Annotated in this window: 53 protein-coding genes, 1 tRNA gene and 2 pseudogenes (2 of these 56 only partly in view); 15 read left to right on the top strand and 41 right to left on the bottom strand. The window is 62.2% G+C overall.

The annotated features are described in order from the left end of the window. Positions 1–136: the 5' portion of a helix-turn-helix domain-containing protein gene (locus tag BB934_RS50910; RefSeq protein WP_418294754.1), read on the bottom strand. 77 nt of this gene lie to the left of the window's left edge; only the first 136 of its 213 coding nucleotides appear in the window; it begins with the start codon at positions 134–136; its stop codon lies off the left edge, out of view. Positions 137–279: 143 nt separating this feature from the next. Between BB934_RS50910 and BB934_RS14085 the strand changes: the two genes are divergently transcribed. Next, positions 280–1,173 carry a tyrosine-type recombinase/integrase gene (locus BB934_RS14085; protein ID WP_099510187.1) on the top strand — a complete coding sequence of 298 codons (894 nt, stop codon included), beginning with the start codon at positions 280–282 and terminating at the stop codon, positions 1,171–1,173. A gap of 112 nt (positions 1,174–1,285) precedes the next feature. On the opposite strand, the gene BB934_RS50225 is transcribed toward BB934_RS14085, so the two are convergent. Further along, a complete protein-coding gene (locus BB934_RS50225) occupies positions 1,286–1,417 on the bottom strand; it encodes a hypothetical protein (protein ID WP_257792358.1) in 132 nt (43 codons plus the stop codon). 164 nt (positions 1,418–1,581) lie between these two features. Between BB934_RS50225 and BB934_RS14080 the strand changes: the two genes are divergently transcribed. Further along, positions 1,582–1,971, top strand: a complete 390-nt coding sequence (locus BB934_RS14080) for a hypothetical protein (RefSeq protein WP_157934168.1) — start codon at positions 1,582–1,584, stop codon at positions 1,969–1,971. Between the two features lie 677 nt (positions 1,972–2,648). Here BB934_RS14080 and BB934_RS50905 read toward each other — a convergent pair. The 3 genes from BB934_RS50905 to BB934_RS14065 all read right to left on the bottom strand — a co-directional run bounded on the left by BB934_RS50905 (position 2,649) and on the right by BB934_RS14065 (position 6,942). Beyond that, on the bottom strand, positions 2,649–2,801 hold the full coding sequence (locus BB934_RS50905) for a hypothetical protein (RefSeq protein WP_418294753.1): 153 nt from the start codon (positions 2,799–2,801) through the stop codon (positions 2,649–2,651). A gap of 225 nt (positions 2,802–3,026) precedes the next feature. Continuing rightward, positions 3,027–3,608, bottom strand: coding sequence for a PRC-barrel domain-containing protein (locus tag BB934_RS14075; protein ID WP_099510185.1), 582 nt, complete (start codon positions 3,606–3,608; stop codon positions 3,027–3,029). A gap of 2,665 nt (positions 3,609–6,273) precedes the next feature. After that, positions 6,274–6,942, bottom strand: coding sequence for a recombinase family protein (locus tag BB934_RS14065; RefSeq protein WP_099512853.1), 669 nt, complete (start codon positions 6,940–6,942; stop codon positions 6,274–6,276). 272 nt (positions 6,943–7,214) lie between these two features. On the opposite strand from BB934_RS14065, the gene BB934_RS47070 reads away from it, so the two are divergent. Beyond that, complete coding sequence (locus tag BB934_RS47070; protein ID WP_157934167.1) at positions 7,215–7,607, top strand: hypothetical protein; 393 nt, start codon at positions 7,215–7,217, stop codon at positions 7,605–7,607. 145 nt (positions 7,608–7,752) lie between these two features. Here the strand turns inward: BB934_RS47070 and BB934_RS47065 are convergent, their stop codons facing one another. The 5 genes and pseudogenes from BB934_RS47065 to istA form a co-directional block, all read right to left on the bottom strand. Next, on the bottom strand, positions 7,753–7,971 hold the full coding sequence (locus BB934_RS47065; protein ID WP_157934166.1) for a hypothetical protein: 219 nt from the start codon (positions 7,969–7,971) through the stop codon (positions 7,753–7,755). A gap of 627 nt (positions 7,972–8,598) precedes the next feature. After that, positions 8,599–8,742, bottom strand: a pseudogene (locus tag BB934_RS14055) (ATP-binding protein); the annotation flags it as partial. After that, positions 8,738–10,843, bottom strand: coding sequence for a recombinase family protein (locus tag BB934_RS14050; protein ID WP_099510182.1), 2,106 nt, complete (start codon positions 10,841–10,843; stop codon positions 8,738–8,740). The pseudogene BB934_RS14055 and the gene BB934_RS14050, both read right to left, overlap by 5 nt. Positions 10,844–11,226: 383 nt before the next feature. After that, positions 11,227–11,986 (bottom strand): annotated as a pseudogene (gene istB / locus BB934_RS14040) (IS21-like element helper ATPase IstB); the annotation flags it as partial. An 18-nt stretch (positions 11,987–12,004) separates the two neighbouring features. Beyond that, positions 12,005–13,543 (bottom strand): IS21 family transposase, encoded by a 1,539-nt coding sequence (istA, locus tag BB934_RS14035; protein WP_099509451.1) that lies wholly within the window; start codon positions 13,541–13,543, stop codon positions 12,005–12,007. A gap of 353 nt (positions 13,544–13,896) precedes the next feature. Between istA and BB934_RS14030 the strand changes: the two genes are divergently transcribed. Then, positions 13,897–14,568 carry a hypothetical protein gene (locus BB934_RS14030; protein ID WP_099510180.1) on the top strand — a complete coding sequence of 224 codons (672 nt, stop codon included), beginning with the start codon at positions 13,897–13,899 and terminating at the stop codon, positions 14,566–14,568. A gap of 49 nt (positions 14,569–14,617) precedes the next feature. Here BB934_RS14030 and BB934_RS14025 read toward each other — a convergent pair whose 3' ends face one another. Then, positions 14,618–15,289, bottom strand: a complete 672-nt coding sequence (locus BB934_RS14025; protein WP_157934164.1) for a hypothetical protein — start codon at positions 15,287–15,289, stop codon at positions 14,618–14,620. 1,062 nt (positions 15,290–16,351) lie between these two features. Here BB934_RS14025 and rnhA point away from each other — a divergent pair. The 3 genes from rnhA (at position 16,352) to BB934_RS14005 (ending at position 18,935) form a co-directional block, all read left to right on the top strand. Then, positions 16,352–16,831, top strand: coding sequence for a ribonuclease HI (rnhA, locus tag BB934_RS14015; RefSeq protein ID WP_099510177.1), 480 nt, complete (start codon positions 16,352–16,354; stop codon positions 16,829–16,831). A gap of 352 nt (positions 16,832–17,183) precedes the next feature. Next, positions 17,184–18,365: a calcium-binding protein gene (locus BB934_RS50455; protein ID WP_099510176.1), complete on the top strand. Its 1,182-nt coding sequence runs from the start codon at positions 17,184–17,186 to the stop codon at positions 18,363–18,365. Between the two features lie 494 nt (positions 18,366–18,859). Continuing rightward, positions 18,860–18,935: transfer RNA gene (locus tag BB934_RS14005), tRNA-Ala, on the top strand. A 644-nt stretch (positions 18,936–19,579) separates the two neighbouring features. Here BB934_RS14005 and BB934_RS14000 read toward each other — a convergent pair. The 9 genes from BB934_RS14000 to BB934_RS13960 form a co-directional block, all read right to left on the bottom strand. Next, entirely contained in the window at positions 19,580–19,819 is a 240-nt protein-coding gene (locus BB934_RS14000) for a DUF2188 domain-containing protein (protein WP_099510175.1), read from the bottom strand. A 613-nt stretch (positions 19,820–20,432) separates the two neighbouring features. Further along, on the bottom strand, positions 20,433–21,551 hold the full coding sequence (locus BB934_RS13995; protein ID WP_099510174.1) for an AI-2E family transporter: 1,119 nt from the start codon (positions 21,549–21,551) through the stop codon (positions 20,433–20,435). Positions 21,552–21,686: 135 nt separating this feature from the next. Then, positions 21,687–22,469: a hypothetical protein gene (locus tag BB934_RS13990; RefSeq protein ID WP_099510173.1), complete on the bottom strand. Its 783-nt coding sequence runs from the start codon at positions 22,467–22,469 to the stop codon at positions 21,687–21,689. A gap of 250 nt (positions 22,470–22,719) precedes the next feature. After that, positions 22,720–22,989, bottom strand: coding sequence for a hypothetical protein (locus BB934_RS13985; RefSeq protein ID WP_237049969.1), 270 nt, complete (start codon positions 22,987–22,989; stop codon positions 22,720–22,722). Positions 22,990–23,030: 41 nt separating this feature from the next. Beyond that, entirely contained in the window at positions 23,031–24,089 is a 1,059-nt protein-coding gene (locus BB934_RS13980; protein ID WP_237049968.1) for an HAD family hydrolase, read from the bottom strand. 77 nt (positions 24,090–24,166) lie between these two features. Then, a complete protein-coding gene (locus BB934_RS13975) occupies positions 24,167–24,457 on the bottom strand; it encodes a hypothetical protein (protein ID WP_099512847.1) in 291 nt (96 codons plus the stop codon). 45 nt (positions 24,458–24,502) lie between these two features. Continuing rightward, positions 24,503–26,092, bottom strand: a complete 1,590-nt coding sequence (locus BB934_RS13970) for an arylsulfatase (protein ID WP_099510172.1) — start codon at positions 26,090–26,092, stop codon at positions 24,503–24,505. 221 nt (positions 26,093–26,313) lie between these two features. After that, positions 26,314–27,969, bottom strand: coding sequence for an arylsulfatase (locus BB934_RS13965; RefSeq protein WP_237050327.1), 1,656 nt, complete (start codon positions 27,967–27,969; stop codon positions 26,314–26,316). A gap of 104 nt (positions 27,970–28,073) precedes the next feature. Continuing rightward, positions 28,074–29,063: a formylglycine-generating enzyme family protein gene (locus tag BB934_RS13960; RefSeq protein ID WP_099510171.1), complete on the bottom strand. Its 990-nt coding sequence runs from the start codon at positions 29,061–29,063 to the stop codon at positions 28,074–28,076. Positions 29,064–29,479: 416 nt separating this feature from the next. Between BB934_RS13960 and BB934_RS13955 the strand changes: the two genes are divergently transcribed. Together BB934_RS13955 and BB934_RS13950 are read left to right on the top strand one after the other, a co-directional pair. Beyond that, entirely contained in the window at positions 29,480–31,228 is a 1,749-nt protein-coding gene (locus tag BB934_RS13955; RefSeq protein ID WP_157934163.1) for a sensor histidine kinase, read from the top strand. A gap of 133 nt (positions 31,229–31,361) precedes the next feature. Then, complete coding sequence (locus BB934_RS13950) at positions 31,362–31,994, top strand: response regulator (protein ID WP_099510169.1); 633 nt, start codon at positions 31,362–31,364, stop codon at positions 31,992–31,994. Positions 31,995–32,140: 146 nt separating this feature from the next. Here BB934_RS13950 and BB934_RS13945 read toward each other — a convergent pair whose 3' ends face one another. Further along, positions 32,141–33,445 (bottom strand): mechanosensitive ion channel family protein, encoded by a 1,305-nt coding sequence (locus BB934_RS13945; RefSeq protein ID WP_099510168.1) that lies wholly within the window; start codon positions 33,443–33,445, stop codon positions 32,141–32,143. Next, positions 33,403–34,323 carry a hypothetical protein gene (locus BB934_RS13940; RefSeq protein ID WP_157934162.1) on the bottom strand — a complete coding sequence of 307 codons (921 nt, stop codon included), beginning with the start codon at positions 34,321–34,323 and terminating at the stop codon, positions 33,403–33,405. The genes BB934_RS13945 and BB934_RS13940 overlap by 43 nt, the downstream gene beginning before the upstream one ends. Before the next feature lie 143 nt (positions 34,324–34,466). On the opposite strand from BB934_RS13940, the gene BB934_RS13935 reads away from it, so the two are divergent. Further along, complete coding sequence (locus tag BB934_RS13935; protein ID WP_099510166.1) at positions 34,467–34,679, top strand: hypothetical protein; 213 nt, start codon at positions 34,467–34,469, stop codon at positions 34,677–34,679. 263 nt (positions 34,680–34,942) lie between these two features. Here the strand turns inward: BB934_RS13935 and BB934_RS13930 are convergent, their stop codons facing one another. Continuing rightward, positions 34,943–36,229: a right-handed parallel beta-helix repeat-containing protein gene (locus BB934_RS13930; RefSeq protein WP_099510165.1), complete on the bottom strand. Its 1,287-nt coding sequence runs from the start codon at positions 36,227–36,229 to the stop codon at positions 34,943–34,945. Positions 36,230–36,809: 580 nt separating this feature from the next. On the opposite strand from BB934_RS13930, the gene BB934_RS13925 reads away from it, so the two are divergent. Then, on the top strand, positions 36,810–37,193 hold the full coding sequence (locus tag BB934_RS13925) for a hypothetical protein (RefSeq protein WP_099510164.1): 384 nt from the start codon (positions 36,810–36,812) through the stop codon (positions 37,191–37,193). A gap of 112 nt (positions 37,194–37,305) precedes the next feature. Here BB934_RS13925 and BB934_RS13920 read toward each other — a convergent pair whose 3' ends face one another. Together BB934_RS13920 and BB934_RS13915 are read right to left on the bottom strand one after the other, a co-directional pair. Continuing rightward, entirely contained in the window at positions 37,306–37,695 is a 390-nt protein-coding gene (locus tag BB934_RS13920; RefSeq protein WP_099510163.1) for a cupin domain-containing protein, read from the bottom strand. Positions 37,696–38,018: 323 nt separating this feature from the next. Next, entirely contained in the window at positions 38,019–38,327 is a 309-nt protein-coding gene (locus BB934_RS13915; protein ID WP_099510162.1) for a hypothetical protein, read from the bottom strand. Between the two features lie 274 nt (positions 38,328–38,601). Here BB934_RS13915 and BB934_RS13910 point away from each other — a divergent pair, with 274 nt between their 5' ends. Then, a complete protein-coding gene (locus BB934_RS13910) occupies positions 38,602–39,333 on the top strand; it encodes a hypothetical protein (protein ID WP_099510161.1) in 732 nt (243 codons plus the stop codon). Positions 39,334–39,494: 161 nt separating this feature from the next. Here the strand turns inward: BB934_RS13910 and BB934_RS13905 are convergent, their stop codons facing one another. The 3 genes from BB934_RS13905 to BB934_RS48550 all read right to left on the bottom strand — a co-directional run bounded on the left by BB934_RS13905 (position 39,495) and on the right by BB934_RS48550 (position 40,800). Next, positions 39,495–39,782, bottom strand: a complete 288-nt coding sequence (locus tag BB934_RS13905; RefSeq protein WP_099510160.1) for a hypothetical protein — start codon at positions 39,780–39,782, stop codon at positions 39,495–39,497. Between the two features lie 176 nt (positions 39,783–39,958). Further along, positions 39,959–40,159: a hypothetical protein gene (locus tag BB934_RS13900; protein WP_099510159.1), complete on the bottom strand. Its 201-nt coding sequence runs from the start codon at positions 40,157–40,159 to the stop codon at positions 39,959–39,961. A gap of 68 nt (positions 40,160–40,227) precedes the next feature. Next, positions 40,228–40,800 carry a PRC-barrel domain-containing protein gene (locus BB934_RS48550; protein ID WP_173909456.1) on the bottom strand — a complete coding sequence of 191 codons (573 nt, stop codon included), beginning with the start codon at positions 40,798–40,800 and terminating at the stop codon, positions 40,228–40,230. Positions 40,801–41,012: 212 nt separating this feature from the next. On the opposite strand from BB934_RS48550, the gene BB934_RS13890 reads away from it, so the two are divergent. Continuing rightward, positions 41,013–41,318, top strand: coding sequence for a hypothetical protein (locus BB934_RS13890; RefSeq protein WP_099510158.1), 306 nt, complete (start codon positions 41,013–41,015; stop codon positions 41,316–41,318). Between the two features lie 275 nt (positions 41,319–41,593). Here BB934_RS13890 and BB934_RS13885 read toward each other — a convergent pair whose 3' ends face one another. Next, complete coding sequence (locus BB934_RS13885; protein WP_099510157.1) at positions 41,594–41,971, bottom strand: YbaN family protein; 378 nt, start codon at positions 41,969–41,971, stop codon at positions 41,594–41,596. A gap of 212 nt (positions 41,972–42,183) precedes the next feature. Next, positions 42,184–42,405 (bottom strand): hypothetical protein, encoded by a 222-nt coding sequence (locus BB934_RS13880; RefSeq protein ID WP_099510156.1) that lies wholly within the window; start codon positions 42,403–42,405, stop codon positions 42,184–42,186. A gap of 435 nt (positions 42,406–42,840) precedes the next feature. Between BB934_RS13880 and BB934_RS13875 the strand changes: the two genes are divergently transcribed. Beyond that, positions 42,841–43,428, top strand: coding sequence for a TetR/AcrR family transcriptional regulator (locus tag BB934_RS13875; protein WP_099510155.1), 588 nt, complete (start codon positions 42,841–42,843; stop codon positions 43,426–43,428). A 22-nt stretch (positions 43,429–43,450) separates the two neighbouring features. Here the strand turns inward: BB934_RS13875 and BB934_RS13870 are convergent, their stop codons facing one another. The 11 genes from BB934_RS13870 to BB934_RS13820 all read right to left on the bottom strand — a co-directional run bounded on the left by BB934_RS13870 (position 43,451) and on the right by BB934_RS13820 (position 55,442). Beyond that, positions 43,451–44,743: an amidase gene (locus BB934_RS13870; protein ID WP_099510154.1), complete on the bottom strand. Its 1,293-nt coding sequence runs from the start codon at positions 44,741–44,743 to the stop codon at positions 43,451–43,453. Then, positions 44,740–46,836, bottom strand: coding sequence for a sensor histidine kinase (locus BB934_RS13865; RefSeq protein ID WP_162299164.1), 2,097 nt, complete (start codon positions 46,834–46,836; stop codon positions 44,740–44,742). Before BB934_RS13865 ends, BB934_RS13870 begins: the two co-directional genes overlap by 4 nt. A gap of 49 nt (positions 46,837–46,885) precedes the next feature. Further along, a complete protein-coding gene (locus BB934_RS47060) occupies positions 46,886–47,935 on the bottom strand; it encodes a sensor histidine kinase (protein WP_157934161.1) in 1,050 nt (349 codons plus the stop codon). 8 nt (positions 47,936–47,943) lie between these two features. Then, positions 47,944–48,393, bottom strand: a complete 450-nt coding sequence (locus BB934_RS13855) for a response regulator (protein WP_099510152.1) — start codon at positions 48,391–48,393, stop codon at positions 47,944–47,946. Further along, positions 48,394–50,637: an ATP-binding protein gene (locus BB934_RS13850; protein ID WP_099510151.1), complete on the bottom strand. Its 2,244-nt coding sequence runs from the start codon at positions 50,635–50,637 to the stop codon at positions 48,394–48,396. Beyond that, positions 50,634–51,200, bottom strand: coding sequence for a biliverdin-producing heme oxygenase (locus BB934_RS13845; protein ID WP_099510150.1), 567 nt, complete (start codon positions 51,198–51,200; stop codon positions 50,634–50,636). The genes BB934_RS13850 and BB934_RS13845 overlap by 4 nt, the downstream gene beginning before the upstream one ends. Then, positions 51,197–51,952, bottom strand: a complete 756-nt coding sequence (locus BB934_RS13840; protein ID WP_099510149.1) for an ABC transporter permease — start codon at positions 51,950–51,952, stop codon at positions 51,197–51,199. The genes BB934_RS13845 and BB934_RS13840 overlap by 4 nt, the downstream gene beginning before the upstream one ends. Beyond that, complete coding sequence (locus BB934_RS13835) at positions 51,949–52,887, bottom strand: ABC transporter ATP-binding protein (RefSeq protein ID WP_099510148.1); 939 nt, start codon at positions 52,885–52,887, stop codon at positions 51,949–51,951. Before BB934_RS13835 ends, BB934_RS13840 begins: the two co-directional genes overlap by 4 nt. Then, the gene (locus BB934_RS13830) at positions 52,884–54,050 is read right to left on the bottom strand and encodes an ABC transporter permease (RefSeq protein ID WP_099512843.1); all 1,167 of its coding nucleotides are present in this window, start codon (positions 54,048–54,050) and stop codon (positions 52,884–52,886) included. Before BB934_RS13830 ends, BB934_RS13835 begins: the two co-directional genes overlap by 4 nt. Before the next feature lie 86 nt (positions 54,051–54,136). Then, a complete protein-coding gene (gene osmF / locus BB934_RS13825) occupies positions 54,137–55,051 on the bottom strand; it encodes a glycine betaine ABC transporter substrate-binding protein OsmF (protein WP_099510147.1) in 915 nt (304 codons plus the stop codon). 181 nt (positions 55,052–55,232) lie between these two features. Further along, on the bottom strand, positions 55,233–55,442 hold the full coding sequence (locus BB934_RS13820; protein ID WP_237050275.1) for a DUF4170 domain-containing protein: 210 nt from the start codon (positions 55,440–55,442) through the stop codon (positions 55,233–55,235). A 299-nt stretch (positions 55,443–55,741) separates the two neighbouring features. Here BB934_RS13820 and BB934_RS13815 point away from each other — a divergent pair, with 299 nt between their 5' ends. Beyond that, positions 55,742–56,222, top strand: partial view of a helix-turn-helix domain-containing protein gene (locus tag BB934_RS13815; protein WP_099510146.1) — the 5' portion only. 953 nt of this gene lie beyond the right edge of the window; 481 of the gene's 1,434 nt are visible here — the first part of the coding sequence; its start codon is at positions 55,742–55,744; the stop codon falls past the right edge of the window.

Genomic DNA, 56,222 nt, shown 5'->3' with positions numbered 1-56,222 from the left:
GGGGACGGCCGCCGGTGCGGCCATAGGCCAGGGCCGCGGGGCCCTGTGTGTGGTAGGCATGCAGCCAACCCATTACGGTCTGCGGGTGGCGCCCGGTGCGTGCCGCCACCTGGGTGGCGCAGCTTCCTTGAGCCATGTCGTAGAGGGCGAGCGCGCGCTCGCGGGTGCGCGCATGAGGTGCGTTTAGCGCCAGCCGCCGCAGGTCATCCGGTGTTTGACCCCAGCGTGCACAATCAACCCGTAGCATGACGCCACCCATATCTGAGGAAAGTGCCTCAGATGGGAACGCCCGCCGCTAATCCAAGCCCAAAACCATGGTTCTCAAACTGGATGCAGTTTAGAGAGCTAAAAGGCATCATGGTCGGCGATCTGCTGCGCCGCTACAGTGAGACAGTTACTCCGACTAAGCGTGGAGCTGGATCTGAGCAGTACCGGATAAGAACCCTCCTTACCCATAGCCTCGCTCAGATAGCCCTCAACAAGCTCTCCTCGGCAGCGATTGCCCGATACCGTGACGATAGGCTCAAGCTCGTTCAATCAGGCACGGTCAGGCGGGAGCTTGCTATCGTTCAACACTGTTTTGAGGTTGTCAAAAAGGAATGGGGTTTACCCATCGCTACCAATCCGGTTCAGCAGATAGCCATACCGGAAGCTCAAAAGCCGCGCGAACGCCGCTTAGAGGATGGCGAGAGCAACATCCTTGCATCAGCCGCCTTGGCATCGGCGTGGTATCTCCACCCCTTAATCACCCTCGCCATTGAAACAGGGATGCGTCGAGGTGAACTCCTGTCGATCCGGTGGAAGGATGTGGATATGACTGCTCCAACCATCCGCATCCTCAAGACCAAGAACGGTCATCCTCGGACGATCCCGCTCACTCCAAAGGCGGTTGAAATATTGTCCACGTTAGAGAGGAGAGATGAGAGGGTGTTTCCTGTTACGCCCAATGCCGTGCGCCTTGCATGGGGAAGGCTGAGGAAGAGAGCTGGCTTGGAGGACCTGCGCCTCCACGACCTGAGGCATGAGGCTGTGTCTCGGTTCTTTGAATACGGCCTCACTGTCCCTGAGGTAGCCCTCATCAGCGGCCATCGTGATCCCCGAATGTTGAGCCGTTACACTCACCTGAGGCCGGAGAAAGTTGCTGAGAAATTGGCTAAGGCAACTCTTGGCTAACCCCAAAACAAGAGAGCCTGATGGGAGGACCGCCAGGCTCTTGAGTTTATCAGAGGGAACCAACGTAGTCATGAGGCCAACGGCCAAGCCTCCTGCAAGTTCCTTCTTGGATTCACAGATCGGCAAGATACTTTGCTATCAGCAGCGCCAGCACAATGAGAAATAAGGCTCCAATCGCCGGAAGTCCCTCGGCATGAGCGTCCAGCAGCTTCCAGATACGTACAGAGAGGCGAGGCAACCTCATTCTTGTTCTCCATAATCATGCCGTTAAGAGTACCACGGAATGAGAACAAAAAGAGAACATTCTGTTGAGACTGTGGATGGCTGTGGATTAGTGCGGGTTCCCGATGAGCACGAAAAAGCCGCCTGCTCAGGTTAGGGTAATGGCCACCGATTGGGGGCCGTGCCATGCCTGACGTTAGAATGGCGTTTCAAGTCGCCCAGGACAGGCAGGCAGTAGGCATCGAGATTGTACCTCTTGGGCAATCGCCACTGCAGCTTGTACTTAGGCTTGATGAGCTTGACAAGCTGATCGGTGAACTTGGCAATGCAAGAAGCCAAATGGTTTCAGGTCAGCCACAACCTGACCTTGAGAGAGAAGGCGTGACAATCAGCACGGCAGCGAACGCGAAGTGGTATCTTAAGGCGTTTCCGCCGACAGGGGCTTTATTTGCGTTTGATCATCCGAAGTTTGGTCCGGTTGGCTTGACCCTGCCTAGGGAACAGATCGCCAAAATCGTTAGCTTCCTGACAGACCGGTTTATCCTTCAGCCAACACAGTCGACAGAGAAGCATTAGGCTCCGTTTTAGCGGTAGTCGTGATCCAAGGAAGCTGAGTCAATACTCGCACCAAGGCCATAGAAGGCAGCTGAGAAGTTAGCAAAAGCTACGGTCGCATAGAGTCAAACGAGAGGCTGATGGGAGGACTCAACCGTCAGACTCTTAAGTTCATCGGAGGGATCATCGAAGGTCGGAGACTAAAGGCCAAGCCTTCCGCCAATTCCTTTGGCCTAAGCTGTGCTTTCAGGGCTACCGCACAACAGGCTCTATTTCGTCCTGCTCAGCCACACGCTCAGTCGTTTCTGTTTCGCTCTTTACACAGTAGCGCGGAATCCCGGATGGTGTCGGCATGAGATGGCGAAGAACCCTGAGATGACCGCGCGGAAGCTTAGGCGAGGTTCCACTAGCCTGTACCACCTGACCGATCTTGAACACGTATTTTGTCATGACGTTCCTCCATTTTATGACGGCATTAATTGCTCCGTCGTCGAGTCATACATTGACGCTGACCCAAACGTGCAAAGATCGCCGACACGGAGCTTATGCCCCGTCATGCAAGGTCAATTAACGCAGGTTAGTCCGGGTTCCGCCGTCACGTATGGCTGCGTTTGAACTTGAACACAGGTTGCAGAAGGGTGAGGCAGGGTGTGGGAAGCCGCTGTTGAACCTGCTTAGGGTCGTCGATTGAGTTTGTCTTACCTAATCCGTTTAGGAACAAGAGCTATCCAACGCCCTGGGACTGCAAGGACAGTTCGTCCATCCTCGTTAACAACCTCAACGTGGAAGTCACATTCGGCCTTAGACAGATAACCTCTGGACGATTTGAGACCGAGGAACACCCGCGCCATCCTTAATGCAATGCTGTGTGCTGCCTGAAGGCTTGGAATATTCAAGCCGCGCGGGTACTTCAGACGGCGAAATTTAGTCCAGACGTAAACGTCATAGCTTGGCATAGCTCTAATAGAGTAGCTAAAAAAGCCTTCCTTGTAATGCGCTCCTCGGGATTAGGGAGGCGACACCAACGAAGGATCGTCAGTTCCATTCTCATAAGCCAAGGCGGCTTCCGCAGGACGTTAGAATGGGCCTCTTGGATCGTCGTGCCAGTAGTCCCTCAGTTCTTTCTCGCGCTTGCGATTAGGCCAGACCAGATCGTCACCCTCGCCCTCATAGAACGACGGTGCATCCCGGACCTGCTCCTCGGTAATCTCAGTACGATAGCCCTCAAGCGCCTTGTCATAAGAGAGTTTGTCCCAAGGAACTGTGCGATGGTGAATGCCGATGCCGAGAAAGCCGCCAAACGTCACGTCAACATAGAGGACACGCCCACTGACTTTCTCGATCAGCAGCCGCTTGATGGTCCCGATCTGCTTACCCTGCTGATTGAACACTGCGGTTCCTTCAACGCGATCACTCTCGATGACCGGATGAAATGGAACTGCTTGGTTGCTTTCCTCCCAGAGAAGGAAGCCGTTCTCTAGTATCCCGGCTGAGACGATGGCGCGACCAGCGTTAAAGGTCCACTGCTCGTCTGAGTTGACCCGCTGTACGAATGTCCAAGGTCCACTGTCGGCTGGAAGCTTTTCGCCTGTAGAACTGTCAGTGAAGCCGCGCAGGTTTGGGTTTGCGTAAGATTGGAAGACGTAGCAGGTTCTCATCGGTGCCTCTTAAGTTGATAAGGCGCACAGCCATTGTCTCAGTCATTCATGACCAAAATAGAAACGGAGAAATAGGAAGGTTTGGCGTAATGATGGGATATAGCCCTAGGCCTAAGCCTAAAATTACCTAAGGTCTGCGAGAAATACATTTCCCTTACTAGCATACTAGTACACAGGCCAATACAACCGGACTTAGCTTAGTATTAGCCTGACCTTCAGGATTTATCTAATAAGGCTTCAGCTAAACCTAGGCGCTACCCAAACGCTGACTAAGTGAGGCTATGGCTCAGCCCAGGGCTGATCTGATGGGCTTTCAACTCAGCGTCGATAATCGAATAACTAACCCTGACACTGCTTCTCTGTATGGCCTACAGGGGATGTTCCCCGGTCAGGCGCAGAGGTCCACCCGATCTGGAACCGGGAAGGCTCCTTCATCTACGTCGGTATGTCGGGTCGGAGTTTCACAGGCGGAAATGATTGCAATGGGAAGGCTGGACCTTGGGGAAGGCTCAAGGCAGTTGCGCACACATGACTAACGCGACGCTCGCGGCTGTGATGGCTGTAGCTGCAAGTCCAAGGTCAATAGACAAATGACGCACAACAACGAAATGCAAAAGCTGCTTCATCAAGGTTCTGCCCGGCAATCGCGTTTATAATAGTATTATTGACCATGTGCTAACCTAGCGGCTCCCGAAGTCAACGGATGTAACGAGGGTTTCGAGTAGGGCTGCCTTGTGCAGCCTCTTATCATCTCTGGGTGTGTCTTTCTTGCCGCTCCCCTTCGTCACCCACGGCCATTACAGGCTGGAACGTGCTTGCACCCCATCCGATCCCTCAACGCTGTCTGTGAGCACCACCCTGTACAAACCAAAGAGCCCCAGGAGGTCGCGACCTGAGGCTCCCACTCGGTCAGGAGTTGCTGCCTAGCTATGCCAAAGGGAGTTAAGACCGCTAGGCACAAGAGATAACGCCGTCTCGTGCAGCCGGTTCGCTAATCCCCTAAGGAACTTGAAGATTTTCTATGGATCGCTCTCGAAGAGTCGCCCTTCATCGTTTCCGACTAGGCTTTTGCGCTGTCGCCGGCGCTTCACTGGCGGCAATCTTTGAGCTGAAGGCACTCACCCCCAAACGACACGAAATGCCTGTCAATGACCAACCCCTCCCCAGCCCACTTCCATGGCGAAGGGAAAGCCCGGGTAGAGCGGCTTAAATCATAGAAAAGTGACAGCGGTCAGCACGCCGAGGATTGATAGAGCAGCGGCGGTCGACACAGACAACACCAAGGTTCTGAGTTCGTCCTCATCTTGATCGCTCATGGGGTCTCTCCCGAAAGACACCGATCTTTCAGGGATAACGCTCGGGTGGATCAGATGATTCCGTCTTGGCCGTTGCTAAGAGTAGTTAGAGCCAAGCCAATAAGGCCCCGGGGGCGAACCACTTCCCTGCCTTTCCTGCTCCATGAGCCTTCGCGTAAAGCTCCTTAACGTTGATCACGACGTTGATCCGATGCCCCCCGCACTTCGAGCAGCGGAGATGGACAACCATGTTAGGGATCGGCTCAAAAGCGACTCGGGAGCCTACGGAAACCGGTATTAATAAGAGGGGTCTTTCGATTCTCTGGAGACCTCAACATTGGATACCTGGCTTCCTCCTATCCTCATCGCCCTTATCACCACCTCCCCTCGCATCATCGCTGAACTGAGGAAGTTGCGGGATGATCGCAGGAGGGGTGACTAGCGGACCTCATAGGGCGGCTCTCAGGGTCACCCTTCATCGTTTCTGGATAGGCATTTGCGCTGTCGCCGTCTCGTCACTGGCGGCGATTTCGGCTCGATGGCTACTCACACCCCAGCCGACCAAGAACGCCTGTCTGTGATGGTCACCTCCCCAAAGATTCCCCTCGCTTGGGTGGCATGGGTAAATCTCTATAGGTCACCCCTTTGGCGGCGTTCTTGATTGTTCCCGAATCCACCCCGAACTTCCTAGCCAGCTTGGACCATTGCCAATCTCCGACCATGTAGCAAAGCCGCGCCTCAAGAACCTGCTCAACCGTGAGCTTGCGACTGCTACTTCCCATACCGACTCACCCAGAACAAAATGAGAACATCTCATTCCGTCAACGGAGGAGTCGAGAGAATGATCCTAAGGCATAAGGGAGGCTGTGGAGAGCGGGGATGGAGAATATAGCCTATGCAGCGATGAGGGCTGTGGTCCTGTTGACGCCCCTGAGGAGACCGTGAATTGAGGTCAACTAGGGGGGATAGGTAAGTCATTGTGGATATTAGGTTTTTAATTTACCTTGTACTAGGATATGTAAAACCCCGACCACTAGGAAGAGAAGACCCCCTCTGGTTTGATATATAGATTATAACTATAAGAGTAACTATAGGATAACCTAAGGATTGACCTTAGGGTCTCCCCATGGATGGACTAGAGGGTCTCTCTAAGGGTTCACCATGAAGACCATCATCACATTAGTCATCCTTATAGTTGGTCTATATCTGATATCCCCTATTATTGATCCCTTCGTGTCTCGCTAAGGGTGACCTGAGGGGGTCAAAATAATCAGAACGAAACTGTGAGACCTGATCGACAGGTTCGAGGCGAGGATTTCCCCCCGTAGGCCCCCCGCTTTCCATAGGATTCAGGCTGATTAGATGGCCTCTCAGCCCTCGGTCCTTGCGAGAGCCCTCTTCACTGCTGTTGCTGTCCACGCTCCACCTCTCGGAGTGGCGTGACCCATCTCATTCAACCTGATCGCTGTTGCGTTGAGGCTTCCCACCTCTTGCTGGACCCTCCTGATGACAGGGAGGATGGCGTGGGCTGCGTGGTCAGCCTTCAGAGTCCTGACCTCAGTGGCCTTGGTGTGATCCGGTGGGGAGGATGGTCGATACCCTCGATCTCCTCCGAGCTTCTGACCTCTGGCCTTAGCTGCCTTCAGGGCTGCTTTGGTCCTCTCAGAGATCAGCCTACGCTCCTCCTGAGCAAACAGTGCCATCATACCGACCATCAATTCGTTCGCTGAAGGCATGTCAGCAGCAACGAAGCGAACACCAGCCTTCTGAAGACCCAGGAGGAAGTGAGCATCGCGGGAGAGCCTATCGAGTTTAGCGATCAGGAGGGTTGCTCCTGTCTTCCTGCATCTCTCGATAGCCTCTAGGAGCTTTGGTCGATCACTCCGCTTGCCAGACTCCACCTCCACATAGGGAGGCTGGATGAGTTCATCTCCTGGCCTCAGGAACCCTTGGATCGCTGCTTGTTGAGCCTCAAGGCCCAAGCCCGACTTTCCTTGCTTCTCGGTCGAAACACGGCAGTAGGCCACATACGCGGTCATCAGGCTCTCCTCAGGGATTGAGCCCAAGGTGATCGTTCCCATGACATTTGTCAACACTGATCAACGAACGTAGATCGGTAATGACACATTTCATCTCGTCTGTGCGAGTAGGTAGCTCACCAACAGACGGATACCGGACCACCACCCACGCCATTGGCTCATATCCCTCGCAACCAACCATCAACGTAAGTGGATGTTTTCGCTTTCGACGATGGGGAAGTGGGTGGTGGTCTCCTCCAACCTAATCATCCAAGCCAACAGAAAGAACCTCGATGTTCCTTACTCTGCGTCCCCTCGGTCGCGGTCGCTTCAGCGCGTCTATTGATGGTCGTGTGATCTGCGAAAGCCGGACCCCGTTATTCGATGCTGCCCGTATTCTTTACCGTGAGGGGATTCCTCCTGAGACGGTCATTGCCATGAGCCATGAGGGCTCTCAGGTGGTCTCAATGGTGTCCACCGTAGGCAAGGCAGCCAAGCTCACTGTGATCGAACGTGATGACCGTGGTCTGACATTCGAAACATACCGTCCGCTTTCCCCTCAGGATGCCTCTGCAACTGTCGCGGTGGCTTCACAAACGCCGTTTGTGGGCTCGCCTGATGCATTCCCTATCCAGACAGAAATGAGCCTCCCTGATGCGTTCGCAGATGATCATGCACGGGTCTGAGGTGGGACGTTTCATTCCCTTTTTCTTACATAAATAGAGCTTTCCAATGAACTACCGCAGTTACCACGAGACTATCCGACGCCTCGATCCTGATGGACGCACTGTAGTGGGTGTGATCTTGAACAACGCCTCCCGCATCTGCTGGCTATTCGAAGAAGACTATAAAGCCATTGTTGCCAAGCACGGGCTTTGCAGTTGGTTCTTGAACTCCAACGGGAAGGGCAAGTCGTATGTCCGCCTTAAGGGAAAGCACGAGAACCTTGTGCAGGTCTCTCGTTTGATCCTCGGGGACAGCCTCAAGGGCAACGTCACGTACCTTGATAAGGACCACCTCAATTTGAGAACCACGAACCTCCACGTTCAAGGTAAGTCCTCTAAGCAGAAGCCTAAGAGCAAGCCTCTGGCGAAGCCCCTAGGGTCCGGCCTCCGTATCCCTATGGGGTCGGTCAATGGCTGACCTTCTGCCCCCCTCTGTGCCTCGCAGCAGGGCTGACGACAGCGAACCCAAGCGACGGAGGGTTACCCGACTGCTCCATCACTACCTCGATCAGTACGGGCATGATGCTGATAACTTCGAAGCTGATTGTCAGGACCTCCTAGAGTGGCCCATAGGGCTCTCAGAGCGTGACCCTCGCTTCCTCCGGTGGTGTCTCAAGAACGCCATCCTTGAAGACCCAGAGGCAAAAGGAGGACGCTCCGTGTGGCTCTCCAACAAGCAATGGGGTCACTTCATCGGCTGCCGTAAGCGACACCTAGCAGCCCGTACTGAGCATGACCGGCAATCCCTTTCCGAGCGGATAAACTTCCGCCTTTCCAAGAGTATCGAACCATGAGCTACGCTAGTTATCAAACCGCCACTGATGGCGATCAACCAGACACGTCTAACCGCATCTCTGCGCATCTCGCGGATCGTGAGCGCTCATTTCGTGGGATCGTGAGCAGGCATTTCACGCGATCATGAGCGGTCGCGTCGACCGATGGGGTGATGGAGTCAGGAGATTTGGTCGCCGTCAAGAGGGCGGGCTCTGGCGTTCTGCTTTCTCATGCTTTCTCCGGCGAGTTGAAGGCGGTGGGCATTGTGAACAAGACGATCCAAGATTGCGTCTCCAAGAGTGGGAAACGCGAAGATCTCATGATGCCACCTTTTTTGATCGTCTGATGCGTTGTAAACGATTCTGCAGATACCGGATCTGATCGTCCGTCGGATCGATTTGCCAAGGCTGTCCTTTGACCAGTTGCCGCCCCACGAGGAAGCCACGGGCCAGATAATCGAAGATGACCTGCGGCGTCACGCCCAACAGCGAAGCCACTCCCTGAACCGAATAGCTTCCGTCCGACCAGCGCATCGGATTGGCTGCAACACCGTTGATCTTCACGGTCGCAATGCCCCAACGGTCCCGCAGCAGCCAGACATTCTCACCTCGGAAGCGACAACCACGGGCGGTGGTGAAGCCCTCTTGATTCAGGATCTGCGCGATCTCCTTGTCCATCTTGCCGGCCGCATTCAGCTCCGTGATCTGCTGCCGCAAACGATCGAGATCGGCATAGTCCTTATAGGTGTGAACCCGCCGTTGCACGGCATGCTCGCTCGTTGCCCCGGTCTGCCACAGGATCTTGAGCCAGACATGCCCTGTGATCCTCTTCTGATCCAGGATCACCTCGCGAATAACGAAGCGCAGGATGCGTTTGCGGTCCGCCGCCGTGGTTGTCACCGCATGCCACACCTGCGGCAGATTCTGGCCCAGAGCCTGCAGCGTTGCACGATCATCAGCGCTCAAGACCAGAGGCTGTTCACGCCGCCAGCGATCGTGCTCCTGGTCGACCGCCTCGACCGCACGCAGCTTCTCCTCCCAAGCCCGTTCCAGAGAACGGGCCACCAGCCGGTTCTCGGGCTCGACCGCATCGTACTGGCGCTGGGCTCGCTCCGCCTCATACCGGGCGCGCTCGCGCCGCAGCCCCCACTGCCGCTCGAGCTGCCGCGCCTCCCGGTCCAACTGCCCAAGGGCGGCCAGCGCAATGGCGATCTGGTCGGGCTTCAGCGCTTCCAGCAGGATCGCCTCGACGCGGGCATCCACTGCCAGAGCCCGCACCTCCTGACAGAGAGGCGCCCCGGTCTGATCCCGGTCGGCCCGGCAGCAATAAACCGGATAATCGCCCTGCGGGCCCGTGTAACGCAGACTCATGCGGCGGCCGCAGCGGCCGCACATGGCAATGCCCTGCAGCAGCGCTGCACCTTTGCGCGGGACGCCGACATGATCAGCGTCGTAGCGGTTGACGTTATCGGCCAGACGCCGCTGGTTGGCCATGAACTCCTCCCAGCTGATGTAGCCCGGATGAGATTCCTGCAGGCAGACCTCCCATTCGGCAACGGGAACCTTGATCGTGCTGGGGCGGCACGATCCTGCCCGCGCCTGACCGGGAGCCTGTCGCCGCCGACCATACACATACGCGCCGGCGAGGGCGGGATTTTGAAGAATGCTGCGGACGCGGGCGCTGGTCGCCTCGCGCCAGACCACGTCGTGCGGTGAGGGCCCCCTCAGCGGACGCACCGGCAGCGGCAGCCCATTCGCCCGAAGATAGCGCCTGACCGCATGGGCGCTGTGCAGTTCGCGGAATTTGGCGAAGACCAGAGCCACACGGGCTTGGACCTCCTCATCCGGGTTGAGCGTCACGGCCCCGGAGCGGTCATGGACCAGACCGGCCGGGACCGGCAGGCGCAGTTCGCCGCGAGCCGCCTTCTGCCGTTCGCCCTGATGCAGGCGCAGTCTGATCTGGTGCAGTTCCGCTTCACTCATGATGCCGGACAGGCCGAGCAGCAGGCGATCATGATACGCACACGGATCGAACAGACGCTCGCCATCGGCAAGAAGAACCCCGAACAGCGAGCACAATTCCAGCAGCTGATGCCAGTCGCGGTTGTTGCGCGCCAGCCGTGAGGCGTCGAGGCTCATGACCAGGCCGGCATGGCCGAGACTGATCTCGGAAATCAGCTTCTGGAAGCCCTGGCGGTCGGTCGTGCCGGCGCCGGATTTGCCCAGATCCTCGTCGATGACCTGGATCCGCTCGCGCGGCCAGCCGAGATCCTCGGCGCGATCGACCAGGCGGTACTGCAGCTCGGTGCTCTCCTGGTGATGCTTGATCTGGGTCACCGTGGACTGGCGCACGTAGATATAGGCCAGCTTGGCGCGGCGGGCCGAGGTCAGCCGCTCGTCAGAAGGGTTCGTGACGCTCAGCATCGGTCTTCTCCCTGATCGGCGGCATCGGGTGCATCCGTCGCACAAGCTCGGCCAGAAGCTGAGCCATCTGCGTTTGCGTCTCGGCCGGGAGGTTCGGCCACGGCCGGATCGGTTGGTGCCGAGAGCGGTGCAGGTGCAGCCTGGTCGGAGAAGCGGGCTCCCGGTTCAAGGGACAGCGTTGGGCCATCGTGGATCACCTTCGGTTCGGACGCGGTGATCATGGTGGCCAAATGCTGCGCCAGTGGGAGCAGGGTGCGAATGCTGACCCGCAGGGTCTCGTCCGCCGTCCCTGGATGCTCGCCGTGGCTGGCCGCGGCCAGATCGGTGATGGAGCGGCGAATGGAGCGCCGACGGCCATCGGGCAGGGCAATGACGACAAACGAGGCTCCGCGCGGGGAGTGCATGGACACGAGGTCGAACTGCTGTCCGCTCAGCGCGTGTCGGGGATCGATGACCGTCACATGAGACACGAGCCGGTCAAGGATCGAGGCATTCTGGAATGTTCGGGTCCCCAATCAGGTCATGCCATGCGTCCACGGGAACCTGGCTCGTGACGATGGTCGATGAGCGGCCGTGACGATCGTCGAGGATTTCCAGGAGATCGCGCCGCTCGGACCCGGTGAGCACTGACAAGCCCCAATCATCGAGGATCAGCACCTGTACGCGACCGAGGGCCTTGAGCAGGCGGCCATAGCGCCCGTCGCCGCGCGCGAGCGCCAATGCCTCGAACAGGCGCGGCACGCGGTGGTAGAGCACCGAGCGGTTATCCCGGCAGGCCTTGTGGCCGAGCGCGCAGGCGATCCAGCTCTTGCCGAGGCCGGCCGCCCCTGTAATCAGCACATTCTCATGCCGGTCGATCCAGTCGCCAACAACCAGCCGGGCAAAGACCGCGCGATCGATGCCGCGCGGGGTTCGCCAATCGACGTCCTCGACGCAGGCGTTCTGGCGCAGCGCCGCGAACTTGAGCCGCGCGGTGAGACGCTTGGTGTCGCGCTCGGCCGCTTCGCGGTCGACCAACAGCCCGATGCGCTCCTCAAAGGACAGAGCGTCGAGATCGGGCAATCGTCGCTGCTCCTCGAAGGCTTTGGCCATGCCGGTCAGGCCAAGCGCGATCAGGCGCTCATGGGTGGGATGGGTCAGCATCGGTTGGGTCTCCTGGGTTCAGTGGAAGTAACCCTGGCCGCGGATGTTGCCGTGGCGCAGGGGTTCGTGGTCGGGCGTCTCGTCAACGACGGCGCGGTCGAGGCCATTCTTGAGAATCGACCGGATCGAGGCGACGGAGCGTGCCTTGATGAGGAGGCCGCGCCGGCAGGCGGCCTCGACGCGGGTGTCGCCATAGCTCCTGGCCAGCGACAGGATGCCGAGGCAGGTGCGGAAGCCCTGCTCGGGATGTGGACGGTCGGCGATCACCGCCTCGAAGAAAGCCGCGACGGAGGGCCCAATCCGTTCACCGGCGGCGATCAGGCCTCGTGGGGTCCACTGGCCGTGGCGGCGATGGGCGCTCGGCATATGCTCGGCAACGGTGGTGTGGCCGCGCCGGTTCGGCGCCCGGGCATGGCTGGCGACCCGCTGGCCCTTGTGGAAGATCTCGACCGTCGCACCGGCAAGGCGCACATCGACGAGTTCCCGGATCAGGCGGTAGGGCACGGAGTACCAGTGGCCGTCGACCTCGACATGGTAGTCCGGCGCGACGCGGCAGCGCTTCCAGCGGGCGAAGACGTAGGGCTCGTCTGGCAGCGCTCCCAGCCGGGGCCGGTCGATCTCGGCAAAGAGTTCGGCCCGGCTGGAGCCGAAGCCGCGCATCTGGCGGGCGTTGAGTTCGACGACCAGGCTGCGAATGGCGCGATTGAGCTCGGCGAGCGCGAAGAAGCGATGGTTGCGCAGCCGGGCCAGGATCCAGCGCTGGGCGATTTGGACCGCGACCTCAACTTTGGCCTTATCCTTCGGGCGTCTCGGCCGCGCCGCGAGAATGGCGGTGCCGTAATGGCCGGCCATCTCGGCATAGGTGCGGTTGAGGCCGGGATCGTAGCGGTCGGGATTGGTCACCGCCGCCTTGAGGTTGTCGCAGATCACGAACTTCGGAACCCCGCCCAGGAAGGCAAACAGGTTGGCGTGCACGGCAATCCAGTCCGGCAGGCTCTCGCTCGCGCAGGCCTCGGCATAGGTGTAGTTGGAGGCGCCCATGGCGGCGACGAACAGCTTCATGGGATGGGCTTGGCCGGTCAGCGGATCGAAGACGTCGATGGTGTCGCCGGCAAAATCGACAAACACCTTCTCGCCGCCCCTGTGGGTCTGGCGCATTGTTGGGCGAACGCGCCCCTTCCAGGCCTCGTAGGTGGTGCAGAACCAGGTGTAGCCGAAGCCATCGGGATGGGCGGCGCGATATTCCTCCCAGAGCAGCACGCGCGTCACGCCACGCCGGCGCAGCTCCTTCTCGACATAAACCCAGTCGGGGACCGGGCGCCGATCGGTCTGAGCCGAGGATGGTGCCGGAAACAGCAGGAGTTCGAGCGCGTCGTCATCGAGCCCGTCCGGCAGCGGCCAGCTCAGCCCTGCCAGACGGGCGCGGCGCAGGTAGCCATGAACGACGCCATTGCTGATCCCCAGCGTGCGCGCGATGACGCGCTCGGTCAGGCCTTGGACATGTCTTAAACGAAGTACTTCTCGGATCCGGCGCATCGACAATCTCTGGGTTGGCATCGGGCCTCCTCGTGGGTTGAACGAGGCACCCGTAGCCGGTTGAGTTGTCGGCCGAAGCTCCCGGCACCTCCGAAAAGGTGCTCACGATCCTCTGAAATCGTTGCTCACGGTGCCGCGAAATCGCTGCTCACGATCACGCGAAACACGCACGCATCTCCCCTGAAGATCGTTCCATCACGGTACGAACGGGGGGTGCCGTCTCCTATAGCAGAGGTGAAGCCGCCACGATCAATACCGTCTCGTCGCTAAATACCGGCGACATGGACCATTCGAGAGGACTTCAGGCCCGCACACCTACAGGGTCACCGCGTCAGGGTACTCTCCAACCCAATGACATCCTCCAGATTGCCGGGATGGAAGTCACTGTGGCTATCGCTGAGAGTCAGGGGCTCATCGAGAAAGACGTAAGCGGTCGCTATGTCCTAGTCCCTGATCGTCCGTCGCAGATCCTCGCTGAGAACACACCTCAGGAAAGCCCGGAGGACCAAGGGGAAGCCCTCAGCGACGCCGCAGTGGAAGCCGATCTTGCCGCCCTCGTGCAAGCCTCTACGTCCTCCACACAGTTCGCAATCCTCGGCCAGTTGGTTAGCGACGGAGAAGTGAACCCCAACACAATGAGCCGTGTCTCCTCTGAACTCGGTATCCATCCCCAGGAGGCTGAAGCCCGCTTGGGCAAGGTTGTCGAGGGCTTCAAGGCACAGGCCATCAGCACCTTCCACCAAGCTGGGATTGAGGATGCTGACGAGTTTATCTCTTGGGCACAGCAGCATCGTCCTGAGGACTTCAAGGCAGCGATGCGCAATCATGGCGTTGAACGGTCAACCCGTGGGTATCAGCCGCTTGTGCAGGAGTACCTGTCAACGATTGCCGATAGGGACCCTGAAGCGATTCTAGAGGCTCAACTGGGTAGCGGCATTACGGCGACCAAGCAGGGAAGTACCGTCATTCTGACAATCCCCGGTGTTGGTCAAGTTGATTACAAAACGGCAGTCCGTGAGCGACTGATTACCGTGAGGGGATCTTAAATTGTGTGATCCTTTATAAGCAGGTTACGGACTAACCAGTCCGCACCGTTCAGAGGGGGGGCTTCTTCGAGCCGATAAAGAGCAGTGCTCTCGTATTATCTCGGGAGACTCCAAACGCCATTGGTGGTGGAGGTAAGGGCTCTGTGGAGAACCCTATCCCTGCGACCGAAAGGGCCGAATGAAGGGGACCAACGTTAGGACTCCCCAGACGGTAGGGGGCATAAACACCAAAGAAAATCCGGTCAGGGTAAGTACGTGCCTCCATTGAGATTTGCCAGCCAGCCTGAGTGAATGCCTCTGCAAACTGCAATGATAAGGACAGGGCCTCTGGATCGTTAGCGGTATAGGCCAATGTCACTGCACCAGCCTCTGGTAAGGAAGCTCTGAACTTCTCGACTGTGCTTGCCGATAGTGATCGCCACGCAAGAGTACGCCGAAGTTCTTCTTGCTTTAAACGTGCCTCAGCTGCCTCCTTCTCCAGGCTTGCTGCACGTTCCTTTGCTACCGCTGCATCAGCGAGAGCCTGAGCGGTGCGCTCCTCCGCCTCCGCCTTATACTGATTAAAGGCCCTGTCTTTCTCAGCGGAGACTTCAGCAGAAAACTTGAGCTGATAGTAGCTTGCAATCCAGCTAACAATCCCGGCAAAGGCCGCGAAAGCCATTGCCCAAATACGAATATCGTTTGCCCACGAAAGGGCAGTTCCAGCGGAGACCCCAAACATGCTTGTTCTCTTTTTTGGTGGATTTTGCGCCACTGTTATTCTCGTTTGCGCTGTCGGAATGAGTATAGAGCATAGGCGGAATCGTCAGGAGAATCCTTACCTATCCGCGCCAGATGCTTCTCCTAGCATTTAACTTCTGATTACTTAAACAGGATGCCGAACCTTCTCCACCCACTCCCTCAACTGTGCAGCCTCTCTCCCCTGAGAGTAGATCCTATACGTGATCCCTAACGGGGCATGGCCGACCAACCTTGCGGCGATAGCCTCAGGGCAGTCAGCCCTCTCAAGCGCGGTGGTGAACGCCTTACGGAGTGAATGGAAGGTCTTGCCCTCTGGCATCTTGATTGGTCATGCCTTGGCATAGGGAACTACCGAACAGCCATTGGGGAAAGCGTCTTGGGTCACCTTGGTGATCTGAAGACATAACTCACCATTATCACTCCTCGAAAATCGTCACTCCTGAAGCCCACTGAGGTCCGTCCTTGGTGGGCCTTTCTTCATTTGAAGGGTAGCTCATGCTCTACACGACAGAAGTTCATGCTTCAGGGGACGCTGCCGGTCGTCTCCACATCCTCACCAGATCGGGCGATAGCTGGCCCATCATCGTGGGAAGCAGGTGGCGTGGGAGCATTCGGACCTGGAAGGCGTGGGAATAGAGCAGGGTCTGCTGCCGGCGTTCTGACATCAGCAAGGCACGGAGCGAAAAGTGCCTCGACGCTTCGGGGGGATGGCTCAGGACACCGTGGAGCCCCATCCGTAGAGAGACTGTATAGCGCAGCTAGGGTATAGATCGCACCGCAAGCGTAAATAGCTAGATTTGCAACACCCCTCATTGGGCTGCCTCCGCTTAGGAAGGCAATGCGCTGTCCGTTGATTGGTTCAGCAGGATATAGAATGTCCGCGATTCAGAATCTCCCCCAGTGACCCAACGATGTCTGGGGCAGCGGCCTCCTGTGGACGGCCCTCGTCACTTAGAGGATCTTAACCTCTTTCTATGCCCTTAGCCCCTCCCCTGTTCCCTCAGGACCAAGCGATTTCACCGAACGAATTGTTGAGAAGCCCATGACGAACGTCACAACGAACCAAGCTATTATCTTCACGGATGGCGCTTGCCTTGGAAACCCAGGACCGGGAGGCTATGCCGCCGTGGTCACCATTGCAGGACAGGAGCAGGTCATCGTGGGACGCGACCCGACCACCACGAACAACAAGATGGAAATGACGGCAGCCATCAAGGCGCTTGAGGCTGTTCCTCAGGGGACCCCCATCGTAATCCATAGCGACAGCCAGTACGTGATTAGGGGAGCGACTGAGTGGCTCCGTGGGTGGAAAGCCAAGGGCTGGCGCAAGGCTGACGGTAAGCCGGTCATGAACCAAGACCTCTGGCTAGAGATAGACAGGCTAATCCAAGGCCGGAAGATCACTTGGCAATGGGTCAAGGGTCATGCAGGGCATGAGCAAAACGAGCGTGTTGATGGACTTGCTAATACTGAGGCTCAGATGGCAGCTATGGCAATTGGGTTTGCCGGACGAGCAAGGTAGCGACTTGCCTGTAGTTTAACGAAACCCCTCTCAGAAACCAATCACGGCGGCTGAGAGGGGTTTGGTGATCTATGGGTTTGTCCGGGTATTTTGTCAGTACGTCTTGCTTTTACTCTTAGGCGACATTGTATCTGGTCATTCAAGTAAGAGCATGTGAACGGCTGAGACCTTACCTCAGAGGCTATCAAGTAGCTTGTCTCTAGCCGCGACCCAGGGTCAATTCAAAATGCGCTGGCCTAGCGTGAACATAGATACATGGAATATTTCGTGGCACCACCACGTCTATGAGCATTAGGCTGGCAGTAACAAGCTGGACTGTTCCCCGGGGGCTTCGATCAACGGGAGGAAACTGATGGCTACAGCATACCGCGTGATCATGACAGGCAGTCAGGAGGTTCCACCAAGGAGTACATCGGCGCGAGGTCTCGGAACCGTGATCTTCGACGATGCGGCTCTCACGGCATCCTATACAATCCGAGTCACTGGACTTGATTTTGGACCTGTGCTTGGCAGCTCAGCCCAAACGCCAGACATGGGCGACGATGTCACAAGCTTCCATGTCCACAATGGAGCAAGAGGTGTCAACGGAGATGTGGTGTTCGGCCAGATCAACCCAAGCCACGATGCTGACGATCTAAGGATTACTCCCAATACGGACGGATCTTGGACCGTTAGGGGACGGTGGGAAACGACCGACCCAGCCAATGTCTCTATTTCAACCTTCGCCAGTCAACTCGACACGGCTCGAATTGGGTCGGATGTGCCGCTCTACTTCAACGCTCACACCGAGGAGTTTACCGGTGGCGAGATCCGCGGTCAGTGGGTTGCCATCGCGAACGATCGCAGCAATACGGTGCGGGGAACCACCGGTAATGACTTCCTGCCGGGACTTGACGGCAACGATCGCATCCTTGGTAGGCAGGGCGATGATCGGTTGGACGGTGGGCGTGGCAACGACCGGCTGTTTGGAGGAAGCGGAAACGACACCTTGTTGGGTGGTTCAGGAAACGACCGGTTGGCTGGGGAAGGTGGCAACGACCGACTGCTAGGAGGAAGCGGCAACGATTTCCTTGAAGGGGGCAGTGGCAATGACAGTCTTGTCGGAGGCAGCGGTAGTGACGCGCTGAGGGGAGGCAGTGGCGATGATCGACTGGACGGTGGGCGTGGCAGGGACATCCTCAACGGGGGCTTGGGGACCGACTTCCTCATTGGGGGCAGCAGCGCGGATGCTTTCAGGTTCAGCACTGCACTGGGAAGCAGCAACATTGATACGATCCAAGGCTATAATGCTGCTGCCGATACGATCTTCCTTGAGAACTCTGTCTTCACGGGCCTCTCAGCAGGCATCTTGTCGCGCAACGCCTTCCGCATTGGGATTAGCGCAGGCGATGCGACCGACCGCATTATCTATGATGATCAGACTGGGGCCTTGTACTTCGATGCGGATGGCAGCGGCACCGGTTCAGCCCAGGTGCAGTTCGCAAATCTCCTCGGAACTCCAACCCTAACGAGGTTTGACTTCCTTGTATTCTAATCCAACGGGTACGATCCGCCGCTGCTGGATACAACCCACATAGTTAGCGGCAGCGGCGGATCCTCTCTTGTAATTGCTAGGGTACATGGCAGCTTATCCGAGTTGCACCACCGTCCGTCTGGTCGGCTTAGCCCAGGCTTACAAGGGTCAACCAGGGATTGGCCACAGCATGATCGGGATAGGGATGGATGGGCGTGTTAGCCGTATCCGCGCCGCTGGTAAGGATAGTCTCGCCAACGACCTTTGATCCCCGCTGCAAAAAGTCTCTGAGCCTATCGCTCAACCCTCGTTCAGCCCATTTCTCCTGTTGGGGTGGTCTCGGCTTGTCACAACGGTTGTCACAGTGAGTGTGACAAACAGAGAGAAAAGCCGCTGAGGGAGGGGACAGCCAAGACCTCTTGCTTAGCTCAGGAAAGCTGGTAGCCTACCCAACGTAACGGACTGATTTGTCTGCTATTTCTGAACTTCCGCCGCTTGGTTCGATGGAATCGACCGGGGCTGTAGCTCAGATGGGAGAGCGCTGCAATCGCACTGCAGAGGTCAGGGGTTCGATTCCCCTCAGCTCCACCAAGTTTTTCAATGACTTGCATGGATTGCTGCCGAGCTGGGTAAGCCAAGCGGCGCAATTTCAAACTCAACTCGGGCTCCAGGCAGGACGCTGGCACTCCGGCGCTGGGAAGGGCACTACCTAGCGCCTTCTTACAGTTCCAGACTGAATCGCGCGCCGAATTCGGATGCGCGGCAGCCTGTCATACACGGCATAGATCAGGCCGCTGTCAGGGAGTTAATCCCCGTGCGCCGTTAGGATTATACCCTTGATTTCCGATTTATTCAGGGAAGAGGTTTAGACTTAGGCTCTGATATCCCTTTGGTTGGGTGGGGATCATGTCAGCCGAACGCAAAACTCAGTGGACTCATCGACTTGAACATCTACACGCCCTGAGAGAGCGCTTTACGGCTGCCCGCCAGTACGACCGTGCCTATGAAACCTACCTCGCCATTCAACACGTCTATGATCTCTGGGCGGATGAGATGTTCCGTTCGCGCGGGTAGCTCTTTGGAGCTCATCGCGTCACCCGACTTGCTCCTGAGCATCGAGCTTGTCTATCGGGGGGCGCTCGGTAAACCCCTCCTCAGGCATGTCTGTGGAAAGCCTGCGAAGAAAATGGCTGACGATCCAGGCCGTATGTCAGGAAATCCTTAAAATGGCGGGGTCAGCCCTTCACATCGGTCCCTGGTCGATCATCGCCTTGCGCGACCTCCTCGTGCCAAGCTCCTGCCGGATCCTGATACTCGATCGGCTCTGTCGCGCCAGGAACCTTCTGCTCGGCGGCCGCTCGTTCTGCTGCATCCCGCGCCTGATCATGGGTTGGGAATGCTTCTGAAAAGACGTCCCCCACTTTGTAAGCCCATCCACCGTCGTGCTCTACAATCTGATAATGGACATCGGCCACGGCTGTTCTCCTGAGGTCTCTCCTAGCTGAACAGCATTCCGGCAGGGAGGTTCCGGACGCCCATGCAACTCGTCACTTGGCGAGCTTACTGACTGCCTTCCAGGCTCTCGACGTCAGACTTACGCGTCTCCGGCAGATCGAAGAGTTCCTTGGCGCCTTCACCGGAATAGGTTCTGATCACGGCGTGCATGGCTCGGTCCTCCATTGAGCGTTTCTGCGAATGACACAGACGATTGCCCCGGATCGCGCAGGCGACTGTGCGCTTTCGGACAAGGCGCCTCCAAAACGTCGCTCATGAGCAGGGAGGGCGATGATGGCAGCGCGTCATCGCGAGCTGGTCCCAAAAGGGTGTTTATCGACACGGGACGGAAGTAGGCCAAGGGTCCGCTTAGGACAGGAACACCAGACCTCCTGGAAGGGCAGGTAATTTCGCAGCCTGACCCAAGGTGGACCACCCTGTGCGCCGGCATCAGGCAGCATGGTATCCGTCCCTGGCCGCAAGGCACGACAGCCTAGGTGATGGCGGTATCCTTCGATGCATCGTGCTGTGCGCCCGGCAGGACAGCCACCGCTTCGCGTTGCACCGAGGAGGCGACCTTCCCGGCCGGCGGCCCTATCCCTCCTCGTCCAAGAGCCAACGGACCTTGAGAGAGGACGCTGGTGCGGATGGCGCCGCCGCGGCGTCCAGGTCAGGGCCGGCCAGCGCCTTCCTCATGGAAAACCGCAGGATGACACCGAGCGATGCGGCCAGCGGAATGGCAATGAGCAAGCCCACGAAGCCGAACAGATAGCCGAAGGCGAACAGCGCAAACATCAGCCAGACCGGGTTGAGCTTGACCCGGCTGCCGATGATCCGCGGCGACAGGACATAATCGGCGATCGTTTCGCCGAGCAGGAATATGCCGGCCACGACAGCCAGGGGTGTCCAATCGGGCCAGAACTGGGCGATGGCAACGCATGCCGCGACGACGAAGCCGACGCAGAGCCCCAGATAGGGGACGAAGCTGATCAGGCCGGCGGTGAGGCCGATCAGGATGGCATGGTTGAGCCCGGTCAGCCTCAGAGCCCCTGCGTAGAACACCGCCAGGATCAGGCAGATGACGATCTGCCCGCGCACGAAGCCGGCCACCGTGTCATGGATCTCCAGCACGACGATACGGACGTCCTCGCGGTGTTTGGCCGGGACCCAGCCGTCGATCGTCGCGATCATCCGGTCCCAGTCCGCCAGCAGGTAGATGCTGACGATCGGGACCACGACCAGCAGCGAGAGAAGGGAGAACAAGGCTTTCCCGCTCGACCATGCCGAGCGGACAAGGTCATCGAGCCAGGCACTGCTCATTGCCGCCACCGTGTGAGTGGCCGTTTCCTCGATCCGGAGTTCCTGACCCATGATCGTATGCAGCCAGGGCCGGCCCGTGTCGGCGGCGAGAGACTGGACCCGCGCGACGTAGCGCGGGAACTCATCGATGAAGAACCGCAACTCGCCAATGAGGGCGGGGAGCATCACCAGCACCAAGCCGACGAAGCCGACCGCCAGCACCAGGATGAGGATCAGGGCGGCCAATCCGCGATTGATCCCGATCCGCTCCAGCCCGTCGACGGCCGGGACGAGCAGGTAGGCGAGCGTCATGCCGACCGCGAACGGCAGCAGGATTTCACGCAACAGCACCAGCGTCACCAGCGCAATGACGGCGATCGTGATCCAAAAGACGGTGGGGCGGGCAATCGTCATTGCGTCCCTCCCGAGCAGGGTCCGTTGCGGACTCCATCAGGGCGCGACTGGAACGATGACCTCCCGTCGCGCCTCACGACATCATTGCGCGATTGACACCGCGGCGCTGAAGAGGCCATCGAGGGTGCGGACCATTCAGTAGCACGGCCCATAGGGATAATAGCCGCACAGGCCGCCGCCACCATATCCAAGGTCAGGGTACGCCGCCTCGGCCGCTCCCATCGCGGTCCCGGCGGCAAGGCCAGCCGCCACCCCGGCACCCGCCCCATACCAGGCACCATGATAGACGGGGGCGTGCCAATAGCGGCCGCCGGCCCAGGCGCCGCCACGGTAGCCGCCAAAGCGCGCGGCGTCGAAGCCGCCGGCATGAAAACCTCCAAAGCCGCCCGCGTGGAAGCCGCCGCCGCCGAAGGCGGCGAAGCGGTCGATGAACAGTGCAGCCGGTCCGCTCGATCCGGCCAGACTTCCCTCCAGCACCACGACGTCGAAGGTCAGGTTCCCGCCTTCGAGCTTCGGCGTCTTCAGCGTCACCACGGCATCGCTGACCTTCGAGCCGTCGCCGCCCAGGACGGACACGGTGGCGTTGGGCGGATCCTTGGCGAAGCTGTCCTTGCCTTCATCCCACTGCATGATGAACTGCTCGGTCATCACGTGACCGGCCGCCCGCACCGGCCGATCGGCGAAGACTATCGAGTTCGGCGCCACGCCGGTCAAGATCAGCTTGCCGCCCTCCAGCTTCGCGCCCGCCGCGTTGAGCACGGCGAGCGAGGGGACCGGACCCGTCGGCGTGGTCTGGCCGATGCTTTTCTCGAGCGGCACATGGGGCTTCGTCGCCGCGTCCTGGGACAGCGCGATGCCTGGCGTGAGAAACAGTCCACCAACGAACAGAAGGTTGGACGCGCGGTGCTTCACGGACATGGTTCATCTCCTCGATTGGGACCTACGTTGAGAGCAAAGCCGGTGGGACAGAGCCTGCCCGTCGGCAAGACCACTGTCGGTGCGGTCTGCTCTTCCGCTCGGATGCGGTGCGTCCGGACGGAGTTCTTGGGCATCCGGGCTTTAGGCAGGGACGCCATGTACGCTTGGACACGTTACGCGCACGAGCAGGCATTGCTTGACCGGATGCGCCATCGGCTTGACCGATCGGGACAATCCCGTTGGCCTCCGATCAATCGAGCTTCTCGACCCGGGCTGCCATGTCGGGCGTGAGGCGCATCCGGTAGGAGGCGTTGCCGCACCGCAGGTTCCACACGATCTCATCCGGCTGCGAAAGCTGGGCATCCCGTTGCGCCGTCACAGGTTCATCGCAGCGATAACCCTGCAATCGCAGTTGCGCCGCCAGGGTTTCCGGCGGCGTCGCCTGGGCCGCCGCATCGCGACTGCCGGAGACGAGGAGCGCAACGGTCAATGCTCCGATGAGAATTCCATGCCACGCCATCAGTCGACCTCATTGATTGCCCGCACCCTGCTGGCGGGTTCCTATTCGAACGGGAAGATGCGCTTCCAATCGTTCCTCATGCTGATCACCGACCATCCGTCCTTCCTGGCCTCGCCATAGAGTGCGGCGGTGAGGGCGCCGACCTTGGTGTCGGGCAGGCCCGCGGCCGGGCCGTAGGCGTATTCGCGGGTGGCGTCATCGTGCAGAACCAGCATCTTGAGCCGGGCGCCGGCACCCGCATCGGTCCATTCCAGCATCTCGCGGTCGCCGTTCGAGTTGCCGAAGGCCGCCTGGGGACGGCGGCCGATCATCAGGTGAATGCCTTCGGGCTTGCCAGCGTTGTTGTCGTTGAGCAGCAGCTTCGGCTCCTTGGTCAGGAACGGCTTGCCGTCCTGGCCATAGCCGTACTTCGTCGCGCCGGCGGTGCCGACCACCTGCTCGGGCGGGATGCCGTAGACCCGTTCCGAATAGATGCGCACGAAGTCCTGGCCGCCGCCGGTCACGATGTAGGTCTTGTAGCCGTTGTCGCGCAGATGGCGCAGAACTTCGAGCATCGGCTGATAGACCAGCTCGGTGTAGGGACGCTGCCAGCGCGGATGCCGGGCCGTTTCGAGCCAGCGCAGCGCCTCGGCGTTGAACTCGTCGACCGACATGCCGGTCAGCGTCGCGGCGAGAATGATCTCGAGGTCATGCATCGACAGCTTCGCCATCGCCTCCCGATTGCCGGAGAGAACGGTCTTGAAGGGCTCCGCATTCCTGAGTTCCGGCCGCTTCGCCACCACCGCCGGGACGCGATCCAGGCAGTAGACCACCTGCGAGTACATCGGATGCTCGACCCACAGCGTCCCGTCCTGGTCGAAGGTTGCGATGCGTTCCTCCGGACGGACGTAGCTCGGGCTGGCCTGGTCGGTGGTGACCCGCACGAAGTCGAGGATGGCCTGTTTCGCCGCCCCATCGTTCCACGACGGCAATGGGCTGCCCGCGGCCGGCGCCTGCGCCGCCGCGGGGACGGGACGAAGCAGCCCGGGCAGGACAGGAAGCACGGCCAATGTCGAGAGCATGACGCGGCGGTTGATGCCGGACGGTGTGATCGGATCCATGTTCAATCCCTTTCAGATGCATGCATGACCTGGTTGAGGAGCCCGAGAGGCGAGTGTCGGCCCCCGCCAACCCGGCGTCAGAAGTCGTCGGAGCTGTCCTTGCAGCGGTAGCCGATGAAGCATTGCGGGTTGTTGGAGCTCGGCACCCAGGCCGGCTCGGGGAACTGGCCGACCAGGCATTCCGCGCCGCTCCTGACGAAGCGGGCATAGGTCTGCGGGCTGGTGTCGAGGACGACCGCGCCGTCCCGCAGGACGAGCTGGCGGTTGGCCCCGCAGGTGCGTTGCGACGTCGGCGGTCCGACCTGCGCCGTCGCTGTCGTCGCGGTCGCCAGGGTGAGAGCGAGGGCCGGTAGCAGGATCCTGATCATGATGTCCTCCATAGGCTCGAAATGCGATTCATCGGTTCGCATGAGCTAGTTGCTCGATGGCGGGTTCCTGAGCTTCTCCATCGCCTGCTCGACTGAGAACGAGCCGGGTTTCTGACGCGGCGGGAACTGCTGGAAGCTCGCCAAGTGCTGCGCGACGAGCGCCTGCGCCGGGACGAGCACGAAGGCATGCTCGATGAACCATCTCACGTAATCGCCGGCCTCGTGCTGGGCCCGCTCGAACGGATCGGAGCGCAGGTTGAACAGCATCGGCAGGCGCAGTTCCACCATCGGCTGCTGCCACACGTCGAACCCCTCCGCCTTCTGTTCCAGGAACGCCGCCTTCCACTGCTCGTAGCGCAGGCCCGCAAGGTTGCCGTCGTCGGTCCAGTAGAAAAACTCGCGGCGCTTGTTCGGGCCTTTTCGGCCGAGCAGGTCGCGCTGGTCATAGCCGTCCAGGTGAACCCGGAAGGTCTTGCCCGCGGCCTCATAACCTTGCAGGAGCTTGTTGTTGATGTCCGGTTCGCCGGCCGCTGCCACAAGCGTCGTCGCCCAGTCCTCGGCGGAGACGATGTCGTTGATCTCGGTTCGCGCCGGCACCTGTCCGGGCCACCGGATCATCGCCGGGACGCGGTAGCCGCCTTCCCAATTGGTGTTCTTCTCGCCCCGGAACGGCGTGGTGCCGCCGTCGGGCCACGAGAAGGTCTCGGCGCCGTTATCGGTGGTGTAGATCACGATCGTGTTGTTGGCGATGCCGAGATCGTCGAGCTTCTTCAGGAGCTGACCGACCTGTCCGTCGTGTTCCACCATGCCGTCCGGATAGATCCCGAGCCCGGTCACGCCCTGCGACTCCGGCTTGAGGCGCGTCCAGATGTGCATGCGGCTCGGATTGAACCACAGGAAGAACGGCTTTTGATCGCGATTGGCGCGATCGACGAAGTCGAGCGAGGCCGCGAGGAATTCCTCGTCGATGGTTTCCATGCGCTTCTTGGTGAGCGGCCCGGTGTCGTCGCATTTCTGTTTGCCCCAGGGGCCGAAGCGCGGATCGTCGCCGGGGGTGTTGGTGGCCGTGGCAGTGCACTTCAGAACGCCGCGCGGTCCGAACTGCGCCCGGAAGGCGGGGTTTTTCGGATAGTCCGGATGCTCGGGCTCATCCTCGGCATTCAGGTGATAGAGGTTGCCGAAGAACTCGTCGAAGCCGTGCACCGTCGGCAGGAATTCGTTGCGATCGCCGAGATGGTTCTTGCCGAACTGGCCCGTCGCATAGCCTTGCGGCTTGAGCAGGTCGGCGATCGTCGGATCCTTCTCCGACAAGCCTTCCTTCGCGGCCGGCAATCCCACTTTCAGAAGTCCCGTTCGCAATGGACTCTGCCCGGTGATGAACGCGGCACGGCCGGCGGTGCAGGATTGCTGGCCGTAATAATCGGTGAAGACGGCGCCTTCGTTGGCGATGCGGTCGATGTTCGGCGTGCGATAGCCCATCATGCCGCGGTTGTAGGCGCTGATGTTCCAGAAGCCGATGTCGTCGGCCATGATCACGACGATGTTGGGTTTCTGAGGCTGCGCGGCCGCCGGCGTCGCCATCACGGCCGCGGCCGACACCAGAAGTCCGAGCCCTAGGTTCCTCATCGTGCGCATTGTCGTTCCCTTCGATCGCGGGTCGCTTTCCTGCGGATGCCGAGGTCGCAAGACCCCGGCGTCTCTCGTCGGAGCCGGATGAGCGGCCCTTCGGACCTTTACGATTACCTTGAAGCTGAGCACCGAGGTGCCGGGCTTCTGGTCGATGCTTTGCCTCATGCGATCGGCAGGCACCTGGTTGAGTGGTGCCGGCCGATCGCGGGCTTTTGCTTCGGCTCCGGTTACTGGCCCGGGGTCGCTTGCGGCTTCTTGAGCTGCTCCATCACCTGCTCGAGGTTGTAGCTCGCCGGATCCTGCATCGGCGGGAACTTCCTGTAGGTTTCGAGTTCCCTCAGCCAGAGCGCCTGGCCGATCGGCAGGAGGTTCCAGTCATAGAGGTAAGCCGTGACCGGTCCTGCGAGTGCGCCGCCCATGCCCAAGAGCGTCTTCGACTGCTCCCCGATCGACGTCTCGAACGGATCGCGCTTGATGTTGACGACCTGACTCCAGTGGTAGGGGATGACGCCGGCGAGGAACCCGGCCGGCGCATCGGACACCATCGCGAAGTAGATCTTCCAGTTCTTGTAGCGCACCGCGGACGGGTCTTTGCCCGAGTAATAGAAGAAGGTGTCGCGGGCCGACTTGTCTGATCGGCCTTCCAGGTAGGCGCGCTGATTGACGCCGTCGAGCGTCGTCTTGACGATCCCGGGATACTCGCCCCGCTCGATCTGGGCCTTCAGGTCGTTGCCCTTGGCGCCGCCGGCGATATCGACAAGCGTCGGCAACCAGTCGAGGGACGCGAATATGTCGTTCTTGATCGTTCCCGGCTCGATGTGCCCCGGCCAGCGCACGACCAGCGGCGCACGCATGCCGCCCTCCCAGGTGGACAGCTTGCCGCCCTTGAAGGGGGTGGTGCCGCCATCGGGGTAAGAGATCGTCTCGGCGCCGTTGTCGGTGGTGAACACGACGATCGTGTTGTCGAGCTCGCCCATCTCCTCGAGCTTCTTCAACACGTAGCCGATGTTGTCGTCCATCTGCTTCATGCCGGCTTCGTTGACGCCCCAGTCCTTGCCGCCGGGCTCACCCACCATCCCCATGTACTTGTCGTTCAGCACGGTCGTGACGTGCATGCGCGCGGGGTTGTACCAGGCGAAGAACGGCTTTTTGGTCTTTTCGGGGTCGTTGCGGTCGAGGAAGTCGATGAGCTTGGCCGAGATCTCCTCGTCCACGCCCTTCGAGCGCTCGAGCGTCAGCGGCCCCTGATCCTGGCAGGTCTGGTTCGCGCTCGTGCCATCGGACGACTTGCACGAGAGCACCGGCCGCGGCGGCGTCAGGCACGGGGTGGTCAAAGGATCGACCGCCGCGGGATCCAGGGGCAGCCCGGGGATCGGCGTGTTCCGGCAGACCGGCGCGACCGTCTGCTCGGTCGGCGTCTTGTTGATGTCGGGGAAGCTCACCCCCTGCATGGCATCGAGGTGGTAGAGGTAGCCCCAGAACTCCTGGAACCCGTGCGCGGTCGGCAGCGCATCGGTGTGGTCGCCCAGGTGGTTCTTGCCGAACTCGCCGGTGTTGTAGCCGAGGTCGTGCAGGAACTTGGCGATGGCCGGCGTGCCGGGCCGCAGATAGGACGGGCTGCCCGGCAGTTGCGGCGGGATCATCCCGGTCCTGAGCGGATGCATGCCGGTGAAGAAAGCGTTGCGACCCGCCGTGCAGCTCTGCTCGGCGTAATAGGTCATGAACTTCGCACCCTCCCGGCCGATGCGGTCGATGTTCGGCGTCTCGCCGACCGCGATGCCTTGGTGGTAGATGCTCGGCTGCATCCAGCCGATGTCGTCGCCCATGATGAACAGGATGTTGGGCTTCTGCTGCGGCGCCTGCGCGACGGCCGGAGCGGCCATCGCGGCGGACATCAGGGCCGTGGCCCCGATCAGGGCAGCCTTGGCCCGCATGTGCCGGACGCGGAAGCGTCCGCCGGGCGTTTGTGAGGACGCACGATCACTGGTCATGGGCTCTTCCTCTCTCTGATGATGCAGCGGAAGCCGACATGGCTCGTCGAGGTGTCGACCGGCTGCGGGTGACGCGCCGCCGGACGGTAGCGGCGGCAGTAATTGGGCGCACACAGGTGTGAGCCGCCCTTCAGCACCCGGCGCGGAATCCGGGTATCGGGCTCGCAGGGCGCGTAGCTCTGGTCCTCGCGCCCGCCGCGCGGGTTCTCGGGAATGCAGCACGCCTTCGGTGCATCGGCCGGATGCCTCGGCGTGTAGAAGTCGCTGGTCCATTCCCAGACATTGCCGATCATGTCGTAGAGGCCGTAGCCGTTCGGTGGGAAGGCGGTGACCGGGGAGGTGCGCTCGTAACCGTCGAGACGCATGTTCTGGAATGGAAAGGCGCCCTGCCAGGTGTTGGCCATCTGGTGGCCGTCCGGCGCGAAGTCATCGCCCCAGGCGAACTCCGCCTGGTCCAGTCCGCCACGGGCGGCGAATTCCCATTCGGCCTCGGTCGGCAGATCCTTGCCGGCCCATCGGGCATAGGCCGCCGCATCGGCATAGGCGACATGCACGACCGGATGGTCGTCGAGGCCCTTGATCGACGAGCCCGGGCCGTAGGGACGCCGCCAGGTCACCCTGGGCTTGAATGCCCACCACTGGCTGAAGTGATGCAGATCGACCGGATAATCCGGCGGGCTGAACACGAGCGAGCCCGCATGGAGCAGGTGCGGCAGGGCGCCGGGATAGTCCTTCGGGTCGGGCGCGATTTCCGCGACCGTGACGTGCCCGGTGGCCTCGACGAAGCGCCGGAACTGGCGGTTGGTGACCGGCGTCCGGTCGATCCAGAACGCATCGACGCTGACGCGATGGACCGGCGCCTCCTCCGGATAATGCCGGTCCGAGCCCATGCGGAACGTGCCGCCGGAAATCCGGATCATGCCGCCGTGTTCCAGCGGCCTGTCAATGATACCGTCTAGCGAATCGACGACGTCCGCGTCAGTCATGACATCCGTCCTCGAAAGGGTGTGCGCTGTCAGCGTGACGTGCTGGCGGACATGGCTAAGGCCTTACCTGAGTGCTCGCATCGTAGACGAGTCGGCGGAGCTTGCTTGACCGTGCAGGACATCCACTTGACCGATGAGGACAATCGTAAGAGCCCTTGCTCCTGTCCCGACATGCCCGAAGTATCGTCCAACGCCGTGCCGTCGGGCTATTCGGGTATCTCCTGAAAACGATGGAGGCAGACCCTGATTATGGCTCTGCTGACACCGTCGCCGGAACTTGGCGGTCTTCTGGCCTGGGCGTCCATGTCGATCCCGGTCGACAGCGAACGGACTCGGGGTTTACCATAGGTTATCGAATGAGGGTCCCGTCGCGACCCCTTTCCCGTTGCGTCGCCCTTGCGGCCGGAGATCGCCTCATGAGCAATGGCACCGTCCCGGTGATTGTTGCGCGATCCCTCTCGGGCCAGCCGCTCCGTCTGCGACGGCGGATCGCCCTGACATTCATGGCCATCACCGTTGCAGCATGCGTCGTCGCCGCGGCCCTTTTGCTCTCACGCGCCGCTGAGGAGCGGCGCGCGATCGGAAGCCGTGCCCTGGAAGCCGCCAAGGCGCTCTCCTTCGGCTTCGACCAGGAGGTGGCCGCCGTCAATTACCTGCTGAAGGGACTGTCCAAATCCCCGGCGCTCCTCTCGGGCGACATCAAGGCCTTCTACGACCAACTCAAGGCGACCCCGGTTCCGGAAGGATCCTGGCTGGTCCTGAACGACCTCGAACGGCAGGTCGCCAACACCTTGCGTCCGTTCGGGTCGCCGCTGCCACGGCACGTGGACTTTCCGAATTACCAGGAGCAAATGGCTCGGATCCGGGATCGGAGGTGGGCCGTCTCCGGCCGGATGCTGGCTCCCCTGAAGGGCAGCATCATCGTGGCCCTCAGCCTCCGGCTCGACGGTCCGGACGGCCGGATGAACGGCCATCTGTCGATCATCTTGGCGGAGGCGCGGCTCGGCGCGATCCTCGATGACCAGGTTCTGCCGGTCGGCTGGATGAAGGGGCTCTTCGATCGCAAGCTCCAGCCGATCGTCGCCGACCGGGACGGTCACAAGGGGTCCGATCTGCCCGCCCCGGCGGCACTGGTGGCCCGCCTCGCCGATGCCGGACCGGACAGCACGATCACGGGGACGATCGAGGCCGTGGATGATCGTGGGGTCCCGGTTCTTGTCGCCTTCCGTCGCTCGGGCGCGACGAACTGGACGAGCGCGGTGGCGGTGCCGCTGGCCGATCTCAATGCACCGGTGGCTGCTGCCCTGTGGCGGACGGCCGGACCGGCGGTTCTCCTCCTGCTCGCCGCGGGGCTTGCCGCCTGGTTCACGGCCCGCCAGGTCGAGCAGCCGCTCCGGGTCTTGTCCGATCAGGTCACCGGCGCGAAGAAACAGGTCAGCGAATTGTCCGGGCAATTGCTCGTCCTCCAGGAAGAGGAACGGCAACGCATTGCCCGCGAATTGCACGACTCGACGGCGCAGCACCTCGTGGCGGCAAACCTGGGGCTCGCCAACTTGGAGGGAGCGGTCTCGCAGATCCCGGCAGGCCGCAGGGCCTTGGCTGAGGTCGAGGGCCTGCTCACCGAGGCCCTGCGGGAATTGCGCATCTTCACCTACCTGCTGCATCCCCCGAACCTGGCGCACGACGGTCTCCAGGCCACGTTGCGGGATTTTGCCGAGGGCTTCGCGGGGCGGACGGGGCTCGTCGCCCGGATCCGGATTCCGGAGGAGGTTGACGACCTGCGACCGGAACTCCAAAGGGCGATCCTGCGCGTGGTGCAGGAGGCGCTCACCAACGTGCATCGCCATGCCGATGCCTCGCATGTCTCGGTCAATGCAAGGTTCATGTCAGGACGCCTGATCGTCCGCATTCGTGACAACGGGCATGGGATGATTGGCTCGACCCGGCCGGACGGACCGATCCGGCTCGGCGTAGGCGTGACGGGCATGCGGGCCCGCCTCGAGCAGTTCGGCGGCAGCCTGAAGATCCGGACGGGTCGGGGCGGCACCTGCGTCGTCGCAATGATCCCAATCTCTGGAGCCGGTCGGGCGTCGCCAGGTGCCGGACGCCTGCGGATGCCGTGGCTGTCGGGCCGGGCCAAGGCGGACGGCGAGGCCTCCTCCTGAGGATTCAGGGTCTGCCTCCGGCAGATTCAGGGTTTTGCACAGGTGGGTCCGACTGCCCGGAGGTGTATCCTGCCTCGGGACTCGGGCTCACCGGAAACGCCGCAGGCACCGGGTCGCCGGAGGAAGTCTCGCCATGACGCGCATCCTGATCGCCGACGATCACGACGTGGTCCGCTCCGGCGTCCGGGCCATCCTGGAGGGACATGAGGGCTGGGAGGTGGTCGGCGAGGCCCGGGACGGCAAGGAAGCCATCGACCGGGCCCTGGCCACCCGGCCCGACGTCGTGGTCCTCGACTATGCCTTGCCGCTGGTGAACGGCGTCGAGGCCACCCGCCAGATCCGCGGACGTGTTCCCGGCATCGAAGTGCTGATCTTCACCATGCACGACACCGACGGCCTGATCCGCGACGTTCTCGAGGCCGGCGCCCGCGGCTTCCTGCTCAAGTCCGATGCCAAGCAGTTTCTGATCTCGGCGGTGGAGAGCCTGGCGGCCCACAAGCCCTTCTTCACGGGCAAGGTCTCCGAGACCCTGCTCGAGACCTATCTGGCGAAAGGATCCGCGGACAAGTCGGCGCTGAGTTCACGCGAGAAGACGGTCGTGCAACTGATCGCCGAAGGCAAGACCAACAAGCAGATCGCCGACATCCTCAGCATCAGCACCAAGACGGTCGAGACCCATCGCGCCCTGGCCCTGCGCAAGCTCAATCTCGACACGACCGCGGCGCTGATCCGCTACGCGATCCGAAATGGACTGGTGGAGGCGTGATCATCGGCTAGGGAAGGTGCGCGACCTGAGGCCGGACAGCCCGTCGCGCTTCTGATCGTACCATCGCGGATCCTTTATCCCGGCCAGCGGGAACGTGCATGTTGTCAGGTTTCGGTCGGCTGGAGGCAGCCTACTCGACTCACCCATCATTCGGGCGCGGGCGGAGGCGGCTTGACGAGTTTGATGGCCTGATACGCCGCGACCGGACCGACCTCCTCATGGCCTGCCACCTGGACGGTGGGGACGGCAAACCGGATGCCGTTCTCGTCAAAGGCCTGCTTGATCAGGGACAGGGCCCGGCGACGGATGACGAACTGCTCGCCGGGCTTCGTCATCATCTTGAGACGGATCTGGATGCCGTAATCGCCGAATTGATCGACGCCCTGCATCTTGAGCGGTTCGATGATGTTGGGCGCGAATTCCGGATCCTGCGCCAATTCCTTGCCGATCTGCTTGATGAGCTTCTTCGCCTTGTCGAAATCGGAGTCGTAGGACACGCCGATGGTCAGCTTGTCGATCACCCAGTCGCGGCTCATGTTCTGGACCGCCCCAAGCACCCCGAACGGCACCGTGAAGAGCGGCCCGCGGTGATGCCGCAGCTTCACCGACCGGAACCCGAACGATTCCACCGTTCCCTTGTAGCTGCCGCTCGTGATGTACTCGCCGACCCGGAAGGCGTCGTCGAGGAGATAGAAGACGCCGCTGAACACGTCCTTGACCAGCGTCTGCGAGCCGAAGCCGACGGCGACGCCTACGATGCCGGCGCCCGCGATCAGCGGCCCGATCTCCACACCGAGCGCGGAGAGGGCCATCATCACGGCGACGACCGCCAGCACCACGAAGATCACATTGCGGAAGATCGGCAGAAGCGTCCGCAGCCGCGCCTGCCTGACAGCCGCCTCGGTTCCGGGCGGGGACAAGGTCTCGGTCTGGCTGAGCCGCCGGTCGATGAGCGACTTGACCACCTGCCAGATCAGGTCGGCGACCAGCAGGATCACGACGCTGCTCAGCGCGCCCCGCAGCAGGCGGGTCAGAAGGGTATCGCGGCCGGTCATCTCGACCAGATCGATCCGCAAGGTGTATGCCAGCAGAAAGGCGGCGCCGGCGATCAGGAGCGCCCTGAGGCCGCGATCGAGAAAGACCGCCGTCAGCCCTGGCGTGGACGGCGCCCCCGAGCCTGAAGGCGGACGGGAGACGTGATGGCTCGCCATCTGGGCGACCTTGATCGCCGGGGGCAGAAGGAGAGCGACCGCCAACAGCCAGAACAGGCGCATGAACCCGACAACCCAGAAACCCCAGAGCGCAACCAGACAAAGGGACAAAAGCCAGGGTGTAAACCTGTGACGCGCCGGATGCTGCGTCTCGTCGGGCAGGGCATCCAAGGCGGGAGGCCTTGTCCAAACGACATTCAGGGCGATGGCCAGGAGCCCGAGCCCGAGGGTATAGGCCACGAGCTCGCGCGCCTCGGGTGAGAACCCAGGGCGCTGAGCACATCGAGCGTGGCCCGCCCAAAGGCGAACCACCCGACAAAGAGCGCCAGGCGGCGAAACCAGAAGCGGGCGGCGCCGGCGGACAACGGGACGACCCGGAAGCGGTCCGCATCCTGCGGTCCGCCGCCGTCAGGTGCCAGGAGAAACCGGCCCAGAACCAGGACCAGGCGCAGAACCACGGCCGCGATCAGATACGCGAGGACGACCTGCCGCAAGAGCGGCGGCCAGTCGAAGGCGAGGAAGGCCCCGATGCTCCCGAGCCCGAAGATCACCACTTCGCTGAGGCCGAAGGCGAGACGCAGGCCGATGGCGCGCATCCGCTCGGACACGGTTTCCATGGGCATGGCGGCGATCCGCTGCTGGGGATGAGCGGTGACCCTCCTGAAGATCCATTCGGTTCCGGCGCCCAAGGCGACAAAGCCGAGGACCAGGATCAGCACGCCCACGAGGCTGCGGCCTTGCAATTCGGCGAGCAGGCGATCCGCGGCGCTGCGGAACTCGCCCGGCAGGCGCGGCGCGGCGGCCGCGAGGGAGGCAAGATGGTCCCGCAGGCTCGCGGTTCGGGCCGCCATCATCTCGGAGGCTGTCGTCTGGGTAGCGGTCGGCGGCGGCCCTGCAAGCGGCGGCGTCGGCGCGAGCTGCTGCTGCTGGTCGATCCAGCCGCGCACGGCCGGATCCTGCAAGAGGTTCAGGAGCTGCTGCACCTGGGGCGGGGGCGGGTTCTGCGTCGGGGTGGTCTGGGCGTCGGCGGACGCAGCCCCCATGGACACGAAGAACAGCAGCGCCAAGCTGCACAGGAGCCGGGCGGGGGCGTTGTGGTCAGCGTGTGTCGTCATCATCGAAACCGCCATCCCTCAGAAGACGCCTCTTTGCGAACCTGCGCAAGGGCGCTGTACCGGGGCCACCTTCTGCGCCACATCGTCCTGGATCGCGAATAAGCCGCAGCACCACACCGGTCTCTGCATCCAGGTTGGCAAAGGGCATGACGATCAGGGTCGGGCCGCTCGGTGTCGTGGCCGATTCCTGGACCAACGGCTGCGGGATCCGCTGCGAGATACCCCACCAGGCGAGACCTGTGACAGCGGCGGCGAGGCCGATACAGAGCGAGTTTGGACGTTGGGATGGCAAGACGACAGGCGCCTTGGGCAGCGGAGTGGCGCATCTCGCCGACGCCGAGGCGGCCGCCTTACGCTGACAGCACTCGTTGCTGCCGGTGAGCGCCGCTCAAAGTGCCGAATACCGCTGAGTAGCCTCCAGCGGACCATTCACATGATTTCACGAGCGAACTTGTCGACCACTCTCTGCAATCAATTGCTGCTCTACAAGCTGGTTTCGGGCGCTGAGCCATTAGTGACAATCGCGGCAATGGCCCCTGGGAGCCGGCCTTCCGACACTATTGTCGCGATTGTCACGAAGATTCTGACCGGAGCAACGCTACGGCCGATAAGAGTGTCGCTGTCAGATTATCAAGAAGTGCGCAGCGGTGAGCGCAGCCTTGTTCTCAACCACAGCGAACTTCACTGCAGCCGCCGAACCCGAACCATCGGGATCGTAGGACAGGACGCCCGTGTTCTTGTCGTAGATGATGTAGTCGTTTCTGTCCTTGGCCGTCTCGCCTACGGTGAAGAACCTGTACGATAGTTCGCCTGTCCCGGGCAGCTTCGTAAAGATGCTGTTATCCAGGGCAATCGTGTCAGCGGCCACATCGAAGTCGGAAATGACTTTGACATTCCGGCCGATGGCCGTGTTGAACGTGAATACATCCTCTGACGACGCGACCGGATCACCGCTCGGAATCGGCGTGGAGATTGGAGTCGGAGTCGAAGACGGGACAGAATCAGGGCTGCTGTAGATGGTGTTAGGGGAGGTCGTCGAGTTCACCAAGCCCGTGTTGGCGCCATAGCTGCTGTAAACCAGATTGCCGACGCCGGCCAGAACGTTGTCGGTGACCACGATGCCCGACGACGGCAGCATGCGGTCGCCGTTCTCGTTCGCAATGACGATGCCGGCCGCCGGCTTGCCGCTGCGGTAGAAGGCGGTGTCGTAGGAATGCGACACGGTGTTGTACTGCACCACCGCATCCTGGGCGTTGTCGAGATAGATGCCGATGCTGTAGCTGTCGTAGACGGTGTTGCCGGTGATCTTGGCGCCCTTGGTGAACATGGCGCCGACGCCTTCACCCCAGTTGTCGTAGACGTTGTTGTTGCTGATGACGCTGTTGTCGGACTTGTCCAGGCTGATGCCCTGGGCCCAGCCGCCGGACCAGGTGCGGCTCATGTTCTCCTTGACGTTGCGCCAGACCTCGTTGCCGTCGATCACGTTGTTGTACGACTGGCCGACGCTGCCCCCGGCATAGACGCCGGCGCGGAAGCTGTCATGGACGTTGTTGTCGAGCACCTTGGAATCGTGCGAGCCCCACAGACCGATGCCGGTGCGCTTGGCGTTGGCGACCTCGAAGCCCTGGAAGGTGATGTAGTCGCCGGTGATCGTGACCAGGTCGGTTCCGGCCCCGGTCTGGCTGCCGTCGATGACCACGTGCGCGCCGTCAGCGGGCTTGAAGGTGATCTGGCCCGAGGCGGTGCCGTTCTTGGAGATGCTGACGGTGCCGTTGTAGGTGCCGGCGCCGACCAGCACGGTGTCGCCGGCCTGGGCCAGCTGGGCCGCCTTGTTGATCGATTTCACCGGGCTGCCGGAGGTGCCGGAATTGGAGTCGCTGCCCGTCGTCGAGACATAAAGAATTGCCATGTCTTCTCTCGTTCTAAAATTTCAGGGATTTGTTCGCTGAAGCGTAGAATTGTCGTGACTGCGCACATCTTCTGCTCAGAAGATCATGGACACAGGCGCAATGCTCCGAACCCAGCCTAAAGATTAAGGCGGGCGGATAGGATGAGCTGATTATGAGGTTGATGTAGAGAGGTGTATTAGGGGATGCAATCTGGTACGGCGCACAGGAATATACGCCGGCTTCACTCTACTGCAAGAATAAATGCTCGTTCAAAGCATGTGGCACCTCCTCCTCAAAATCAGGGATTGCGGGAATTACTTCGAACAACTGCGGTAGGGTTTTGGATATTGAATTGGGCCAAAGCATGACCTAGCGTTTTTTTCTGCGATGGGGGGCTAACTCAAGAGGACACCGCAGCCCCTGTCATAGCGGATAGGTCACATAGGCAGCAGGTCCGATGACGGAGGCGAGAGGTGTTCAGTGGTCCATGGCCTGGAGCACCCGGCGGACACGCAAAAGGGGTATGGACCTATTTGAACCGTGTCGGGTTGAGAAGACCTGGGAACTCCAACCGTCTGCCAATGGCAGGGAGGTCGTGTCGTGGCCGAGGCGCGGGTCGGTGTGCGGGTCGCTGAGGACCGTCAATCCGTGACTGTTGAGATTGGTCCTGTCGCAGGACCGTCTGAGCCCATCGCCCTTGACGTTGATCAACTCACGAAGATCATCAAGCTGCTGGGGGAAGCGCGGGCTCGGATGGTTGAAGGGACTGAGAAGCAGCCACTCGATGGGAAAACTGTTGAGACTGTCAACGACCCTCCTTGGCATATCCAGGTCGCCCAGTTCGACGGTTCGCTTATTGCCTTTGATCATCCTTCCTATGGACCACTCGCCTATGCGATCCCGCGGGCCGACGTGGTCAACATGGTGCAAGTCCTGTCCAAGCACCTCCAGCTTCCGGCAGGCCAGCCGGAAAAGCCGAGTTAGGTAACCTGACAGCCGTCTAGGCGCCCTTGCCTCCGACGGTCTGAGAAAGCGCTCCGTTGTTCCAGCGGACGCCTCGAACTTGGAAATAGGGGCGCTCCATCGAGCCCTGCGCTCAAACGGTTGGCTTCCAGACACCGCCGACGGCGAACGCTTCGTCTTCGCCCGGCCAAGGCGGCATGGTTGTTCCCACGGCGCTCAGCGGCTCATGCGAGAGCGAACGAAACTGGAAGGACGTCCCCAGCGGAATCGTGATGGAGACGCCGGGCTCGACGTCCACGATCTCTTCGACGTCAGGCGAGCGGCGCCACATCTGCCCGCGGCCTGAGAGGAAGTACCAGACTTCGTCGACTGTTCGATGCGCCACGGCTTGTGAGACCGCATGCGGCGGCAATGTGAAACGTGCCAGGCTGCCCCGACCGACGCTGCACAGGATCCGCACCTCGGATCCGTCTGGAGCGATGGCGTCGGGCCGCGTGCCGAGCCGTTTGGTTTGAAATGACATGGATCATGGTCCTGAAAGCCCGGTGAGCCTGCGCAAGACCATAGCCGAAAAGCAAGTTGGGGCCGCGCCCGATCTTGCGATCTTGTTCGCAGCCCCGCCCACAGTGCCCCTACGGGTGGTCCGCAAATAGCTGATTTGGCCGATCCACTTCAATACCAGCAGCTTCGCCCTAAAGAGGTACCCCCGGTAATGATCGCCAACGGCTCCTGATTTGTCTCTGCGGATTGCGATCCGCGGGCGCCCGTTTTTGCCTGCTCCCCGCGCTGTTTTTCAGTTCAGTGATCTGAAGCGCCTCATCAATCCGAGCTTCCCGCCGATACCGCTCATGCCCCGCGGCTCTCCAGATAAACCCGCGCCGCCTTGATAGCCGCGTCGCACTGGGCCGACGTGCCGCCCAAGACCTCTTCCGGCGCGGTGCGGCCGGTCCAGACGTTCAGGGTGGTGGCGATGGCCCAGCCCGGCTCAGCGAGGGCGCGGTTCGCGAGCGGCGGCAGGGAGGCCTCGGCGCAGCTGCGCATCTCGGCGATGACGGCCTGCGGCGCGCGGATCTGCGTCAGGCGTTCGTTCATCTCCGCCTGGAGCGGATCGACGATCAGCACACCGACGAGGAAGGCGAAAAGATCTTGTAGCATGGTGGTCTCCGGGCCGGCGTCGGATCGAGGAGATCCGACATCACGCGAGGGCCGGCACGGCTCGCGTCAGAGGGGCCCGGATCGGGGTCCGCCTGGATGTAAGAATGCAGCGCAGCCGTTCAAGGCCGGGTCCCGCGGTCGCATCTGATTCAAAGAGCGACAGGTTTTGCGCGAACAGCGCTTATTCCCAAGCCGGAGCCTCAAAGTTGCCTGGATTGCTCCTGTATGACCCGACCTGTCGAAAACGATTCGCCGATCGGATCACCAGCCCCTCATGAGCAGCCCCCCTCAGCCTCGAAGCGACTTTACCTTTCCCTGGTCCGTCGATCACGATCCGCGAAACGAACTCGTCGAAAAGCTCGAGCAGTTCTACCGTCTGTGTCGCCTGCGCTGGCGCTTCATCGAAGCCTTCCGGCGGGCCGCACGTCCCGAACTGCGCCGTCTCGGCCATGCGCTCGATCAGACAATCTTCGCCGGTGCCCTGATCGTGGTTCCCAAGGCGCTTGCCGGCTGGGAGGCGCTTCGCCCCGTCTTACGGGCACAGGCGCGGGCCCTGCTTCCGTTCATCCCTCAGGCAACGGCGGAGGATGAGGCGATCGCGCGCGATCCGGCCTGGGAGATCCTCGCCGACTTCCAAACCCTTACGCAGGATCAGCAGGACAAAGCGGCGCGGAATCTCGCGCTGCTGTGGGATCATTTCGAAAAGACCTTCGGCGGCCTGAGCGGTTTTCTGGCGGAGCCGCAGACCGAGCAGTCGCTCTATCTCGGCAAGCTGACGACTGCCTCGCGGCGCATGAAGCTCGCACGCGGCTCGGAGGTCGCCTTCCACTTCGTCACGGTCGAGCTGATGCGGCTCTACGTGGAAGGCTTCATGCTCGGGCGCCGCGACCGGGCTGCCCTGGCGCTGGCCTCCACCGTCTCTGTCCTGATCGACCGCGGGCGGATGATGACGCCGGCACTGACCCACGACTCGACGACTGGTTCCCCGAGCGCGCAAGCGGCATAGATCCGTAAGTTGCCCGACCGGCGGGGCGCTGGATACGGCAACAATCCAAGCGATGTGAACCCACCCGGCATGTCGGTGTTCTGGTCGAAGGCTAGGCCGCAATACGAAACCTCTGGCAGGCACGATACCTTCCAGAGGTTTCGATGTCAGGCGCGAGAGAATTAGCGGCAGCGGCGGACGCGGCGCGTCACGATATCGCCGTTCGGCTCTTCCTCGCGGATCACGACGGTGCGGCAGCGGTCGATGCTTCCAGTCGAGAGATCGTCCCGATCGTTGACGCGGCGGCGCTCGATATAGCGGCGCTCGTAGCGATCGTTATCAGGCCCCACGCGGACACTCGGGCCGACCGGACCGATGCCGAACTGTACCTGCGCCGATGAAGGCGTCGAAACGACGATGCCTGAGCCAAGTAAGGCAGCCGCCAAAAGCCAAGTTGCCTTCTTCATCATTCCCTCTCCACGTCATTGGTATATGACGACCAACGCATTACTTCGCTTTACGTTTCATGGAATGAGCGACAAGAAGCATGATCCTCGACAACGATGGATTGTACGAGGGCGATTTCAGGAACACTGTCAAACAACCATAAGCTTGGCGGGCCAATACGGAGGAAGCCGCATCGGCTCTAGCGCGGCGCGGCCTCGATCTCGCCCTGCTCGACAACACGCTCGATCAGCTCGGCCTGGCTCTTGATGCAGTAGAGCGGCACCCCGCCCGCGGTCGACGGCAGAAGGCGGAGAACGGTGAAGACCGCACGGGGAAGATGATGCGCGGTGGCAGCTTTCGGCTGCACGCTCTGGCCGACCTTGAACAGATGCTCCTTCATGGCGCCCTCCCACAGGACCCGAGAGACGGCGCATCATATCAGCCACGAAGCCCGACCGTGAGACCTTATCAGATCGGACCGCGGGGAATGTCGTGCCAGTAATCCCGCATCTCCTGCTCGCGCTTGCGGTCCGGCCAGACCCGGTCGTCGCCGTAGAAGGCCGGCGCGCCCTGCACCTGATCCTCGGTCACGTCGGTGCGGTAGCCCTCGAGCTCCGTGTCGTAGGACAGCTTGTCCCAGGGAACCGTGTGGTGGTGCACGCCGAGCCCGAGGAAGCCGCCGAAGGTCACGTCGACATAGAGCACACGTCCGCTCACCTTTTCGATCAGCAGGCGTTTGATGGTGCCGACCTGCGTTCCCTGCGGGTCGTAGACGGCGGTGCCTTCGACGCGGTCGCTCTCGATCACCGGATGCGGCGACGGCGCGCGGTTGATCGGTCCCCAGAGATAGAAGCCGTTCTCGATGATTCCGGCAGCGACGACGGCCCGGCTGATGCCGAGATCCCATTCGTCGTCGGGGCCAATCTGCCGCGCGAGCACCCAGGGCCCTTGATCGCTCGGCAGGGTCTCGCCCGTCGCCCCTTCGGCGAACCCGCGCAGCTCCGGCGCGGTCTTGGACTGGAAGATGTAATACGTTCTCATGAGCGCCTCCCCTTCGACAGGAGTGACCCCCGCCCCCGTTCGTCCGCGAGCCGGCTGAACCACCGCTCGTGCCGGGCGAGTGTTTTCTCAATCTCAACCGCATGATCTCGGACGTTGTTCCTGCTGTGTCGTAAAATCGGTGCCGGAGACGGACAGGCGATGCCGCGTTGGAGCCTTGCCCGTTCGATGATAGGCTTGCGGTTGCCGGCGGCATGCGTCGCAGCGAAGGAAAGGTGCAGGTTTTGGCAGACTTGGCGATATCCGTTCTGGTCGTCCTTGCCGGCGCCGTCGGAATGCTTCTGCTGCTCGTGACATGGTTCGGCGGCAGAACCATCACACCGGAATTCGAGGACGGTCTCGATCCGATCAATGGCGCGCGCGATCCTGTCGCGATCTACGAATCGCAGGGACCGTTCATCCCCATGCCGGAGCATCTGAAGACGCACGATCAGATGATCGCGTGGATGACGCAGGAATTGCCCAGGCTCACCGCAGAGATGACGAATCCGCGGTCTTGAGCGGAATCGGCCACGCGAGTCGCTTCGGGCGGCAGCGCGAAAAATTCAGGGGAACATCAGGGCCGAAGCCAGCACGCTTGCGGTATAGGCGAGTGCGACGAGAAGAGGGGCCAGCATTGCGGCGCTCGCCATCAGGAAGACCGACAGGCTGAGACTTCGCATGGCATCCCTCCGCTCTATGGTTAAGGGGAGCCTAACCCGAACCTGGGCCATACCATGGCATAAGCTTGACCAAATCGAATCCGTTTGGGACGCGGCGTCTTCATCCGTCACGGTTATGCGGCAGCCGCGTCTCGTCCCCGCGGCCTCGGGCGCGTTGCGATGTAAACGGCGACGCTTCCCATGATCGCCGCGAGAAGCACCGGCACGAGGCGGCTGTCGGCGAGCCACAGGATCAGACCGTAGGACAGGGCCAGCATGGTCAGAGCCGTCAGTTTGGCACGCAGCGGAATCGCTCTCTCGTCGCGCCACGCCCGCAACACGGCACCGAAACGGGGATGGCTGTAGAGACGGTCGGCGAGCGCAGGATTCGAGCGGGCGAAGCACCAGGCGGCGAGAAGGACGAAGGGCATGGTCGGCAGAACGGGCAGGACGATTCCGATCACGCCGAGCGCGAGGCTGGCATAGCCGAGGCACAGGTAGAAGCGACGCATCGTCCGGTTTCCGTCAACGCCGAGAGCATTTTTCGGCGAAGTGGATCCGGTTCGCCGTCAAAAATGCGGCAAACCAAAAAGAGAGGTGATCCACGCAGGTGGAATCATCTCATCGGATGACATAACGCCTGTCTCGGAGATCGGTGTCCGCAGAACGGTCGCCCGGGTTTTCGGTGAATTCCAGCGCGCCTGCGGAAGGCCTGCGCGCCTTATCAGTCGCCGTGCCGCCCGGCCGTGCGGTCGATCCCGCTCACCTGCTGGACGCGGACGTCGGACGGCACGAGGCGGCGCGCCTTCAGCACGGATCCGGCTTCCTCGATATCCTGCCAGAACGTGCCGAGCTGGCAGCGCCAGTTCCTAGGGCTCTCCGAGGGACGCACGGATTGCGGCTGAACGGCTTTGCTGGGGAAGACACTGAAAAAGTTCATCATCATCTTCGTTCCCTCTACCGCCGGATCCTTCGAGTGCGCGCAGGCCTGTAGAGCAGGCTCTTCGCTCGCGCCGCGGGGCTTCCCTTTTCGGAAAAGCGATGGATCGTCCCCGGCCACATTGCTATTGCATGATGATCATAATATTATCTTTTGACTGATTTCAAGCGTCTCTTTAGGAGAAATGGGCGCCTCTATGAAAACTATCGAGACCTCTCCTAACCTAAGGTAGAATTGATATTCCGCTAGGTAACTTAATTGGATGTACTGCGATTTGACGCGGCGTCTGCTTGAGGCCTGGAACGCACGATCGGCGAAGAGCTAAAGGCGGGTTGGAGAGTGGACGGCAAGGCTGCGCAGTGGTATTATATTGCGCGTGTCATAATGAGATCCGCTATCCGGTCCGCTTGATCACCGCCTCGATATAAAAGGGGAACGACCATGCGCTACGAAAAAGGCCACAAGGACGCGACCCGCCGACGCATCGTCGAGGTCGCCTCGAAGCAGCTTCGGAAGGACGGAGTGGGCGCCAGCGGCGTCGCCGGCCTCATGGCCAGCGCCGGCCTCACGCATGGCGGCTTCTACAGCCACTTTTCGTCAAAGGATGCCCTGATCGAGGAGGCGTTGCGAGACGCGATCGAGCAGGTGAGGACTTGGATCGGCGCCGTCGTAGACGCGAACGAGAACAAGTTCGAAGCCATCGTGCGCGCCTATCTGAGCCCCTACCACCGGGACAATCCGGAAACGGGATGCGTGGCGGGGGCGCTTGCTCCGGAAATTGCGCGCCATTCCCCGGTCGTGCGCGAGATGTTCACGAAGAGCATCGTCGAGCACATCGAGGTGCTAGCCGGCCTGCTGCCTGCCAGCGCAACGCCTGAGGCCCGGCGCTCCGTCGCAACCGCGATCATCGCCGGCACGACCGGCATGATCCAGCTCGCGCGCGCGGTCGACGACGAAGAGCTTTCGGATAAGATCCTGGAGGACGGGATCGCCGCCTGCCTGAGTCTCGCCCGCGCCATCAGCGCCTGAGCCGCGGAGCGCCCCTTACGAATCAGCGCGCGAATGCGCGCTCGACACCCGCCGCAATCTCCAAAAGCCGACGATCATGCCCGTGGCGCGCCACGAGCATGAAGCCGACCGGGCGTTCGCAAGCCGGGATCGGCAGCGAGATCGCCGTCAGGTCGAACTGATTGCCGAACATGGTGTTGCGCAGGATCAGCCAGTCCATGCGGTTGTAGAGCTTGTCGTCCGTTTCCAGCGGTGCCGTCAGCGGTGCCGAGATCGCCGCCGTCGGCAGCGCCAGCACGTCGAGAGGCGACAGCCGTTCGTCCATCGCCGCCACGAGCGCGCGCCGGCGGCGCAGCATGCGGATATAGACGGGCGCCGGAACACGGCCGCTGCGGGCGATCCACCAGCGCACGCGCGGGTCGATCGCCGCCGCCCTGGTATCGAGCCAGTCGGCATGGACCTCCGCGGCTTCGATGGAGGCGATGGAGGCGGAGGCCGTGGTATCCGTCATGGCTTCCAGCAGATCCTCGATGTCGTGATCGACAATGCCTGCCCCGGCCCGCGACAGACAGCTCAGCGCCATCGCGAAAGCCTCCTCCACCATCGGCTCGGTTTCCAAAAACAGGCGCCCGCGCGGCACGCCGATGCGCAGTCCCGCCAGGGGAAAAGGCATGAGGGGACGAGGCACCTCGCCGGCCATGATCGCATCCGCATCCGCGCAATCCTGCACGTCGCGCGCCAGCGGCCCGATGGAATCGAGGCTCGGCGAGAGCGGGAAGGCACCGTCCAGCGGCACGCGGCGCGCGGTCGGCTTGAACCCGACGATCCCGTTGAGAGCGGCGGGAATGCGCGCCGAACCGCCGGTATCGCTGCCGATGGAGATCTCGCTCGTACCCTCCGCCACGGAGACGCCCGCTCCCGACGACGAGCCTCCTGGAATGCGCAAGGGATCGGCCGCATTGCCCGGCGTGCCGTGATGCGGATTGAGCCCGAGGCCGGAGAAGGCGAACTCGACCATGTTGGTCTTGCCGAGGATCACGGCTCCCGCCTGACGCAGGCGGCGGACGATCACGGCGTCCGTCTCTGCAGGAGGCCCGTCGCGTAAGGCGCGCGAGCCCGCAAGCGTGGTCTCGCCCGCCACGTCGAAGAGATCCTTGATCGAAACGATCGCCCCGTCGAGCGGTCCCAGCGAGACGCCCGCCCGTTGCCGCAGGTCGGCGGCATCGGCGGCTGCGCGGGCGGCATCCTCATAGAGGCGCAGGAACACGCGCTCGTCCGCCGCGCGCCCCGCAAGGCGTGCCAGGATGGTTTCGAGCTTGTCGCGAATGGTCGTCACGAGGCGTAGCGCTCCCGCGCATCGTCCGCATCGCTCTGGTCGAGCGCGACGGTTGTGCTCGGGAAGGTCATGACGCAGCGGATTCCGGTCGGCGCGAAATCGAGCTTGATCTCGCCGCCGAGCTGCTGTGCAAGACCGCGCTGGATCAGCTTGGAGCCGAAGCCCTGGCGCTCCGGTGTCTTCACCAGCGGACCCCCGCTCTCGACCCATTCCACGAGAAGATCCTGCGAAGTGCCGCCCGCCGTCACGGCCCACATGACATGGACCTTGCCGTCCGGAACCGAGAGGCTGCCGTATTTGACCGCGTTGGTCGCCAGCTCGTGGATGGCGAGCCCGAGCGCGAGAACGGCGCTCGGCTGAAGGTTGATCCTCGGGCCGCGCAGGCGGATCCGCTGGCGCATGACGTCCTGGTAGGGATCGAGCTCGTTCCTGAGCACGTCCTCCAGAAGCGCACCCTGCCATTGGCTCTCGGTGAGAAGGTCGTGCGTCTTGGCGAGGCCCTGCAGCCGGTTGAGGAAAGCGTTCCAGGCCTCGGGATCGCTGCCTTCGGCGGATCGCCGGGTGAGAGAGGCCACGGATTGAACCGTCGCCAGGGTATTCTTGACCCGGTGGTTGAGCTCGTGCAGCAGCAGCGCCTGCCGCTCTTCGGCCTGGCGGCGCTCCGTGACGTCCTGCGAGACGCCGACCATGGAGAGCGCGCCATCCGGCCCGATCCGCGTGCGACCGCTGACGCGAACCCAATGCTCGCTGCCATCGGGCCAGAGCGCGCGATATTCCACGTGAAGATCCGTGCGCGTCGCGATTGCCTTGGCGATCGCCTCCGCCTGCATCACGCGGTCGTCCGGATGGATCGAAGACACCAGATCCGCATAGGAGAAAGGCTCGTCGGGTCCGCGTCCGAAATTGGCACGGCAGGTGGCGGAGGCGACGAAGGATCCGGCCGCGGGCGTGTATTCCCACGAGCCGAAATGCCCTGCGTTGAGCGCCAGGCGCAGGCGCGCCTCGCTTTCCGCCATCTGCGCCAGAGCCTCCTCCCGCTCCTGTTCATGCTTGCGGATATTCGTCGCGGCCTCGATGAGGGTCCTGTTGATCGTGTCGAATTCCAGCACCCGCGTGGTGGTATCGTCGGACACCCTCTCTCCACGCCCGAGGGCGCGAGCCGCCGCGACGAGCCGGTCGACCGGCTTGGCGATGGCTCGCGAGAGAAGGGCTGCCAGGAGAATCCCGCCGAGGATGACGCCGATCAGGATCGTGAGCCAGAACAGCGAGCGCCGGATCGATAGCGCGATCTCGGCATCGGGGCGGCTGATGACGAAGGACCAGCCATAGGTCGGCGACTGGCTGAAATAGGTGCGGACGGGAATGCCTTCCAGCGTCACGCTCTGGAGGCTTCCCTCCTGCGCCGCCGCGAGCGCATTCTGAACGTAGTCGCTGGCAGGCTGTCCGATGAAGCGCTCCGGCAGCCGTGAGCGGGCCACGATCCGCCGGCTGCGATCGAGCACCGCGGCGTTCCAACCCTCGGCGATCCGCTGATCGCGGATGATCTCCTGGAAGGCATCGAGCCCCATGGCGAGGGTCAGGATGTAGGCCACCCTCTCACCGAGGATGACCGGCACGTTGATGGTGATGAGGCGCTGTCCGGTCAGCGAACCGGTATACAGGTCCGAGATAAGGGGCTTACGGGTTTCGCGAACCTGCCGCATCACCTCCGGCCGGTTGCTGCTGGGCAACATGGTCCCGTAAGGCAGGAAGGTGTTGAAAAGCGTTTTGCCTTGCGGCTCGAACAGGGAGACCCAGTAAGGCTCTGCAAAACCCGCTCCTTTGGCCTCATCATAGAAGATGTCGAACTCGCCCCTGGCAAGGCTGGGCGATCGGGCGAGCACCCGCAGCGCCAGCACGGACTTGTCGATCTCGCGATCGAGCGACAGGCTCAGCGCACGGGCCGTTTCCTGCATGCGCAGGTCGATGGCCTGCTGCTCGGCGCGATAATTGGAATAGAAGCCGGCTGCCGCGATCACGAGGGTCGGAAGAACGAGAACGAATACCAGCCCCCACAGAACCTGGCGCAGGGACGTGCGCGCTCCGTCGGTCATCGCGCTCGCCGTCCCCTGCCCTGCTCTGGTTGCCCCCGGTTCCATGGCGCTAACCCGCGTCCCGAGCCGGCATGACGACGCGAACGAGGATCGCCGGATCGTCCTGCGGCCAATCGATGTCGGCATCGAGCTGGCGCGACAGCGCCTTCAGGATGGTACCCGAAGCGCCGTCCCGCGCCGCCTGCTTTTCCTCCACGCTGAAAGCGTCGTCCGACAGCTGGAACAGCAAGGCGCCGTCGCGGGTCCGCAAGGCGAGCTTCAGCTTGCCTTGCCGCTCCCTGTAGGCCTGGGCCAGGGCATTGACGACGATCTCGTTGAAGAGAAGCGCCATCGGCGCCGCCTTGGCGGCTTCGACCTCCACTTTGTCCGTCTCGAATTCCGGCACGATCTTCACCCCTCGAAGGGATGCGGTCAGCTCCTCGCACAATCCCCTGGTGAATCGCGAGACATCGAACCGCGCAGCGCCCTTGCCATCATAGAGGTCCCGATGCGCCGCGGCGAGGGCCTGCATGCGCTCCTTCAGGCGCCCGAGTACTTGGCGCACCTGCTCCTCCTCCGCCTGGCGCGCCTCGATGGCGATCAGCGAAAGCAGAAGCTGGAGATTGTTCTTCACCCGATGATCGAGCTCGTGCAGGAGCGCCGTGCGTTCGTCGAGCGATTTCTGGAGCGCATCCTGCGCCCGCCGCTTCTCGTCGCGCTCGCGCGCCTCCGCGAGTGCCCGCAGGACGATGGGGGGCAGCCGCTCGAGCTTGTCCTTGAGCACGTAATCGGTCGCGCCGCGTTTGAGCGCCTCGACGGCGACCTCTTCGCCGAGCACCCCGGAGACGAAGACGAAGGGTGTCGCGGAAGCGAATTCGCGCGCGATGTCGAGGGCGTTAAGGCCGTTGAAGGCCGGCAGAAGATAATCGGCGAGGATCAGATCCCAATGCCCGCCGTGAATGGCATCCGTGAATTCCTCGGCCGACACCACGCGTTCCAGAGCGATACGAAGATCGGCCGCGAGCAGGGCCTCGGTCACCAGCTCGGCATCGAGCGCGCTGTCCTCCAGGAGGAGGATGCGTAAAGCTCGATCGGGATGGTTGGCGGAAGCGCGATCCATCGGCGCCTCTAACGACCGTTGGGCGGCGGCGGCGGTTCGTTGAGGATGGCCCAGAAGACGCCGAGATCCTGGATCGCGTCGAAGAATTCGCGAAAGCCCACCGGCTTGACCACGAAGGCATTGACGCCGAGCTCGTAGCTGCGCACGAGATCGCTCTCCTCCCGCGACGAGGTCAGCATGACGACCGGGGTATGCCGTAGCGCGGGATCGGCCTTGACCGTTTCCAGCACTTCCAGCCCGTCGACCTTCGGCAGCTTGAGATCGAGCAGGACCACGGCAGGGTCGCTGGTGTTGCGGTTCGCATGCGCCCCGCGGCGATACAGGAAATCGAGGGCCTCCACGCCGTCGCGCACCACCACGACCTCGTTGGCGAGCTGGCTCTGCTCCAGGGCGGCCAGGGTCAATTCGAGATCCTTCGGGTTGTCCTCCACCAGAAGGATCGGTTTCAACTCCGCCATTCACGCGGCTCCTTCGTTGTGATCCGGCAGGGCGATGAAGAAGGTCGCTCCCTGATCGAGCGCACCTTCGGCCCAGGCCCGGCCTCCATGTCTCTCGACAATGCGGCGAACATTGGCCAGCCCGATCCCGGTTCCCTCGAACTCCTCGATCCGGTGCAGACGCTGGAAGACGCCGAACAGCTTGTCGATGTATTTCATATCGAACCCGACGCCGTTGTCCCGCACGAAAAAGATCGTCTCCCCATCCTTGCGCGTTGAGCCGACCTCGATGCGGGCCTTGTTCCGGGGGCGGGTATATTTCACGGCATTGTCTAGCAGGTTTTCGAAGACGAGCCGAATCAGCACCGGATCCGCGGTGACGTGGGGCAGGTCCCCGAGCGCCCATTCGATCCGCCGCTCCGGCGGATCCACGGGCAGCCGGCTCCGGATATCCTCGATGAGCGCCGTCACGTCGACCGGCCGGGGCTTCAGGGCGGTGCGGCCCATATGCGAGAAGCGCAGGAGATTATCCACGAGGGTGCCGGCCGTGTAGGCCGAGTCGATGATCGTGTCGACATAGCGCCTACCCTTCTCCGAGAGTTCGGCTCCTTCCTGCTTCTTCAGCAGTTCGGAATAGCCGACGATGTGCCGGAACGGCGCGCGCAGGTCATGCGACACCGAATAGGAGAAGGCTTCGAGTTCCTTGTTGGAGCGGCGCAGCTCCTCGGAGAGCGCCGCCAGCTCCTCGGCCCGGCGCAGCACGATGCCGACGATGGCGTTGCGCAATTCCTTGACCGCCTCGATCTCGCTCGTGTCCCAGGGGAGCGAACGCTCGCGCACCGTCTCCTTCCAGATCTCGAAGGAACGCCGGGGATGAAGCCTGATGCTGCCTGCCTCCTCCTGCACCGCCTTCTGCGGATTGCCGCTCCATTTCACGGTCTGGACGACCTCCGGCCGGAACCAGAGCACATAGCTCGCATGAGCCTTCGAGATCGAGATCGCCACGAGGCCGCTCGCCTTGTCGGCAAAGGCCTGCGCCGCGGGATAGACCTGCGGCAGCCGGTCGGTTGCGAACACATCCTCCTGGTGATGCTCGGACAGCCATTGGAACAGCGCCTTGACCTGCTCCTCGCCCGGCGTCAGCCCCAGGCGCCAGCAACGATCCTGCGTCAGGACGGCTGCCCCTTGCGCGCCGGCGAGAAGCATCAGGTCCTCGGGATGGTTCACGAGGCCGGCGATGAAATGATCCTCTGCCGCCATATGGGCGAGAAGCCGGGTCTGGACGGTGCCGAGACGCACCCGGTTCTCGGCGAGCGCCGTGTTCTCCCGCGCCTCGAGCTGGAGCGAGAAGATCTGGGTGAGGAAGTCGCAGGCATTGCGCACCTGCAGCGACACCCGCTTCGGCTCCTTGTTGTGGCAGGAGATCAGGCCCCACAGGTCGCCGTCGCGCAGGATCGAGATCGACATGGAGGCGAGCGTCCCCATGTTGCGCATGTATTCGAGATGGACCGGCGACACGCTGCGCAGCACGGAATCGCTCAGATCGAGAGGATCGGCGCTTCGCGACTGGATCGGGACCGGCGTGTAATTGGCATCGGGGATGATGCGCTGCCGGTTGCGGCGGTAGAGATCGCGCGCCTGGGCCGGAATGTCGGAGGCGGGAAAGCGCAGGTCGAGATAGGACGGCAGGACCTCGTTGCGGTCCTCCGCGATGACGGTGCCGTTCCACTGCTCGTCGAAGCGATAGATCAGGACGCGGTCGAAGCCGGTCATGCGGCGGATGTCCTGCGCCGCGAGCCGGCACAGAATGTCGATGGTGGAGGCGCCCTGCAGCTGATCCACGAACCGGCGCAGGGTCGGATAGAGCATGTCGATGCTGGACAACGTGCCTGATGGCGGCGCTTCCAGTTCGATGATCGCGCATTCGCCGGAGCGGGAGATCGCAGCCTCGTAGGGCAGAACGCCTTCGCTCGTGCCGACGCGCACGGTGCGCAGGGTGCGGGTGCTCCCGGCCTGCGGCGGATCCGCGAGGTCCGCCTCGAATTCCGCGCTCAGCGCCGGCAGGATCTGGGCGAGGGGCTGACGGAGGATGGCGTCGGGATCGAGACCGAAGGTATCGGTGATGTTGGCGCTGGCATAGGCGATCGTCCGATCGGACAACCTGATCGCGAGCAGCATCCCATGCGGCTGGATGCTGCCCGGGATATGGATCGGCTCCCGCGCGCAGGCATCGAGATCGAGGTCTTGCGGAATCTGCTGCGTCATGGGGCCACGCACAGCCAGTGATGCATGACGTCGAAGGTCTTCTGTGCGGAGGCGACGATGATATCGTCCGCCTCCGGCGACGACGCCTCGAGAAGCACCGCACCGAAGGACTTCCACATGGCGGCGGTTTCCCGGCCGTAGCTGCGGAAATAGGCGCATCCGGTTTCCGCATTCAGCCCGAGCCTGCGCTCCACCTCGTGCGCGATGATGGTGCCGCCGAGCGTCGAGCCCTCGACCACATACATGCTGCCGAGAACCGCTTCCGGCGCGCGCAGCGGCATGAGCGGACGGCATTGCGGCAAGGCCTCGATCTCGTCGGGCTCGAGCCCCAGGGCCGCGAGGTCCTTGGCCAAGAGCTGAGTCTTGCAGCGGGCGCGGAAGAAAGTTTGATCATGCGCGAGTTCCGCGGCGTCACTTTCCCAGGCCTTGTGGAAGCCGTAAAAGCGAATCAGCAGGTCCCTGTAGGCGTTGCGCGAGGCGATACGGCGGTCGAGATCGATGGCGGCCTCGATCCTGTCATGCGCAGGGCGGGTTTCGATCTTCAATCGTTCGAGCAGCGTCATGCGACCTCATCCGCAGGGCGGCCCAGCCGTCTGGCAACCGCCCGTTCACCCATTCCCATTCCGTCGTGGATCAGAACCGCGAGCAGCGCAACCACCAAACCGCCCTGCAGCACGAAGGCGACGTTGTTGGACTGGAGGCCCGCGATGATGACTTCGCCCAATCCCTTCGCCGCCACCGTGGACCCGATGGTGGCAGTACCGAGACCGATGATGACGGAGAGGCGGATGCCGGTGAGGATAACCGGCAGGGCGAGCGGCAGTTCCACCTGGAGCAGGCGCTGGCGCGCATTCATGCCCATGCCTTTTGCTGCTTCGAGCGCCTGCGGCGGCACCTCGGTGAGCCCGGCGAGCGTGTTCTCGAAGATCGGCAGGAGACCGTAGAGGAAGAGCGCGATGAAGGTCGGCTTCTCGCCGAAGCCGACGAGCGGCACGGCGATCGCCAGCACCGCCACGGGCGGGAAGGTCTGGCCGATATTCACGAGGCTGCGCGACAACGGCAGGAATTCCTGGCCCGAGGGCCGCGTGACGAAGATGCCGAGCCCCACTGCGAGCACGGTGCTGGCCAGCGTCGCGAGAAACACCGTGCGCAGATGCGACAGGGTGAGCGACAGCAGGCTGCCATGGTCGTAGATCGCCGGCGCATTGTTCACCGTCAGCGGCCGGAAGGCGAAGGCGAAGAGCTGCGGCGCCGTGATGAAGGCGACGAGAAGAAACAGCGCCGCAGCGCGCAGGATCAAGCCTCGCGCGCTCATGCGGGAAGCCTCCCACGAGCCAGGATGCCCTCGACGCTGATCCGTCCGACGGCATTGCCGGATGCATCGATCACCGGGAGCGCTTGCTTGCCGAGCCCGATCAGCCGCGCGAGCGCATCATGCAGGGTGGTCGTCAGCGAAAGCGCATCGCCTTCCGCGCCGCCCGGCTCGACGGCCTCCTGCACCCTGATCAGCGACAGAAGACGGAAGGGCCGCTCCGCCGTTCCCGTGAGCTGTTCCACGAAGGGCGCCGCCGGATGGGTGAGCAGCTCCGCGGGCGCCGCATATTGCAAAAGGCGCGCCTGATCCATGACGGCGATGCGGCCGCCGAGATGGAAGGCCTCGTTCATGTCGTGCGTGACGAGAACGATGGTGGCGCCGAGGCGGCGTTGGATCGCCAGGAGATCCTCCTGCGCCTTGCCTCGGATCACCGGATCGAGCGCGCCGAACGGCTCATCCATCAGGAGCAGGGCGGGCTTTGCGGCGAGCGCCCGCGCCACGCCGACGCGCTGCTGCTGCCCGCCCGACAGCTCATGCGGAAACTTGCCTGCGAATTCCGCCGGATCGAGCTGGAACAGATCGAGCAGCTCCTCGACGCGGGCCGCGATCCTCTTCCGGTCCCAGCCGAGGAGGCGCGGCACGGTCGCGATGTTCTGGGACACCGTGCGGTGAGGAAACAGCCCATAGCCCTGGATGACATAGCCGATGCTGTGGCGCAGCTCGTCCTCCGGGATCGAGAGGGTGTCCCGGCCGTCGATGAGCACGCGTCCCGCGCTCGGCTCCACGAGGCGGTTGATCATGCGCAGCAGGGTCGACTTGCCCGCGCCGGACGTGCCGACGACCACCGCGATCGTGCCCTCCTCGACCCGGAAGGACACGTCGTCGACGACAATGGTTTCGCCGTAGCGCTTGGTGAGATGCTCGATCTCGATCACTTGGGACCTCGCCGGGTCAGATCGATGATCGCATCGAACACGATGGCCGTGACGAAGGACAACGCGACCGTGGGCAGGGCGCCCAGGAGCACGAGGTCGATGGCGGTCTGGCCGATGCCCTGGAAGACGAAGGTGCCGAAGCCGCCGCCGCCGATCAAAGCCGCCACCGTGGCAAGCCCGATATTCTGCACCAGGGCGATGCGGATGCCCGCCAGCATGACCGGAAGCGCCAGCGGCAGCTCGACCTGCCACAGGCGCTGGCGCACCGACAAACCCATGCCGCGCGCGGCATCGGTGACGGCGGCAGGCACCTGGTTCAGCCCGGTGACCGTGTTGGCGACGACCGGCAGCAGGGAATAGAGAAAAAGCGCGATGAAGGCGGGCGCCGCGCCGATGCCGCGGATGCCGAGGGCCGCAGCGAGAGGCACATGCGTGGCGAGATAGCCGAGCGGCGCGATGAGGATGCCGAAGAGCGCGATGCTTGGAACCGTCTGCACGATGTTGAGCACCTGCAGGATCGCCGTCCGCAAGCGCCGGAAGCGGTGGGCGAGGATGCCGAGCGGCAGCCCGACGAGGCAGGCCGCCGCCATCGAGCCGAAGGCCAGCCACAGATGCTGGCGCGCCTCCTGCCAGAAGCTGTCGGCGCGGTTGGCGTATTCCTTGAGCAGGGACAGATCGTTCCAGGCCCCGGAGAGCAGCAGAAGGGCGATGGCCCCCGCCGCCACCGCAATGGCCGCGAGCCGTGCCCAGGGGCCGAGGCGCAGGCGGGTGAGCGCATCGGCGGCGAGCAGTGCGAAGGCGAGAGCGAGGAGCCAGAAGCCGAGGCTGGGCGAAACGCGCACAAAAGTGTTGCCGGCCGGCGTGACGAAGCCGGCTGACCATCCGACCGCTGGAAAGACCGTGACGAGGCCGAGGATGGCGGCTGCGAGGCGCGGCAGCGGGTTGCGCACCAGCGCCGCACAGAGCGCGACGCCGACGCCGACGGCGATGATGCCGAGCGCCCCTGCCGGTGGCAGCGCCGCGGTCAGCATGCGTCCTTCGCCCGCCACGATCCGGTTGGCGCGATAGATGACGAAGGGCGATGCGAACAGCGCGACGCCGATGAGAACGGCGATCACGCTCCCGAGCCGATCGAGCGACAGGTGCGGACGCAAAGAGGACATGCCGAGCGTGGTGGTTCGGGAGGAGATCGTATTCACAAAGCCGCCGGCCTCTGTCGCGCCGTTCGTCGGATCGGGTGTTCGGAGCGTTACTTCAGGAAGCCCTTGGATTTCAGGTAATCCGTCGCGACGGCCTTCCCCGGCTCGCCGCCCACCTGAACGCGGGCGTTCAGCTGCTGCAGCGTGGCGAGATCGAGGGACGCGAAGATGGGCTTCAGGATCTCGGCGATCTTCGGGTTCTCCTTCAGAACGGCCTCGCGAATGATCGGAGCGGGTGCATAGACGGGCTGCACGTTCTTGTCGTCCGCCATCACCACGAGCCCCGAGGGGGCGATGCCGCCGTCGGTGCCGTAGACCATGGCGGCATTGGCGCCGTTGGTCTGCTCCGCCGCCGCCTTGATGGTGGCTGCCGTGTCGCCGCCGGAGAGCACGATGAGCTGCTCGGGCTTCATCTTGAAATCGTAGGTCTTCTGGAATGCCGGCAGGGCCGCTTCCGAGTTCACGAATTCGGCCGAGGCCGCCAGCACCACCTTGCCGCCCTTGGTGATCCACTGGCCGAAATCGGACATGGTCTTCAGCTTGTTGGCATCGGCCGCATCCTTGCGCAGCGCGATGGCCCAGGTGTTGTTGGCCGGAGCGGGATCGAGCCAGACGATCTTGTTGGCGTCGAAATCGAGCTTCTTGGCCATGTCGAAGCCTTTGGCGGCGTCCTTCCAGACCGGATCGTCGGCCTTGTTGAAGAAGAAGCCGGCATTGCCGGTATATTCGGGATAGATGTCAATCTCGCCGGCGGTGATCGCCTTGCGCACCACCGGGGACGCGCCGAGCTGGATCCGGTCCTGCGTCTTGATGCCGTTGGCATTGAGGGCGAGCAGGATGATGTTGCCGAGAACCGAGCCCTCCGTATCGATCTTCGACGAAACCACCACGTCGGCCTTGGCCGTATTTGCGGCTGCCAAGCCCAGGGCGATGGCAAAGGTGAGGGACTTGAGGACGGTCTTCATACGAACCCCCTTGAGGAACTGTGCCCCGGTGTTTTTAGGACAGATTCCGCATTTAGGCAGAGGGGGGCCTCAGAAGACTCGGAACGGGGGATAAAAAGATCGTGTGAGGCGACAGCAAAAGCCCGCCGAAGGAACCCTCATCCTCCGGCGGGGACAACCCTTTGGACGCTCGGGGGCCTCTTTAAGCGCTGAGGGTCGTCGGAGGTTCTTGGGCGATGGTGAAGCGGACCTGGGCCTGGGGACGGTGGTCCTCCGAGAGGGTGCGCCAGGTGCGCTCGGCCTCGTTGCGATTGTCGAAGGGGCCGACCACCCGCTCGGTGCCTTGGACGATGGTGTCGCAGTCGCAGGAGGTGTACTCGCCGCCGACAACCCAGAAACGTGAATTCGCCATGATCGATCTCCGTTGGTGCAAAGGGTTTGAGGTTGGTTGAAGCTCACGCGCCCTTCCGGAACGGAGGCGATCGGGTTGGCGGTCGAGCCGGAAGCGTCTCGGTGGTCATGCCTTATCCTTCAGTTTTACATTTCTTGACAAAACCTGCCTTCGGGCCAGAATTGTTGCAGAGCAGCAGGATGTCTTGTTCTCATTAACCCTCGAAGAAGCCGTTGTTTCAACGTTGGATTTCTGAAGAAAAGTCGCCCTGTAAAGCTTTGACAACCTCTGTCGTGTCAACTTGTAAAAAGATTTACAACATGGATGAGAGCAGAAAGCTTTTCGTCGGCCCCCGCCTGAAGCGCCTGCGGCGCGAACTCAACATGAGCCAGTCCCGCATGGCCGAGGAGCTCGGGCTGTCGCCGAGCTACCTCAACCTGATGGAGCGCAACCAGCGCCCGATTACGGCGCAGGTCCTGATCCGCCTCGCCCATGCCTATCAGCTGGATCCGCGCGAGTTCGCCAACGACGACGACGGACGCATCGTGTCGGAGCTGGAGGAGGTTTTTGCCGATCCGCTCTTCCGCTCAACGCCGGTGGCACGGCTCGAGCTGCGCGAGGCCGTGGAGAGCGCGCCGTCCATGGTCGATGCGATCAACCGCCTCTACCGCGCCTATCAGGCCCTGCGCGGCGCCCGCGAGGCGGTGACGCCGAACGTGCGCGACCGCGACCGGGCCGAGGATGCGCCGCAGGTCGACCCGGTCGACCGGGTGCGCGAGCTGATCCACGAGGCCAGGAATC

Source organism: Microvirga ossetica (assembly GCF_002741015.1).
Lineage (GTDB): Bacteria > Pseudomonadota > Alphaproteobacteria > Rhizobiales > Beijerinckiaceae > Microvirga > Microvirga ossetica.
Note: the sequence above shows the minus strand (reverse complement) of the source record. Positions and strands in the feature narration are given on the sequence as shown.

Excerpts from the sequence above, each read along its gene's own strand:
- BB934_RS14085 (WP_099510187.1), top strand. The coding sequence starts at position 280 with ATGGGAACGCCCGCCGCTAATCCAAGCCCAAAACCATGGTTCTCAAAC.
- BB934_RS50225 (WP_257792358.1), bottom strand. The coding sequence starts at position 1,417 with ATGAGGTTGCCTCGCCTCTCTGTACGTATCTGGAAGCTGCTGGACGCT.
- BB934_RS14080 (WP_157934168.1), top strand. The coding sequence starts at position 1,582 with ATGCCTGACGTTAGAATGGCGTTTCAAGTCGCCCAGGACAGGCAGGCA.
- BB934_RS50905 (WP_418294753.1), bottom strand. The coding sequence starts at position 2,801 with ATGGCGCGGGTGTTCCTCGGTCTCAAATCGTCCAGAGGTTATCTGTCT.
- BB934_RS14075 (WP_099510185.1), bottom strand. The coding sequence starts at position 3,608 with ATGAGAACCTGCTACGTCTTCCAATCTTACGCAAACCCAAACCTGCGC.
- BB934_RS14065 (WP_099512853.1), bottom strand. The coding sequence starts at position 6,942 with ATGACCGCGTATGTGGCCTACTGCCGTGTTTCGACCGAGAAGCAAGGA.
- BB934_RS47070 (WP_157934167.1), top strand. The coding sequence starts at position 7,215 with ATGTTCCTTACTCTGCGTCCCCTCGGTCGCGGTCGCTTCAGCGCGTCT.
- BB934_RS14050 (WP_099510182.1), bottom strand. The coding sequence starts at position 10,843 with ATGCTGAGCGTCACGAACCCTTCTGACGAGCGGCTGACCTCGGCCCGC.
- istA (WP_099509451.1), bottom strand. The coding sequence starts at position 13,543 with ATGCCAACCCAGAGATTGTCGATGCGCCGGATCCGAGAAGTACTTCGT.
- BB934_RS14030 (WP_099510180.1), top strand. The coding sequence starts at position 13,897 with ATGGAAGTCACTGTGGCTATCGCTGAGAGTCAGGGGCTCATCGAGAAA.
- BB934_RS14025 (WP_157934164.1), bottom strand. The coding sequence starts at position 15,289 with ATGTTTGGGGTCTCCGCTGGAACTGCCCTTTCGTGGGCAAACGATATT.
- rnhA (WP_099510177.1), top strand. The coding sequence starts at position 16,352 with ATGACGAACGTCACAACGAACCAAGCTATTATCTTCACGGATGGCGCT.
- BB934_RS50455 (WP_099510176.1), top strand. The coding sequence starts at position 17,184 with ATGGCTACAGCATACCGCGTGATCATGACAGGCAGTCAGGAGGTTCCA.
- BB934_RS13995 (WP_099510174.1), bottom strand. The coding sequence starts at position 21,551 with ATGACGATTGCCCGCCCCACCGTCTTTTGGATCACGATCGCCGTCATT.
- BB934_RS13990 (WP_099510173.1), bottom strand. The coding sequence starts at position 22,469 with ATGTCCGTGAAGCACCGCGCGTCCAACCTTCTGTTCGTTGGTGGACTG.
- BB934_RS13985 (WP_237049969.1), bottom strand. The coding sequence starts at position 22,989 with ATGGCGTGGCATGGAATTCTCATCGGAGCATTGACCGTTGCGCTCCTC.
- BB934_RS13980 (WP_237049968.1), bottom strand. The coding sequence starts at position 24,089 with ATGGATCCGATCACACCGTCCGGCATCAACCGCCGCGTCATGCTCTCG.
- BB934_RS13975 (WP_099512847.1), bottom strand. The coding sequence starts at position 24,457 with ATGATCAGGATCCTGCTACCGGCCCTCGCTCTCACCCTGGCGACCGCG.
- BB934_RS13970 (WP_099510172.1), bottom strand. The coding sequence starts at position 26,092 with ATGCGCACGATGAGGAACCTAGGGCTCGGACTTCTGGTGTCGGCCGCG.
- BB934_RS13965 (WP_237050327.1), bottom strand. The coding sequence starts at position 27,969 with ATGGCCGCTCCGGCCGTCGCGCAGGCGCCGCAGCAGAAGCCCAACATC.
- BB934_RS13960 (WP_099510171.1), bottom strand. The coding sequence starts at position 29,063 with ATGACTGACGCGGACGTCGTCGATTCGCTAGACGGTATCATTGACAGG.
- BB934_RS13955 (WP_157934163.1), top strand. The coding sequence starts at position 29,480 with ATGAGCAATGGCACCGTCCCGGTGATTGTTGCGCGATCCCTCTCGGGC.
- BB934_RS13950 (WP_099510169.1), top strand. The coding sequence starts at position 31,362 with ATGACGCGCATCCTGATCGCCGACGATCACGACGTGGTCCGCTCCGGC.
- BB934_RS13940 (WP_157934162.1), bottom strand. The coding sequence starts at position 34,323 with ATGATGACGACACACGCTGACCACAACGCCCCCGCCCGGCTCCTGTGC.
- BB934_RS13935 (WP_099510166.1), top strand. The coding sequence starts at position 34,467 with ATGACGATCAGGGTCGGGCCGCTCGGTGTCGTGGCCGATTCCTGGACC.
- BB934_RS13930 (WP_099510165.1), bottom strand. The coding sequence starts at position 36,229 with ATGGCAATTCTTTATGTCTCGACGACGGGCAGCGACTCCAATTCCGGC.
- BB934_RS13920 (WP_099510163.1), bottom strand. The coding sequence starts at position 37,695 with ATGTCATTTCAAACCAAACGGCTCGGCACGCGGCCCGACGCCATCGCT.
- BB934_RS13915 (WP_099510162.1), bottom strand. The coding sequence starts at position 38,327 with ATGCTACAAGATCTTTTCGCCTTCCTCGTCGGTGTGCTGATCGTCGAT.
- BB934_RS13910 (WP_099510161.1), top strand. The coding sequence starts at position 38,602 with ATGAGCAGCCCCCCTCAGCCTCGAAGCGACTTTACCTTTCCCTGGTCC.
- BB934_RS13905 (WP_099510160.1), bottom strand. The coding sequence starts at position 39,782 with ATGATGAAGAAGGCAACTTGGCTTTTGGCGGCTGCCTTACTTGGCTCA.
- BB934_RS13900 (WP_099510159.1), bottom strand. The coding sequence starts at position 40,159 with ATGAAGGAGCATCTGTTCAAGGTCGGCCAGAGCGTGCAGCCGAAAGCT.
- BB934_RS48550 (WP_173909456.1), bottom strand. The coding sequence starts at position 40,800 with ATGAGAACGTATTACATCTTCCAGTCCAAGACCGCGCCGGAGCTGCGC.
- BB934_RS13890 (WP_099510158.1), top strand. The coding sequence starts at position 41,013 with ATGCGTCGCAGCGAAGGAAAGGTGCAGGTTTTGGCAGACTTGGCGATA.
- BB934_RS13885 (WP_099510157.1), bottom strand. The coding sequence starts at position 41,971 with ATGCGTCGCTTCTACCTGTGCCTCGGCTATGCCAGCCTCGCGCTCGGC.
- BB934_RS13880 (WP_099510156.1), bottom strand. The coding sequence starts at position 42,405 with ATGATGATGAACTTTTTCAGTGTCTTCCCCAGCAAAGCCGTTCAGCCG.
- BB934_RS13875 (WP_099510155.1), top strand. The coding sequence starts at position 42,841 with ATGCGCTACGAAAAAGGCCACAAGGACGCGACCCGCCGACGCATCGTC.
- BB934_RS13865 (WP_162299164.1), bottom strand. The coding sequence starts at position 46,836 with ATGACCGACGGAGCGCGCACGTCCCTGCGCCAGGTTCTGTGGGGGCTG.
- BB934_RS47060 (WP_157934161.1), bottom strand. The coding sequence starts at position 47,935 with ATGGATCGCGCTTCCGCCAACCATCCCGATCGAGCTTTACGCATCCTC.
- BB934_RS13855 (WP_099510152.1), bottom strand. The coding sequence starts at position 48,393 with ATGGCGGAGTTGAAACCGATCCTTCTGGTGGAGGACAACCCGAAGGAT.
- BB934_RS13850 (WP_099510151.1), bottom strand. The coding sequence starts at position 50,637 with ATGACGCAGCAGATTCCGCAAGACCTCGATCTCGATGCCTGCGCGCGG.
- BB934_RS13845 (WP_099510150.1), bottom strand. The coding sequence starts at position 51,200 with ATGACGCTGCTCGAACGATTGAAGATCGAAACCCGCCCTGCGCATGAC.
- BB934_RS13840 (WP_099510149.1), bottom strand. The coding sequence starts at position 51,952 with ATGAGCGCGCGAGGCTTGATCCTGCGCGCTGCGGCGCTGTTTCTTCTC.
- BB934_RS13830 (WP_099512843.1), bottom strand. The coding sequence starts at position 54,050 with ATGTCCTCTTTGCGTCCGCACCTGTCGCTCGATCGGCTCGGGAGCGTG.
- osmF (WP_099510147.1), bottom strand. The coding sequence starts at position 55,051 with ATGAAGACCGTCCTCAAGTCCCTCACCTTTGCCATCGCCCTGGGCTTG.
- BB934_RS13820 (WP_237050275.1), bottom strand. The coding sequence starts at position 55,442 with ATGGCGAATTCACGTTTCTGGGTTGTCGGCGGCGAGTACACCTCCTGC.